A 55375-nucleotide genomic window follows, 5' to 3' on the forward strand; every position below is an offset into this window, starting at 1 on the left:
TAATCGTATCGACCGCACGCACGCCGCTCGCGAAGTCGTGGCGCGGTGCATTCAACATGACGCACGGCGCGACGCTCGGCGGCCACGTGGTCGCGGCCGCGCTCGAACGCGCGAAGCTCGACCCGGCGCGCATCGAGGACGTGATCATGGGCTGCGCGAACCCCGAAGGCGCGACCGGCGCGAACATCGCGCGGCAGATCGCGCTGCGCGCCGGGCTGCCGGTCAGCGTGCCGGGGATGACGGTGAACCGTTTCTGTTCTTCAGGGTTGCAGACGATCGCGCTCGCCGCGCAGCGGATCATCGCGGGCGAGGGCGACGTGTACGTCGCGGGCGGCGTCGAGTCTATCTCGTGCGTGCAGAACGAAATGAACCGGCACATGATCCAGGAAGGCTGGCTCGTCGAGCACAAGCCCGAGATCTACTGGAACATGCTGCAGACCGCGGAGAACGTCGCGAAGCGCTACGGGATCGCCAAGGAGCGTCAGGACGAATACGGCGTGCGCTCGCAGCTGCGTGCGGCGGCCGCCCTGGAAGCCGGGCGCTTTCGCGACGAGATCGTGCCGATCACCGTGCGCGCGGGCATCGCCGACAAAGCGACCGGACGGCTCTACACGCAGGAAGTGACGGTGTCGGCCGACGAAGGCATCCGGCCCGACACGACGCTCGAAGGCGTGTCGAAGATTCGGTCGGCCGTGCCGGGCGGCGTGATCACCGCGGGCAATGCGAGCCAGTTCTCGGATGGCGCAGCGGCGTGCGTGGTGATGAACGCCGATGTCGCGCAGCGCGAAGGGCTGCAGCCGCTCGGCGTATTCCGCGGGTTCGCGGTGGCCGGCTGCGAACCGGACGAGATGGGCATCGGTCCGGTGTTCGCGGTGCCGAAGCTGCTGAAGCAGACGGGCTTGAAGATCGACGACATCGGCCTGTGGGAACTGAACGAAGCGTTCGCCGTGCAGGTGCTGTACTGCCGCGATACGCTCGGCATCCCCGACGAGCGTCTCAACGTGAACGGCGGCGCGATCGCGGTCGGCCATCCGTACGGCGTGTCGGGTGCGCGCCTCACCGGCCATGCGTTGCTCGAAGGCAAGCGGCGCGGCGTCAAATACGTGGTCGTCACGATGTGCATCGGCGGCGGGCAGGGCGCGGCCGGCCTGTTCGAAATCGTCTGATTTTTTTCGGCGCGGCGGCTGCGGCGGCGCGTTTCAGCGGCCGCCGTAACCGCGTCGCGAATCGGCGAGATTCGTCCGCAATTCGTAAGGATGGGGAAGCAAACGGCGCGGCTGCGATGCTGCCGTTTCCCCTTACTTGTCAAACGAATTGCCGCACCTATACTTGCTCTGACATTTGCCTTTCGGCCGGATGGGCCGGCGCGCGTCGTCCCGATGCGCGCGATGCGTCGCCGGCTGCCGACGCGCACGATGCAGCGCGCGTGTCCGGCGCCGCGGACGTTCGCACCACGCAGCAGACCGAACGGGGATCGAATTGAGCACGACCTATGCAGCCGGGGAACCGCCGCGCGTCGTCAGTGCGGCCGCGAAGCTCTACGCGAAATGCCTGCTGGTCGCATTCGCATTGTTGCCGGCCTATCTGATCGGCTATCTTTGGTTCTTCAGCGACCCGCGCGTCGTATTCGAGAATCACGCCTTCCATGAGTTCGCGATCGCTGCGGCGACGCTCGAGGGCGCCTTCGTCACGTACGTCACGTGGGTCTGCTACCGCTCCTCCGGCGAGCCGTTGCTGCGCTGGCTCACGCTCGGCTTTCTCGGCTTCGCGATGATCTACGCGCTGCACGGCCTGTTCACCGGGATGGCCCATCACAATATCTGGCTGTTCCTGCTGTACGGTCCCGCGTCGCGGCTCGTGATGGCGATGCTGCTGCTGACGGGCCTGCTGTCGTATTTCCAGCCGCCCGATCGCGTCGAGAAGCGCACGCGCGCGCGTACCTGGCTGCCCTGGATCGTGGCGTTCCTGCTGATCGATGCGGCCGTTGCATACATCGCGTATTCGCCGGTCGCCGGCGCGCTCGGCACGCGGCTGTCGATGGAAGGCGGCGCGCTCGTGTTCTCGTTGCTGAACGTCGGCGTACTGCTCACGCGGCGCATCCGTTCGCCGCTGATGGTGATCTACGGCATGTCGATCATGGCGTTCGCGCTGTCGTCGCTCGCGTTCATTCTGGGCAAGCCGTGGAACCACATGTGGTGGCTCGCGCATGCGATCTTCGCGGGCGGTTTCTTTCTGCTCAGCTACGGCGTCGTGCAGGCGTTGCAGTCCACCCGCTCGTTCTCCGCGATCTACAGCCAGGAAGACCTGATGAGCCGGCTGTCCGAATCGATGGCGCGCACCGAGAGCGCGCTGCAGGAACTGCGACGCACGAACCAGAAGCTCGAATACATGGCGGCCACCGATCCGATGACCGGCGCATCGAATCGCCGCCAGTTCATCGCGCAGGTCGAGCGCGAGATCCAGCGGGCCGAGCGCGACGGCACACCGTTTTGCCTGCTCGCGCTCGACCTCGACAACTTCAAGAACATCAACGGCGCGTACGGTCACCAGATCGGCGACGAAGTGTTGCGCGGCGTCGTGCGCCAGTGTCTCGAAGCGATCCGGCCGACCGGTGCGCTCGCGCGCGTGGGCGGCGAGGAGTTCATGGCGCTGTTGCCCGACATGCCGCTCGAAGGCGCACGCATGACGGCCGAGCGCGTGCGCTCGTCGATCGCCAGCTCGCCGTTCGGGCTCGACTTCAAGCGCGTGCAGGTGACGGTCAGCGTCGGCGTCGCGCAGTACGGCGTCGACGGCAGCACGGTCGACGCGTTGCTGCGCGTGGTCGATGAACGGCTGTATCAGGCGAAGCGCGACGGACGCAATCGCGTCGTCGCGCATTGATCGTCGCGCGCCGCGCGCTGAAAAGGCCACGGAGGTGGACGCGCGCCATGCGGCTCGTGCCGGTCGCGCGTCCTTGGCGGGTCAGCGCGCCGCGACCGCCGTCGCGGTTTCCATTTGCTGCGACGCCTGCCACCAGTACTTGCCCGCACGCAGTTGCGGATCGCGGATCGCCAGATACGTGGTGCTCCAAAGCTGCGCGGCGTTGGCCTCCGTCGCATCGGCGCTGCGCGTACCGAACGCATCGGCGTGGTATTGGCCGTTGGTATAGGACCACGTCCACATTTCCGACGTGCGCATGTCGCGTCCGTTCGAGATCACCTGCCAGATCGTCTGCCGGGCCTGCGTGAGCAGCGTGCGCGTCGCGGCCGACAGATCCTGGCGTGCGAGCTGACGGTCGAGCCCGGCCACCCACATCGCCTGTTGCCACGACCAGATCACCGTGCCGTGATACGCGGAACTCGTGAACTTCGGCCATAGCGCGGTGCTGGCATACGCGGGGTTCGCGATCAGCATGCCGACGTCGGTGACGAGGCCGGTCGGGAACGGCCGCGTGACGTCGGCGATGATGCGCTGCAGCTCGGCGTCGGGCGGCGTGCCGAACAGCAGCGCGAAGCCGCCGTCGGAATTCATCACCGGGATCGGCGTGCCTTGCTGATCGAGCGACAGCGCGTAGAAGGTCAGCGGCGCGCCGGGCGCGGCGCCGGCCGGCACGCCGGCGCTCGGCGCATAGGCGGACACGTCGGCCGCCGCCTGCGCGGCCGGCACGCTGACCTGGAACAGCGGCGGCGCCTGCTGCTCCCAGACGGCCGCCTCCGCCGCGGTGTTCGCGAGCGCGGCGCGTTGGCCGGCGTCCAGGTACGGATCGAGCAGGCCGCGCGCGAGGAACGCATTGGCCGCGCGCAGCGCGGCCGGCACGAGCACGGCGTTCACGTCGTACGGATAGACGCCGCCGCCGAGCCCGTCGGTGCTGTCGCGCCAGTTGCCGACGATCTCGCCGTCACGCAGATGGATCAGGTTGGCGACCGACGGCTGCTGCGCGAACGGCTGCGCGGTGGCCGCGACGTGCAGCAGGTTCACGACGAGGCGGCTGCCGTTGGTGAGGCCGTCGCTGCCGCGTTGCGCGAGGTAGGCCGCCGCGCGCGCCTGGCCGCGCGCGTCGTCGACCAGCCACGCCGCGGCGATCGGCGCGAGCAGGTAGTCGCTGTCGATCATCTTGTAGTCGTAGGTCGGCGTCGCGTCGTTCGCGCGGCCGTGCTTCGCGTTGTCGATCAGCGCGAACTCGCCGATGCCTTCCTCGTGCGCGACCTTGCCGTCGTCCGACAGGCGGCTCAGCACCGACGTCAGCCCGGCCTCGATCGCGGCGGGTTCGAGCACCGGCATCAGCATGCGCACCGAGATCAGCGTGTCGCGTCCGAAGTAGGTGTCGTATTGCCACGAGCCGGCCAGCAGCTTGTCGTGGAAGCTGAGGAATTCGAGCACGTTCTGGCTCACCGGGTCGGGATTCACGGACGGCGCGAACAGCTCGGCGCGTGCGATCGGCGACAGCGGCGACTCGCCCGACAGCGCGTCGACGTGCAGTTTCAGCGTATGCGAGCCGGCCGCCGCGCGCAGCACCAGCTTGCCGCCGGCGGCCGTCGCGATGCTGCCGCCGTCGCGCAGCGTGATGCGCAGCGCATAGCCGGGCGCGCCGTCGATCCGGTCGCGCTGCCATTGCGCGGCGCTGCCCTGGACGGCGGGCGCGGTGACGATCTCCGCCGGGATCGTCGCGCCGCCGTTGAAGTCGCGCAGGAAGCGCACGCTGCTGAGCAGCCCCTGGCGGATCGTCAGCGTGTCGGTGTCGACCGACACGTCCGCGCCGATGCCGTACAGCGGACGGCCGTGCGCGTCGGGCGCGGACAGCGCCGACGGCGGCGTGTCGAGGCTCCAGTTCACCGGCTGCGCGGTGTCGTCGAACCACAGCCCGGTGCCGCTGTTGCCGGCCGGTAACACCACCAGCAGACGCGGCTTCGTCGACGAGCGCACCAGCAGATGGGCGGCCACCTGGTCCTGCCGGTAGAACGCGTTGATCTGGCCGCCCGCATCCATCCGGAACGACAGCGCGGCGCTGGACGACGGCGGCGGGCCGCTCGACTGGACGTCGTCGTCGTTGCACGCGGCGAGCAGGGCGGCGCAGACGAAGCCGAGACACAGCGATTTCGTGAAGCGATGAATCTTCATGACGACCCTCCTGACGACTGCGATTGTTATCGGCATGCTCGAATCGGCGGAATGCTCCGGCCGTTGTGCGTGGCATTGCGGGCATTCTTCAAATGCCCGTTTTAATCGTCGTGTGATACGCGGCGCGAATTGATTGGGAATTAGTCGGACGCGCGATAAATTTCGAAGCGGAAGCAAAAAGACGGCCTGCTCGTCGCGATGTGCGTGAAGCACCGGCGAAACGCTGTCGGATGCGGCGAGCGACCTGAGTGAACGGTGAGGTATAGGTGCAAACGCAAACTCGGTCGAAAGATGGTGTAGGCGATTCTAGATATCGGCGGAAGTCGGAGTCAATATCGTTTTGGGGGGATTCGAGTGCGCTTATTTATCGAAAATTGTAATTGTTACTCGGCGAATCGACTAAATATGTAAATGTGGCTCGCTTGATAATGGAATGCTGATAAATAGCGAATGTGGCGGGTAAATATCGACGGCACCCCGTAATCGATACCGAACCGGAGCGGCTCATTTCGGGCTGCAATGCACAACGACTTTGCGATTGCGGCCATTGCATGCGATTGCCCGCATTCCATGGGGACGCCGATTCCGCCAGCACCTGCGGGCTGCCGTAGTCGCCGAGCCGTCGCGCCGTTGCGATCGTGGTGCGCCGTTTGCGGCCACGGGCGCGCGACGGCGACACCTGCGGCAATCGCCGCCTTAAAGCCCAGTCCCGCCGCGCCGCCCGGCTCCAGCGGGCAGCAGCGGCGCATCCTTCCCCGAAGCCCTATGCGGATGTCAGCTTTTGGGCTGGTGGATCGAGCCGGACGGGTAGTGCGTGTCCACGACCGACAGCGTTCCGCCATCGAGGTCGTAGATGCTCGCGCCGGCCGCTGCGGTGTTGCCGCGCAACTCGCCGTTCGTGACGGTGACGTTGGTCGCGCCGACCTGCGACGCACGGCTGATCATGTAAATCGCGCCGCCGTTGCGGCGTGCGGCGTTCGCTTGAAACCGCGTGTCGCGAAACGTGACGAGCGAGCCGTAGTCCGCGTACGCGCCGCCGCCGTCGTGCGTGGCCGCGTTGCGCAGAAACGCGGAGCGCCGATGCGTCGCCGTCACGCCCTCGCGGTCGAGCACCGCACCGCCGTAGATCGCGCGGTTGCCGTCGAACGTGGTGTCGACGATCGTCAGCACGGCCTTGCCGAACGCATAGATCGCGCCGCCTTCGAGCGCCTCGTTGCGTTCGAACCGGCAGTTGCGCACGGTCATCGTGAAGCCGACCGGATCGCTGTACGACTCGAGCGCGCGTCCGGCCCGGTATGCCTTGAGTCCGTTGGGCAGATACGTCTTGCCTGCGTGATAAGCCAGCAGTCCGCCGCCCTTGCCGTTGTAGGTGAAGCCCACCGCGTTGCCGTCGCGGATCGTCAGCCCGTCGAGCACGGCCTGATTCGCGCCGTAGACGACGTGCGGATAGCGATCGTCGCCCGCGGCAAGTTTCGCGCTGAGCACCGTCGGCGCCGCGTCGCGGCGGCGCTGTGCGACGTCGGTTTCGGTGCCCGCGAAGCCGCCATACACCTCGACGCCGTCATACAGCGTGAACGCGGCAATCCGGCCCGCGTCGCGCCGCGCCGGATGATAGCGCCCGGCCTTCACCCAGACGGCGGCCTTCGAAACCGACGCCAGATCGATGGCGGCCTGCAGGTCGGTCAGCGCCGTCGCCCACGACAGGCCGTCCTGCGTTGCCGACGTCGATGCCGGCACGACGTGGATCACCTTGGCCGCGACCGCGTCACGCGTCACGACGGGCCGCGTGTACTCGCCGCGGTATTCGACCACACCCTCGTTGCGCGAATAGAACTGCACGAGCGTCGCGACCACGGGCGCCTTCAGCAGTTGCGCACCGTACGGACGCGGCTGATAACCGACGCCCGGCGGCAGCGGCGCGAGGTCGGCTACGCTGACCTGGCCGTCGAGATTGCTGATCGGCAGAAAGTCGGCGAGCGGCAGCGTCTGCCCGGCGGGCACGTGCGAGCCGAGCGCGGCCACGATGTCCTCGTGCCAGTTGTAGACGTCGTCGATGCTGCAGTTCACGACGATCGGATTGTTGTTCGCGCCGGTGCCCTGATAGAGGCCGGCGCCGAGCCCGCTGGTCGCCTTGTTGCCGGCGATCGTCACGTTCGCGAGCAGCGGCGACGAGCCGCCGTCGTTGCCGATGCCGCCGGCCGTCGTCGCTTCGTTGCCGGTCACCAGCACGTTGAACAGCAGCGGCGTCGACGCGAAATCGTTGTAGATCGCGCCGCCCTTGTCCTGGCTGCGGTTGCCGACGAAACGACAGTCGATGAACACCGGCATCGCGCCGAGGTCGTTGCTGACCGCGCCGCCGCGCTGACTGGCCTCGTTGTCGACGAACTCGACGTTCGTGAACGTCGCCTGCTCGGCGCCGGGCTTGTGGACGTTGTAGACGGCGCCGCCTTTCGGCGAGAAGTTGTTCCGGAAGATGCAGTTGCGCACGACCGGGCTCGTCATGAAGTTGCGCATGCCGCCGCCGACCACCATGTCGCCCTTCAGGATGTCGTCCGGCGTCAGATGCAGGCGCGGCTTGTCGGCGCCGTACGCGTGCGCGATCGTGAAGCCGTCGAGCACGGCCCGATCCGCGCCCATCACGATCGTGTGCGTGTTGCGGGTGCGCTCGCCGTTGCCGATGTCGCCGCTGAGCGTCGTGACGTGCTGCGCGTAATCGCGCTGGTCGCGTGCGGTTTCGCCGCCGGCGAAGCCGCCGTACAGCGCGACGTCGGCCTTGAGCGTGAACGATTGCGTGGCGTCGTCCGGATGCGGATGGTAGGTGCCGTGCGCGACCCAGATTTCGTCGCCGGCCGACGCGGCCGCGAGCGCGTCGCGCGGCGACTGGAATGCGGTGCGCCAGGTCTTGCCGTCTCCGCCGGGTGCGGCGCGCTGGTCCACGTACCAGAGCTTGCCCGGCAAGGACGCAGCGTGCGCGCCCCAGCTGTGCGCGACGATACCGGCACACGCGGCCGAGATGGCCCGGATTGCTTGTCGGCGATGCATGTCCACTTCAGATCTCCTCGTCACGTCATGTCGTCCGGCGCTGCGCCTGCGCAGCACGGCTACCGGCAAATGTCGCAAGTCTGGAAGCGGGAAAGCGGTTTTGCTTTAACTCAGATCAATGGCGATGCAACCAACAGAGATCAAGATCGACCATCGCCATCGAGACGGCGCACGTCGCCGCGGGCCGAACCCGCGGCTTCTTCGAGGTATCAGGGAGTTTCCCCATGTCGTTGTTTGAAAAGGTCCTGACGGCGCTTTCGCCCGAACAGGAACACGCTGCATCGAATGGCGCGGTCAATCGTCCGCGGCGCAATTTGATGCTGGGCGCCGGCGCGGTCGCGATCGGATTGGCGAATGCGCGGGCGGCCGACGCGGCGGGCAACGAGGCGGGCCACGCGGGGATCGACCGTTCATGCCGGGTCAGCGCCGCGCGGCTCGACAAGCTGGTCGCCGACGCGTATCCGCTGTTCAACAAGCCGGCGATACTCCCTGCGTTCGATGCGAAAACCCACGGCGCGCGTTTCGACGTCGATCTGCATCGTCTCGTCACGTACACCGTCAACCCGCAAAGCGGCGAGAAGATCAAGGTCAGCGGGCTGCTGGCATTGCCGGTCGGCGCAAGCGGCAAGCTGCCGCTCGTGTCGTGGCAGCACGGCACGATCCTGTCGTTCGATCAGGTGCCGTCCAATCTCGTTCTGCTCGCCGATCCCGACCGTCAACTGACGGACGCCGCCGACTCGCTCGAAACGCTCTTCAACGTGCATCGGTTCGCCGCGCAGGGCTATGCCGTGATCGCCGCCGATTACGTCGGCAAGGGGCCGTTCCGCGATGGCCGGGGCGAAGCGTATGCGGTCAAGGACGTGACGGTGCGCACCTGCGTCGACGTGTTGACGGCAGGCGAGGCGGCGATGCGCGCGCTGGGCGTCGCGCCGTCGAAACTGTTCCTGCACGGCTGGTCGCAAGGCGCGCTCAACACGCAATGGCTGCATCAGGCGTTGCGCAAGCAGTCGCGGCCGATCGCCGCAACGGCCGTCGCCAGCCCGTTCAACGACCTCAGCGAGGCATGGCGGTTCTGGGCCGGCGCGCAGACGTTTGCGCTTCCGCGCGGCGTACAGGCCTATCCGGCGCTTCCGGACTGGATCTCGCTCTGCATGATCGTCACGCTCGGCAGCTACGAGTTGCAGTACGGGCTGAAAGGCTTGATGAAAAGCGCGATCCGGCCGGAGTTTCAGCACCTCGCGGCGCAGTACTGGTCGGATTACACGCTCGACGCCGAGCGGGCGAAGTCGCTGCCGACCGGCGCCGGGCTGCTGAATCCCGGCTTCTTCGAGCACTACACGGCGACGCAAAACAGCGCGTTTCTTCGGCAACTCGCGGCCAATCGCGCGACTTACTGGAATTACGACAGTCCGATCCGCTTCGATTACGGGCTTGCCGATGAAGCGATTCATCCGGCGATGGTGTATCCGGTACTCGCGGCGGGCGGTTCCTACGTGAGCGGGGTGGCCGTCCCGGCGGCGAGCCATCGCGGGACGTTTCTCGCCGGGCTGTACGGCGATGCGTCGACGCTCGGCGGAGCCGAGAACATTCTCGCGTGGTTCGACGGGCTGCGCTGAGCGCGTTTGGGCCGGCGGCCCGAGGCTGCGTGTTCGCCGGGTTCCGTCTCGGCAACGTGCCGGGTCGGTAGAGCGGGCCGCAGTGGAAAGGGCGTCGAGCGCGACGGGTTGATCGCCTTCGGTCGGGATGGCAGTGAAGAACGGAAGTCGCGCCTGCGTTTCGGGAACTCACATGCGCGCTTCGTGGCAGCGATCTTTACGGCGTCGATTCGTCGGCAGGGTGGTGATGCATCGCGTCGTGATCGTGCCCGGCCTTCGCATCGTGCCCATGATCGGACAACTGCGCGTCGAACCAGTCGTGAAGCGCCGCGATCAGACGCGGCTGCTCGCTGCGGTAGACGATCTCGCCGCCGTCGCGCACGTCCCGATAGTCGATCTCGAGCTCGCCCGGCTGTGCCGTACGCAATGCGGCGAGCCCCGGCATGTCGGCGCCGTGGATCTGCTCCGGCGCGCCGAAATCGCCTGACGAGAAGCGACGCGCGATCGTGGCCAGATGCTCGCGGATCAGCGCGGTCTGCTTTGCGTCGCGACGCTTGGTGACGACCCGCTGGATGCCGCCGTCGACGGTCTTCGTGAAGATATGGGTCGTGGCCGCGAGCGAGAACGGCATCACCTGCGCGCCGTGTCGCGCGACGTCCTGCTGGCGTGGCGTGACTTCGGCAAAGGCGGGCGGCGAGGCGACGACCATGCCGAACACGATGGACATCGACGCCGCGACGCCTGCTGCTGAACGGTAGTTCATGGGGTGTTCCACGTGGTGTGAATCCATCGCTGCCGACAGCGGGGCGATGCGTTGCTCAATGGTGGCGCGTACGGGTCATGGTTCGCCGACCGGTCACCGGAATCTTGCTTGGTTCAGGTCGCTTCGGCAAGACTTCCGCGCTTTCGTTGAGCACGCTCTAGCGGTCCGCGAAAATTCCGCTATTCGATGCGTGATCATCGAATCTGCCCGGTGCCTCCATTGTGTGGTTGAAGGTCGGCGCGATTCCGAGCCGGCACGGACGTAACGACGAGCGCGCCGATCATGGCGGCCGCGGCCGTTGAAATCGCCGCCAACAAGACGAGCGGCTCCCAACCGGCGCTGGTGACGACGAGACCTGAGATGGCCGTACCGATCGCGCCCGCGACGTAGTAGAAGGTCAGGTACGCCGAGTTCAATGCGCCGGCTCGCGCCGGCTCGATCGCAACGACGCTGGCCTGATTGGCGACCTGGGCGGCGAAACAACCGGCATCGAATACGGCCAGCGCGGCCGCCGTCGCGGCTGGGTGGCCGAGCGAGACGGTCAGCGCACATGCGGACGCCGCCGCAACCGCGAGGCCGCAGACGATCACGGTGCGGCTGCCGAACCCGTCCGCCAGGCGCCCCGCGACACGCGTGACGACGAGGCCGAGGAGTCCGGCGAGGCTGTACAGTCCGATGGCCGCCGCATCCAGGTTGTACGGCGGCGCGGCGAGCCGCACCGCAAGCCCGACCCAGATCAGGTTGAAAGCAAGGAACCACAGCATCCCGGCATGGATGCGCAACCGCAGCTGCCGGGAGGCCCGCAGCAACGACGGCATCGAACGCAACGTCGAGAAGTAGCCCGTATGCCCGGGCGGCCGTTGCGCGGGTAGTAATGGCATGACGCAAAGGGCTGAAACGACCGCGAAGGCCGCGAACGTCAACAGCGCGCCTCGCCATCCATACCACTGCGCGAGAACGCCGCCCACGAATCGGCTCAGCAAGATCCCCGCCGATATGCCGGCCGAGATCGTCCCCATGAGCCGGGCGCGGCTATGCGGGTCGGCGCACTTGCCGACGACGGCGGTGCTTTGCGCCGCAACCGTCGTCGTCGCGCCGATGACCACGAAGCAGGCAATCAGCGCGTCCGGCCCTGGCGCGTACGCGGCAAGCACCAGCGCGCACGCGAGCGCCGCAAGCTGCCCCGGAATCAACGTGCGCGGACTGAGTTTGTCGACCAGCGGCACGAGCAGCACCAGGCCGAGCAGATAGCCGATCATCGCGCCGGACGCGACGGCGGTAATCGGTGCGACCGGCACCCCGAAATCGGCGGCGATGAAGGAAAGCGCCGGTTGCATCGCGTAGTCGTTCGCGATGGCGCCGCCCGCGGCGATCGAAAGCACCGCTACCGCGCGGCCCGACAGCCGCGCGTTCTGCTCGGCCCGGCCCGTCATTTGCCGGCTCTGACGGCAATGGCCTCGACTTCGGCGAGGATCGCGTCGTCGACGAACGGCAGCGCATGCACGAGCGAGAACGCCGGTCGAATCTCGCCATAGACCTCGCCGTGCGCGCGCGCAGCGTCTTCCCAGTGTTCGAAGTCCGCGACGACCAGCCGGCTTTGCACCACGTCCTCCAACCGGAATCCGTTGTCGAGCAGCACCTTCTCGACAGTGGCGAGTGCATCCCGCGTTTGCGTGTAGACGTCCGGGCCTTTGCCGGCCGTCCCTGAAATGTAGATCGTGTCGTTCACGATCACGGCCCGCGAGTAACCGACCTTCGGTTCCCACTGGGAGCCGGTGCTGATGAGTTGACGCATATGGATCGTCCTTCGATGAGAAGAGGGTTCTGGAATAACTACTTGGGTAGTAGTTGAATGCGATCGTATACTACTGCGGTAGTTAGTCAACTCCCTTTCCACAGAAAAGAGTCCTGAATGACGGCAGACGCAGAATTGATCGCTTCCATGACGCGACTGGGGTTCACCCAGTACGAAGCGCAGGCATACGCGGCCCTGGTTGGTCAGGCCGCGCTGACGGGAGCGGAAGTAGGGCGCAGGGCATCGATGCCGGCGTCGAAGGTGTATGAGACGCTGGCTCGTTTGGAAGCGCGGGGAGCCGTGCTCGTCAACCGCTCGGAGCCGGTGCGGTACGCGGCCGTGCCGCACACGTCTCTGTTGGCCGAGCTGCGCTCGCGCTTCAACGCCGACCTCGAGTCGGCAGCGTCCGCGCTGGATCGGCTGCCGGTTCAACAGGAACCGGGGCTGGTCTGGTCGCTCAGTGGCGCGGAGTCGATCGTGCAGGCCTTTGCGCGGGTGATCTCGAATGCGCAGACCAGCCTGTTCGCCGGTATCTGGGACGAGGAGCTCGACGAACTGGGCCCGCTGCTCGAAGCGGCCAGCGGGCGGGGGATCGACACCCATGTCGCCATCTATGGCAAGCGGACGTTGAAAGGGCCGCACACGTACGACATGGCCGAATGTGGGGCCAGCGCGAGACTGCGCCTGTCCGGCCGTCGCCTTGCGGTGGTGGTCGCAGATGAAGACGATGCGGTGGTGGCCGAGTTCGGCGACCACACGCCCGATCAGGCGACGGTGACCACCAATCCGGTCATCGCGCTGCTGGCCGTCGAGTACATCAAGGCCGACGTCAGCGGCCGCCTGATGATCGATGCGATGCCTTCGGCGGCATACGAGAAGTTGCTGACGAGTCGCGCGATGCGGGCGATGCTTCGGCCGGTTTCGGGGAAGGGGGTGAAAGAGGGTGGTGGCGGTTAGGCGTGTGAGCCGGGCGAGGGTATGACGGACGCACGGCGCATCGACAGGGCGAAGGAGCAGGGGCGCAAGCCGCCCGTCATGCGCCGCACGGATTACAACCTGTGGACGTCGCCGCTCGATGGGCCGATGTGGCGATCAGGTGGCCGCTGCTTGATTCCAGCCCGATACGTGATCGAGCCGTCAGACGTGAGCGTGGCAAGGCGGTCGTCTTGACGAGAGATCAGACGTCCGCTGGATTGATCAGTGACGTCAGGACATGATCCTCCCAAACGCCATTTATTTTTAAGTAGGCGCGCGCGATGCCTTCCTGCTCGAAGCCCAGCTTATTGAGCAACTGCGCGCTTCGCTTGTTCTCGGGTCGATAGTTCGCCATGACACGGTGTAACCCGAGTTCGGCGAACACATATTGGATAGCGGTAGAGAGACATTCGCGCATCAACCCGCGTCCCTCATGATCATGCGCAATCGAGAAGCCAAGGTGACATGCCTGGAACGGCCCTCGTACGATGTTCGTAAAATTGCAGTCGCCGATCAGCCGGTCTTCCTCTTTGTCGAACAACAACAGATGTATGGCGAGCCCAGCCGCGATCTCCCTTTCCATGGATTCGAGCCGTGCCTCAATCGACGGCAACGTGTAGAACGATTCGGACCGGGACGGTTCCCATGGCGACAAATGTGCGCGATTGGCAATGCAATATCCCAGCAAAGCGGACGCATGTCGGCGGCTCGCTAGCCGTATCGACAGACGCTCAGTGATCAGAATGTCGGACGGTTCGCTTAAAGCAGGTTTCATCGGGCGATTGACGAGGAGGAGAATCCGAGGACTCGAAGATAGCGCAGCCGAGCGGATTCGTTGCTCTTGTCTTGGACTAGTACGCTCGCGCGATGAATGACCAGATCGGCTCCATCGCACGGAGAGTTGCGGCGTCCGATGACTACTCCGCGTCGTGGTGGAGCCGGACGGCTTCACCAACAGATACAGTCCATTGCCGCCGGTAAGTTTGGTAGGCTTGTTGTCTGCCTTCGCTCGTCGGATCCTGATGTCGATAAGTGGCACGGTGAAAAAGGCGTATCGTCTCTGGATGGTCGAAGTGACACCCCTTTTTTCTCGGATGGACGCGACTTCCGACGAACGAAAGCGAACGATGAAAGGGCGTCCAACGCCCGACTGGCAAGGGTTCCAGGCAAATCGCCGAACCAACACGAACAGGAGCGAACGAAGTGATTAGACATATCGTCATGTGGAAGCTGAAGGAATCCGCCGAGGGCGGCACGCGCGCACAGAACGCGCTGAAGCTGAAAGAAAAGCTCGAAGGCTGCCGCGACCTCGTACCGGGCATCCTGCAACTCGACGTCGGCGTCGCGACGCCGGGCCTCGAAGCGACGTCCGACATCGTGCTGGTGTCCGATTTCACGGACCAGGCCGCGCTCGATGCGTACCAGGTTCACCCGGTCCATCAGGAAGTGAAGAAATTCGTGATGGCGGTGGCCGAATCGCGCCAGTGCGTCGACTATCTGTGCGACAACGCAGCACGATGAGCGACGCGGCATCTCCGACGGACGGCCCGTCGATCGAAAGCCCGTTCGTCGATCTGCTCGGCGTGCGGCTCGTCAGCGCGAAGGACGGCGCGAGCGAGATCGTGCTGCCGCTCGACGAGCGGCACATGAACACGTGGAGCATCGCGCACGGCGGTGTGACGATGACGCTGTCCGACATCGCGCTCGCGATGGCCGCACGCAGCCTGACCGACGACGGCGTCGGCGTCGTGACGGTCGAGATGAAGGTGAACTTCATGCAGCCGGGTCGCGGCGAATTGCGCGCGTACGGCCGCGTGATGCATCGCTCGACGACGATGGCGTATTGCGAAGGCGAAGTGCGCGACAGCGACGGCAACTTCGTCGCGAAAGCGCTCGGCACGTTCAAGTACATGCGGCGGCTCGCGGTAGGCCGCGACATCAAGCGGCAACGCACGCGCACGGCGCCCGACGCCCATCCGGGCCCGAGCGACGCGTAAGCGTCCGCACGCACGGCCCTGCCGATCGCGGCAGGGCCGTTTCATTTTGCGCGGCGCGTCCGGCGCGCCGCCGGCTCGGCAGTGCGCGGCAAACGAAGCCATCGTTGCCTCACGCACACCTCGGCCGCAGCCTTCGCCACACCCTCCGCAGTGCCGCCGCCGCCCAACGGCTCGGCGCATGGCATCATGTGACGCTTGTCCGTTCACGGCGCCGCGCGCGCCGTCCTCACCGATGCCGCTGAATCCGAAGATCGCGCAGGTGCTCGACATGATCGAGCGTGCCAAACGTCCGTCCTATCATCATCAGACGCCGCAGCAGGCGCGCGCCGCGTACGAGAAAAGCGCGCCGATCCTCGACGTCGCGCCGGCGCCGATGCATTCGGTCGACGCCTGCGTCGTGCCGACCCGCGACGGCCGCACGATCGGCGCACGGCTTTACCTGCCGGTCGCACCGAGCCTCGCCGAGCCGCTGCCGGCGCTCGTCTACTACCACGGCGGCGGCTTCACGGTCGGCAGCGTCGACACGCACGACGCGCTGTGCCGGATGTTCGCGCGCGACGCGCAGTGCGCGGTGCTGTCGGTCGACTACCGGCTCGCGCCGGAACACAAGTTCCCGACCGCCGTGCACGATGCCGAAGACGCGCTGCGCTGGCTGCATCGCGAGGCCGCCGCGTTCGGCATCGACGCCGCGCGGCTAGCGGTCGGCGGCGACAGCGCGGGCGGCACGCTGGCGACTGTGTGCGCGGTGCTGGCGCGCGACGCGGGCATCCATCTTGCGCTGCAACTGCTGATCTATCCGGGCGTGACCGGCCACCAGGCGACCGAATCGCACGCGCGGCTGGCGAACGGCTACCTGCTGACGCAGGACACGATCCAGTGGTTCTTCTCGCAATACGTGCGCGAGCCGGCCGACCGCGACGACTGGCGCTTCGCGCCGCTCGACGGCACGCGCGGCGCGCCGTCGTCGTTCGCCGGCGTCGCGCCGGCATGGATCGCGACCGCGGAATACGACCCGCTGAGCGACGAGGGCGCCGCGTATGCGCAGAAGCTGCGCGCGGCTGGCAATACGGTCGCGCTGGTGTGTTACCCGGGGATGATCCACGAGTTCTTCAAGATGGGCGGCTACATACCCGAGGTGCGCGTCGCGCATGCCGACGCGACGGCGGCGCTGCGGGCCGCCTTCGACGGCGTTTGATGAAGGTTCGACGGCGTTTGACGGCGGCGGGCGGCGCCCGGCGTCGCGCGGAGGAAGCGATGACGGACGGCTGGGTCGAAACGGAAACGCAGACGGGCGACTGGGCGGTGCTCGGCGCGGATGCCGCGCGGATCCGCGATGCGGTGTTCGTGCGCGAGCAGCGGATTCCGCCCGAGTGGGAGCTCGACGATGAAGATCCGCTGTCGCTGCACGCGGTGGCGTACCGCGTCGATCGGGCGAGCGGCGCACGGCGCGCGGTCGCGACCGGGCGGCTGCTGCGCACCGGCACGATCGGCCGCGTCGCGGTGCTGGCGGACGCGCGCCGGCAAGGCGCCGGTTCCGCCGTGCTGCATGCGCTGCTCGAGGCGGCGCGGCATCGCGGCGAGCCGCTCGTGCGGCTCTATGCGCAGGACGAAGCGGTGCCGTTCTACCTGCGCCACGGCTTCACGACGATCGGCGAACCGTTCGACGCGCTCGGCGTGCCGCACGTCGAGATGGTGCGCGCGCCATAGCGCCTAACGACCAGCGACGCGTGTCAGCGGACGGCGCGCGGCGGTGTCGCGTCGATGTCGAACGTGAACGCGCGCTCGAACGTGCCGGGGCGGACGGTGCGATGCGAGCCGTCGTCGTCGCAGCGCTCCTTGATGTCGACCGTGAGCCGCACGCCTTCCTTCATCGTCACGCGCAGCGCGGTCGTGCCGCGCGTGCCGTATTCGGGCGTCTCGATGAACGCGGCCGACAGCGCGCGCTCGCGCTCGAGCGGAATGCCGGTGTGCGGCAGCGCGTCGTCGTCCGCGACGCGCGGATCGCGCAACAGGTCGATCAGTTCGTCGAGCGACGGCGTCGCGTTGTCGGTCAGCAGCGTGCCGAGTTCCGCGCGCTTGCGCACGACCTTCGGCCACGGCGTGTCGAGCCGCGCGTTGGACAGCGCATGCACGCCGGCGCCGACCGCCATCGGCGCGGCGACACGGCTTTCGCCTTCGGCCGCGCGATTGCAGAACCACGCGAGCTCGCGCCGCTTCCAGTCGCCGACCAGCAGGTTGAAGCCGTTGTAGACGGCCGCGTGCTCGGCCAGTGCGCCGAGGTAATCGAGCGGCGCGACGCCCGGGCCGCCGAGGAAATCCGACACGAGCTTGCCGCGGGTCGGCGCGCCGGCGCGAATGTCGAACGGCGCACGGTAGTTCGTGAGCGCGGCGAAGCGGCCGTCGCGCGACACGCCGAGCCATGTGCCGCCGGCTTCGAGATCGCGGCCGGCCAGCACGCCCGGCACGTCTTCCCACCACGAAAGCGGCGCACTCGTCCGGCGAAAGAACTCGTCGCGGTTGGCGGCCAGCGTAAATACAGGACCGGCGGCGGCATCAGGCTGCCAGTCGAAGGCAATCAGACACATCGGGCGAATCTCTCGCAGGAAAGCTCGGGCGCCGGCCGCGAAGGGCGAACCGGCGTGCGAACGGGTTTGCGGTGCGCTACGCGTCGGTCGGCCACGCGTACGGCAGCGTGTCGAAGGCGAGCGCCGGGCCGTCGGCCGCGCCGACGTGCACGCTGCCGCTGTCGAGCGCGGCCAGCTTGATCTCGACCAGCGCATCGACGCCGCCCGCGGGCGCGGCCGCCGCGTTGACGATCATCCCGCACGGCTGGCCGGGGTCGTCGCTGTGGAACAGCTCGACGCCGGCATGCACGCTGTCGGTCTCGCCGGCGACGTGCGCGAGCGCGGTGCGGCGCTTGATCGTCCCGCGATACTGGCTGCGCGCGACGACTTCCTGGCCCGGGTAGCACCCCTTCCTGAAGTTAACGGCACCGATCACGTCGAAGTTGACCATCTGCGGGACAAACTGTTCGACGACCGGCTGCGTGATGCGCGGCTCGCCCGCGCGAACGTCGAGCCAGTCCCACACGGCCGGCGACACGACCGGCAGCGTGCCGGCGAGCGCGGCGATGCGCGCGTCGACCTCGGCGCGCGGCCCGATCCACAGGTAGCGCTTGCGCCCGGCCGCGTCCGGCACGCGGATCAGCACGCCGGCCGGGCCGTCGACCTTCACGTGCACGCCGTCGGGCAGCGCGTCGAACACGCCCGACAGCGCGTCGCGCACGTCGCCGCTGAAGCCGACCACCGCGACGGCGTCGCTCGCGTCCGACAGCTTCGCCTTCGCGCGCAGCACGAACATCGACAGCCGTTTCTGGACGGCGGCCTGCACGTCCTTCGACACCAGCAGGCGCACGCCGTGGCCCTCGCGCCACGCGAGGAACGACGCGAGCAGCCGGCCCTTCGGCGAACAGTAGCCGGCCACGCGCGCACTGGCCGCATCGAGATGCTCGATGTCGTTGGTGAGCTGGCCGTGCAGGAACGTCGCGGCGTCGTCGCCGGCCACGTCGATCACGCCGAACTGCGCAAGCGGCATGCACGCGGCCGGCGCGTCGAAATCGGCGGCGGACGGGCGGGGGAAAACGGGGAGCGAGGCGGATGCGGGCTGGGCAGCCGGTGAAGCGAACGGTGTGCTCATGGAATGAGGGAACAGTCAACCCTGACTTTGACGAAGGCGAGCAAGTATTATATGGGTCTTACCCGAGTCTCGTTTCCATGTCCCTACTGAAGAAATGCGTCGCGACGGTCGCGGCGCTGGCCGTCGTTGTGGCCGCTGCCGGCGCGGGCGCCGGTTATTACTGGGCGACCCGGCCGCTGTTGTTGGGCGCGGCGTCGCTCGACGTGACGATCAAGCCGCGCAGCAGCGTGAAAAGCGTCGCGCTGCAGCTCAAGCGCGGCGGCGTGCCGGTCGAGCCGCTCGGCTTCGTCGCGATGACGCGCGTGCTCGGGCTGTCGAGCCGCCTCAAATCCGGCAACTACGAATTCAAGAGCGGCATCACGCCGTACGCCATCCTGCAGAAGATCGCGCGCGGCGACGTGAACGAGTACGTCGCCACGGTCATCGAAGGCTGGACCTTCAAGCGCATGCGCGCCGAACTCGACGGCAATCCCGACCTCGCGCACGCGAGCGCCGGCATGAGCGACGCGGAGCTGCTGCGCGCGATCGGCGCACCGGACACCGTGATCCGGCGCGGCAGCGGCGAAGGGCTGTTCTTCCCCGATACCTACCTGTTCGACAAGGGGACGAGCGACCTGAACATCTATCGCCGCGCGTATCGCCTGATGCAGACGCGCCTCGAAGAAGCCTGGGCGGCGCGCGCGCCGGGGCTGCCGTACAAGACGCCTTACGAAGCGCTGACGATCGCGTCGGTCATCGAAAAGGAAACCGGCCATGCGGCCGACCGCGCGTTCGTCGCGGCCGTGTTCGCGAACCGGCTGCGCATCGGGATGCCGCTGCAGACCGATCCGTCGGTGATCTACGGCCTCGGCGACGCGTACGACGGGCATCTGCGCAAGCGCGACCTGCAGGCCGACACTCCCTACAATACCTACACGCGGCGCGGGCTGCCGCCGACGCCGATCGCGCTGCCCGGCGTCGCGTCGCTGCAGGCGGCGATCAACCCGGCCCCGACGAGCGCGCTCTATTTCGTCGCGAAGGGCGACGGCACGAGCGTGTTCTCGGATACGCTCGGCGATCACAACAAGGCCGTGGACAAGTACATACGAGGTCAATGATGGCGCGCGGTAAATTCATCACGTTCGAAGGCATCGACGGGGCGGGCAAGACGACCCATCTGCAATGGTTCTGCGAGCGTCTGCAGGCGAAGCTCGCCGCGGGCGACCGGCAGGTCGTCGTCACCCGCGAACCGGGCGGCACGCCGCTCGGCGAGGCGCTGCGCGAGATGCTGCTGAACCAGCCGATGGATCTCGAGACTGAAGCGCTGCTGATGTTCGCCGCGCGCCGCGAGCATCTCGCGCGCGTGATCGAGCCGGCGCTTGCACGCGGCGACTGGGTCGTGTCCGACCGCTTCACCGACGCGACGTTCGCCTACCAGGGCGGCGGCCGCGGGTTGCCGCGCGACAAGCTCGAAGCGCTCGAGCGCTGGGTGCAGGGTGGTTTTCAGCCGGACCTGACGGTGCTGTTCGACGTCGCGCCGCAGGTGGCGAGCGAGCGGCGCGGCGCCGCGCGTGCGCCCGACAAGTTCGAGAGCGAGACGGACGCGTTTTTCACGCGCACCCGCGACGAATACCTGCGGCGCGCGCAAGAGGCGCCGCATCGCTTCACGATCGTCGACGCGACGCAGACGATTCCCGAGATTCGCGGACGGCTTGAGCGCGTGCTCGCCGCGCTGTAACCCGAAGGAACGCATCCGATGATCTATCCGTGGCAAACCGACGACTGGAACCGCCTGCAGCAGCTGCGCGCGCAATGGCCGCATGCGCTGCTGTTGCACGGTCAGGCCGGGATCGGCAAGCTGCAGTTCGCGCAGCATCTCGCCAAGGGCTTCCTGTGCGAGTCGCCGCAGCCGGACGGCCAGCCGTGCGGCGCCTGCGCGGCCTGCACGTGGTTCGCGCAGGGCAACCATCCCGACTACCGGATCGTGCTGCCCGAGGCGCTCGCCGGTGAGGCGCCCGGCGCGGCCGACGACGCGAAGCCGGCCGACGCCGACGAAGGCGGCAAGAAAACCCGTGCGCCCAGCAAGGAGATCAAGATCGAGCAGGTGCGCGCATTGCTCGATTTCTGCGGCGTCGGCTCGCACCGCGGCGGCGCGCGCGTCGTCGTGCTGTATCCGGCCGAGGCGCTGAACGTCGCCGCGTCGAACGCGCTGTTGAAGACGCTCGAAGAGCCGCCGGCGGGCGTCGTGTTCCTGCTGGTGTCCGCACGCATCGACCGGCTGTTGCCGACCATCATCAGCCGGTGCCGGCAGTGGCCGATGACCGTGCCGGCGCCGGATGCGGCCGCGGCGTGGCTCGCCGCGCAGGGCATCGACGATGCGCGCGCGCTGCTCGCCGAAGCGGGCGGGGCGCCGCTCGCGGCGCTCGCGCTCGCGAGCGACGAGAACCGTCCGCTGCGCGATTTCACGCTCGGCCAGCTGGCGGCGGGCGCCGCGTGCGATCCGTTCGCCTGCGGCGAGACGCTGCAGAAGCTGCCGGTGCCGCTGGTGCTCGGCTGGCTGCAGCGCTGGTTGTACGATCTGCTCGCGCAGCGGATGGCCGGCGCGCCGCGCTACTTCCCGATGCAGTCGGCCGCGCTCGCGCGGTGCGCGCACGCGGTCGACGCCAATGCGTTCGCGCGCTTCATGAAGACCGTGACGCGCCAGCGGATGGTCGAGAACCATCCGCTCAACGCTCGGCTCGTATTCGAGGAACTGTTTCTCGGTTATCGGGAAATCTTCGTCTGAGCAACGATTGTTTCCGTATTGTGCGGAAACGATTGCCGGCGAGCGCCTCGCGCCCGTCCCAAGAATTCAGGAAACACGATGTTCGTCGATTCTCACTGTCACATCAATTTCAAGGGTCTCGCCGACCGCCTGCCGGCCGTGCTCGAGAACATGCGCGAGCACGACGTCACCCATGCGCTGTGCGTCTCGGTCGATTTCGAGACGCTGCCCGAGGTGCTCGCGATCGCGCAGGCGCACGACAACGTGTACGCGTCGGTCGGCGTGCATCCCGATCACGAGGACGCGCATGATCCGACGCTCGCCGAGCTGATCGAGCTGGCCGCGCATCCGAAGGTCGTCGCGATCGGCGAGACGGGCCTCGACTACTACCGTCTCGAAGGCCGCTCGATCGCCGACATGGAATGGCAGCGCGAACGCTTTCGCACGCATATCCGCGCGGCGACCGCGACGATGAAGCCGCTGATCGTTCATACGCGCTCGTCGTCGGAAGACACGCTGCGGATCATGGCCGAGGAGCGTGCGCACGTGCCGGGCGGCGTGATGCACTGCTTCACCGAGCCGTGGCCGGTCGCCGAGCAGGCGCTCGCGCAGAACTTCCATATTTCGCTGTCGGGGATCGTCACGTTCAAGAACGCGACCGACGTGCAGGACGTCGCGCGGCGTGTGCCGCTCGAGCGGCTGCTGATCGAAACCGATTCGCCGTACCTTGCGCCGGTGCCGTATCGCGGCAAGCCGAATGAACCTGCGTACGTGAGCCATGTCGGACGCTTTATCGCCGCGGAACGCGGGATCGCCGTCGAGGCGCTCGCCGAAGCGACGACGCAGAATTTTTTCCGGCTGTTCAGGATCGCCCGTTGAGCACGCGCGACCCGGCCGACAACCCAGGGAAGGAGCCCACAACAATGACGAAGTCGACCACATACCTGCCCAAACGCGCACTCGCCGCCGCCGTCCTCGCCGCGAGCGGCCTGATGGCCGCTGCCGGCGCGCATGCCGAGTCGCTCGATGCGATCGTCAAGGCCGTCAAGTTCGACGACATCGCCGACATCGGCAAGCAGCTGAAGGCCGGCAAGCTCGATCCGAACACGCTCGCGCCGAACGGCGACCCGCTGCTCGTGATCGCCGCGCGCGAAAAGTCCGACAAGGTCGCGGCCGCGCTCGCGGCTACGCCGAACGTCGATCTCGAGAAGGAGGACAAGGCCGGCGAGAACGCGCTGATGCTCGCCTCGCTGAACGGCGACGCCGGGCTCGTCAAGCTGCTGATCGACAAGGGCGCGGAAGTCAGCAAGAAGGGCTGGGCGCCGCTGCACTACGCGGCGACCAACGGCCACGACGACGTGGTGAAGATCCTGCTCGACCACGACGCGTACATCGACACCGCGTCGCCGAACGGCACCACGCCGCTGATGATGGCCGCGCGCGGCAACCACGCGTCGACGGTCAACCTGCTGCTCGACCAGGGCGCCGATCCGCAGGTGAAGAACCAGCTCGGCATCACCGCGCTCGAGTTCGCGAAGCACTACAACGCGCCGGATGCGATCGAGATCCTGAGCAAGCGGACGGTGCGCGTCGGCGCGTCTGCGCCGGCAGATGCCCAAAAGAGTGCAAAATGACGGTTTTCGGCGCGGCGGCCGGTTGCCGCCGCACCGATCGTCGCAGTAAGCGGCCTCGCGCCGCATTGACATAAGGAACACCATGTTGCGGGCTATGTTTTGTGCCGCGGCGTTCGCCGTGCCGTTGTCGGCGGCGGCTTTCACGGGCGCGGATCTCGACCGGCTGTGCGCGAAGACCGACGTCAAGTCGCGGGCGTCGTGCGCGGCCTATATCGAAGGCGCGGCCGATGGCGTCTACAACACGATCGACGCGATCGGCGGCACGACGGGGCCGCGCGTCGGCCAGTATTTCTGCCTGCCGCCCGACATCCGGGCGCAGCAAATGACCGACGCGGTGCGCAAGTACATCGCCGAGAACCCGAAGTTGGCCGACTACAACGCGAGCACCGCGGTGTCGCTCGGACTCGGCAAGGCGTTCCCGTGCAGGGGCGGCAACTGATTTGACGCCGCGTCCGGGCGCGCACGCCGCCCGGACCTCGCCGACGCATCCAGGACGACGCCAGTACGGGTCATAACCGAAGCATCCCGGACGCCGATGATTTCAATCGAGGAAGTGCAGCGCATCGCCGATGCGCCCTTGCATTCGTGGCTCGGCACATTCTGCGTGTCGGCGCTCGTCGTGCTCGTTTTCGTGATCGTGCATCGCATCGGCGCGCGCATCGTGCATCGCATCGCGCGGCCGTATCCGCTGCTGAGCGTGATCCTGCGCTACATCGACAAGCCGTCGCTCGTCACGCTCGTGCTGCTCGCGCTCGAGTTCGTATGGCTGCAGGCGAACGACGCGATGTCGTTCGTCGGCGGGATGCGCTCCGCGGCCGCGGTCGGCACCATCGTTTCGCTCACGTGGCTGCTGGTGCGACTCGCGGCCGGCGTCGGCGACGCGATCATCCAGGCCCATCCGATGGATACGGCCGACAATCTCCACGCGCGGCGCATCCATACGCAGGCCAAGGTGCTGGTTCGGACCGTCATGGTACTGATCGTGATCATCGGCACGGGCGGTGCGTTGATGACGTTTCCGAACGTGCGCCAGGTGGGCGCGAGCCTGCTCGCGTCGGCCGGCGTGGCCGGCCTCGTCGCCGGTATCGCCGCGCGGCCGGTGCTCGGCAATCTGATCGCCGGGCTGCAGATCGCGCTGACCCAGCCGATCCGGCTCGACGACGTCGTCGTGATCCAGGGCGAATGGGGCCGTATCGAGGAAATCACCGGGTCGTTCGTGTCGGTGCGGCTGTGGGACCAGCGGCGGCTCGTCGTGCCGCTACAGTGGATCATCGAAAATCCGTTCACGAACTGGACCCGCAGCAGCTCCGAGATCATCGGCACGGTGTACCTGTCGGTCGACTACCGCACGCCGCTCGCGCCGCTGCGCGAGGAGCTCGCGCGGCTCGTCCATGCCGCGCCCGAATGGGACGGCCGCGTGCAGGTGCTGCAGGTGACCGACGCGAGCGAGCGCACGATGCAGTTGCGTGCGCTGGTGAGCGCGGCCGATTCGTCCACGTGCTGGGACTTGCGGTGCCGCGTGCGCGAGGGCCTGATCGCGTATCTGCAGGCCAACTATCCGCAGTGCCTGCCGCGCGACCGGATGGAGCTGTATCCGCATGAGGCGGCGCCGGAGGGCCCGCGTCCCGAACGGCCGCACACGCGGTCTGCCGCCGCCAGCACCGCGGCCAACACGGCGGCCGACCCGCAGGTCGCCGAAGGCCGCTGATCGCGTGCCGCGACTGGTGGCCGCTTCCTGCCCATGACCGCGCTCAAGACACTCGCCATCGCCAACTACCGCTCGCTGCGCGAGCTGATCGTGCCGCTCGCGGCGCTCACCGTCGTCACCGGGCCGAACGGCAGCGGCAAGTCGAGCGTCTATCGCGCGCTGCGGCTGCTGGCGGACACCGCACAGGGGCGCGTGATCCCGTCGCTCGCCCGCGAAGGCGGGCTGCCGTCGACGCTCTGGGCCGGCCCCGAGCGCTTCTCGCGCGCGATGCTCGCCGGCGACACGCCGGTGACCGGCACGGTGCGCAACCGGCCCGTGAGCCTGAAGCTCGGCTTTGCGTGCGCCGACTTCGGCTATGCGATCGATCTGGGCCTGCCGGTGCCGAGCAGCTCGCAATTCACGCTCGATCCCGTCGTGAAACGCGAATGTATCTGGAGCGGCGCGCTGCTGCGGCCGTCGACGCTGCTGGTCGAACGACAGGGCGCACAGATCCGCACGCGCACCACGTCGGGCGACTGGCGCACGGTGCCGCAGCCGGTGGCGAGCTTCGACAGCATGATGACCGAGTTCGCGGATCCGGTCGGCGCGCCGGAGATGATCGCGGTGCGCGAGCGCATCCGCTCGTGGCGCTTCTACGACCATTTCCGGACCGATGCCCGGGCGCCGGCGCGGCAGTCGCACATCGGCACGCACACGCCGGTGCTCGCGGACGACGGTGCCGATCTCGCGGCGGCGCTGCAGACGATCCGCGAGATCGGCGATGCCGCCGCGCTCGATGCGACGATCGACGACGCGTTTCCGGGCGCGTCGATCGACATCGACAATCCGGGCGGGCGCGGCCGCTTCGACGTGCTGATGCGCCAGCCGGGGCTGCTGCGACCGCTGGCGGCCGCCGAACTGTCGGATGGCACGCTGCGTTATCTGCTGCTCGCGGCCGCGCTGCTGACGCCGCGCCCGCCCGCGCTGATGGTGCTGAACGAGCCGGAGACGAGCCTGCATCCCGATCTGCTGCCGGCGCTCGGCCGCCTGATCGCGCAGGCCGCGCGGCGTTCGCAGGTGCTGGTCGTGTCGCACGCGGCGCGGCTGATCGCGACGCTCGAGCGCGAGGCCGGTTGCGAGTCGCTGGTGCTCGACAAGCAGCTCGGCGCGACGGCGCTCGTCGATGCGGACGCGCGCGATCTGCCGCCGTGGAAGTGGCCGGCGCGCTGACGGGCATGCGCGGCGGCGCGCGTTCGAAGCGGCGCGGCGAATGTATCCGCGCTGTAACAAGCCCCATAAAGTGAAAGACGCGGCAGCGCGGTGCGACGCGATCGCGAATAATGACGGGATATCGGTGTCGACGGCCATGCTGGCCCGCTTTGCGTCGGACGATCGGTCGGCACCGCGTTCGCCGGCCCGCCGAGCACAGGAGACGTGGACTATGAGAATTGCGCAGATCGCCCCGCTGACCGAATCCGTGCCGCCGAAGCTCTACGGCGGCACGGAGCGCGTCGTGTCCTACATTACGGAAGCGCTCGTCGACCTCGGCCATGACGTGACGCTGTTCGCCAGCGGCGATTCGACGACCCAGGCCAAGCTGGAGCCGGTGTGGCCGCGCGCGCTGCGGCTCGATTCGTCGATCCGCGACCGCGTCGCGCCGCACATGCTGCTGATGGAGACGGTCGCGCGGCGCGCGCAGGATTTCGACGTGCTCCATTTCCACATGGACTACTACTCGTTTTCGGTGTTCAACCGGCAGGACACGCCGTTCGTCACGACGCTGCACGGCCGGCTCGACTTACCCGAGCAGCAGCCGGTGTTCGACACGTTCGACACCGCGCCGGTGATCTCGATCTCGAATTCGCAGCGTCAGCCGCTGCCGCAGGCGAAGTGGCTGACGACCGTCTACCACGGGCTGCCCGACACGCTGTATCTGCCGCAGCCGGTCGAGCCGCGTTACCTCGCGTTCCTCGGCCGCATTTCGCCCGAGAAGCGCGTCGATACGGCGATCCGCATCGCCCAGCAGTGCGGGCTGCCGATCCGCATCGCCGCGAAGATCGACGCGGCCGACCAGGAATACTTCGAGCGCGAGATCGAGCCGCTGTTTGCGCTGCCGCACGTCGAGTACATCGGCGAGATCGCCGATCATCAAAAGGCCGAGTTCCTGTCGGGCGCGCATGCGCTGCTGTTTCCGATCGACTGGCCGGAGCCGTTCGGGCTGGTGATGATCGAGGCGATGTCGTGCGGCACGCCGGTGATCGCGTTCAATCGCGGCGCCGTGCCGGAAGTGGTGGACGAGGGCGTGTCCGGTTTCATCGTCGAGGACGAGATCAGCGCGGTGGCCGCCGTCAATCGGCTGCACCTGCTGCCGCGCACCCGCGTGCGCCAGCGCTTCGAGGAGCGCTTCACGTCGCGCCGGATGGCGCAGCAGTACGTCGACGTCTACCAGTCGCTGATACGCGCGCAGAAGCGCTCGCGCTTCAAGGTCATCGACTCGACGACCTGACCGACCCGACGCGCCCATGAAAAAACGGCGATGTCCGCACTGGACATCGCCGTTTGCACATCGCCCGCGCGCGGGCGGGGACGCCGCAGCGTCAGATCTTCAGCTTCGTGACCTTCGTGCCGTTGATCGACACGTCGCCCATCAGGCCGGCGTTGGTCAGCACGACGACCTGCACTGGTGCGGTGGCCGTCGTCGTGTCGATCGCGCCGTTCGCGCCCATCTTCACGAGCGCGACCGATGCGCCGGCGCCGGCGGCCCAGCCGTCCGAGCCGCGGAATTCGTCGAGCGCCTGTTGCGTCATGAACAGGAACACGACGGACTTCGATTGCGCGCCGGCCTGCAGGCCGACCGACAGCGACGACGTGTTGTAGTAGCCGACCGTCGCGCCGCCGACGCGCAGCGCGCCGTTGCCGGTCTGGCCGCCGACGATGAAGCCGGCCTGGATCACGTCGGGGAACACCAGCACGCCGCGCGACTTCGCGACGAGTTCACGCGAGCCCTTGACCGTGGAATACAGGCGCGACAGCGTTGCGTCGACGCTCGCGTCGATCGCCTGACGCTTCGACGCGTTGGTCGCGGCGTTGTCCGGCTTGTCGGGCGTGGTGGTGCAACCGGTCAGCGCGAGGCTGCCGACGATGAGCGCAGCGGCGGCTTTCGCCACGAGATTCCGTTTTTGCATCGTTCTTCTCCATCAGATGATGTTCGGAGTGAGTCTCGCTCACGGAGCGGATCACGTCGGAAGTTATATCACAGGGGATTACAACCCCTTTTCATCGTGGAGAGAAAAAGCGTCAAATCGTGTCGGTTTGTCGCGGTGCGCCAACGGGGGCCGATGCGCCCGCGTGGGCGTCGGCGGCGAGCCACCGACGCCGCCGACGGCCTCAATGCGTGACGGGCGGTGCAGGCGGGGCGGGCGGTTTGATCGGCGGGCGTCGCAACGCGCGGCGCAGCAGCGCGATCACGACGCCGCACGCGAACAGGAACGCGGCTGGCACGACCCAGTAGCCGACGAACGCGTGCCACAGATACGCGGCGAGCGTGTTGCGGCGCAGCACATATTCGTCGCGGGCCGCCTGCTGGCGTGGTGCGTTGGCGGCCAGCACGTCGGCGGGGCAGCCGGCCGCGCGCGCGGCGTCAGCGTCGCCGTGGCACTTCGCGGCGGCCCCGGCTGCCTGCTGCGCGTCGGTGAGCTGCCAGGTGGTCAGCGCGAGTTGCAGATCGGCGTTGTTGTACGCCATTTCCTCGCGGATCTCGCGCACCGCGACGATCGCCACGGGCACGGCCCAGAATACGATCACGATCAGCCAGCGGCGGAACCAGCGGTGTTGTCTCCATGCCATCCATGCCTCCGTTTGACGCGGCTTATGCGTCCGTGTCGAGGGCGGCCCGATGGCGCTTCTTGTACTTGGATGGGCCGCGTTGCAGCCATCATAGAAGAAATCGCGGCGAATTGCCGCACCATGTGGCGGTGTTCGAACGGCGCGATGCGGCCCAGGCGACGCGGCAGCGCAGGGAGGCGCACCGGACACAACGGGGCCGGTGTGCGGGCCGGCGCGTCGAGGCAGGCTGCGCGATCGCGCCGGTCGATGCACGCGCAACGAAACGCACCGGAAATGAAAAATGCCGCGCCCGCCGAAGCGGTGCGCGGCATTCGCGCGGGAGCGCCGGGACTCAGTTGGCCGGCTGATTGCTCAGGCAGCTCTTCATGAACGTCTTGCGGTCGTCGCCCTTCTTGTCGGCGGCCTGGGTGTTGCAGGCCTTCATCTTTTCCTGCTGCGACATCTTCTTCGCGGGCTTGGCCGACAGGCAGTCCTTCATGAACGCCTTGCGTTCGTCGCCCGTCTTGCCGGCGGCCTGCGTGTTACAGGCCTTCATCTTGTCCTGCTGGCTGTTCGCCGCGAAAGCGGGGGAAGCCAGCATGCCGCCGAGAAGGACTGCGGCTACGAGCGATTGGATTTTCATTTCGACACTCCCATGGGGTGAATTGCGTTCTATATCGACGCCGTCACGAAGCGCGCCGCAGCGGCAACAGGGCCGCATCGCGCCGCGCGCTCCGATTATGGCAAATCAATGTGAAAACACCAAAACGGCCTTCCTATAACGCGGCGGCCGACTCGATCGTTGACGGCACGCGTGCGCCGATCATCGGGACAAACCATGACGCGCGGCGGCCGCGTCGAGGGTGCGCGCGCCGAACTTGGCGGCGGGCCGGCCGCAAGCCATTACAATCGCGGCCATGAACACTTCGAACATTGCATCTCCTTCGTCCGCGCCGGCGTTGCCGCGCATCGCCGTACTCGCGACCGGCGGCACGATCGCCGGCGCCGCGCCGGACGCCGCCAGCACGGCCGGCTATCAGGCCGGCGCGCTCGGCGTCAACTTCCTGCTCGACGCGGTGCCGGCGCTGGCATCGGTCGCGCGCGTCGACGCCGAGCAGGTCGCGAGCATCGACAGCAAGGACCTCGCCCTGCCGCTGTGGAATACGCTCGCGGCGCGCATCGACGCGCTGATGGCCGACCCGTCGATCGACGGCATCGTGATCACGCACGGCACCGACACGCTCGAGGAAACCGCGTACGCGCTCCATCTCGTCGTGACCGGCGACAAACCGGTCGTGCTGACCGCCGCGATGCGGCCGGCTACCGCGCTGTCGTCCGACGGCCCGCTGAACCTGCTGAACGCGGTGACGGTCGCCGCGCATCCGGCCGCGCGCGGGCAGGGCGTGCTGCTCGCCTTCAACAATCGCATCCATGCCGCGCGCGACGTCGTGAAGACGAGCACCTACGCGGTCGACGCATTCCATTCGCCGGAGCTCGGTGCGCTCGGCTGGGTGCAGGACGGTCGCGTCGAGTTCGCGCGCCGCGCGACGCGCAGCCGCGACGCGCAACTGATGATCGCGGCCGCGTGGCCGGCGGTCGAAGTCGTCGCGAGCTATGCGGGCGCGACGCGCACGGCGGTCGACGCGCTGGTCGCGGCCGGCGTGCGCGGCCTGGTCGTCGCGGGCACCGGCAACGGCTCGATCCATGCGACGCTGCAGGCGGCGCTCGCCGATGCGGCGAACGCGGGCGTTGCCGTGGTGCGTGCGTCGCGCGTCGGCTCGGGCCACGTGATGCGCAACGGCGCCGCTAACGACGATGCGCTCGGCTTCGTGAGCGCCGGGTCGCTGAATCCGTTCAAGGCGCGCGTGCTGCTGATGCTCGCGCTCGCGAACGGCATCGACGGGCGCGACGCATTGCAGCGCGTGTTCGATACGCTGTGACGGCCGGCCGCCGATAGGGCGGCGCGTGTCGCGTGCAATGAAAAACGCAGGCCGACGGCCTGCGTTTTTCATGTCGGTGTCGCGCCGGACGCTCAGGACTGCGGCGGGATCACCAGCTTCTGGCCCGGATAGATCCGATCCGGACTCGACAGCATCGGCTTGTTCGCCTCGAAGATCACAGGGTACTTGTTCGCGTCGCCGTACACTTCCTTCGCGATCGCGGACAGCGTATCGCCCGGCTTCACGTCGTGGTACTGAACTTCCGGATCGTCCGGCTGGAGATCGTCGTCGTTGACGCCGGCGACGCCCTGCACGTTGCCGGCCGCGACCTTGACCTTCGCCTTCGTGTCGAGGTCGGGCACGCTGCCCGACAGCGTGACGGTGCGCGATGCGCCGTCGAACGCGACCGTCAGGTTCGACGTGTCGAGACCTTGCGTGTTGATGTAGTGCTTGATCGCATCGGCCGCGGTCTGGTTCGCGGCATTCGGATTTTCCGCCGCTTGCGCGTCGGCATGACCCAGCAGTTTTTCACCCGCCTCTTTGATAAACGAAAGAAGACCCATCGCTGCACTCCCTAGGTGTTGAAACGAAATGCGCCGTGAAGTGGCGAAAAAAACACCGCGCTGCACGCGCTCACCGGAGTGGCGCGCGGCGCGGCGGATTTCTCGAAAGGCGTGGCGAAAGTGTAGGCGTTCAGCGCGGCGATTGCATGAAAAATCGCACGCCCGAACGTAAAGAAATGTAATACGCGAAATCCGACAGGCGGACACCCGACGACGACGTCTGACCGACCAAGGCTTCCCCGGCGTCGCCGGGTGCCGCTGCGGACCCCACCACGTCGCTCTCAGCCCAGAGCGGCGTTTTTCGCCCCGTCGCGCACGCATATCGCCATGCGCGGCAGGGCGCCCCAACGTGATGCGCGTGCAGTCGCGCATCGATGCGACCGGCCGTGGCCGGGCCGCGTGTATGTCGCACGCGTTCGCTGTGTGATTCGCGTTATGCGATGCGCGATCAGCAATCAGCATTACGCACGCCGCATTACGCGTCCGGCTTTTGCCCGATCTCGAAGTTCGACATGAACTCGAGCGCGCGCACGAGCGCCGAGTGATCCCATGCGCGCCCGCCGTGCGACGCGCACACGCTGAACAGCTGCTGCGCGCTGGCCGTGTGCGGCAATGCGAGGCCGAGCTTGCGGGCGCCGTCGAGCGCGAGGTTGAGATCCTTCTGGTGCAGCTCGATGCGAAAGCCCGGCTCGAACGTGCGCTTCGTCATCCGCGCGCCGTGCACTTCGAGGATGCGCGACGCGGCGAAGCCGCCCATCAGCGCCTGGCGCACGCGTTCCGGATCGGCGCCCGAGCGCGCGGCGAACAGCAGCGCCTCGCCGACCGCTTCGATGTTCAGCGCGACGATGATCTGGTTCGCGACCTTGCAGGTCTGCCCCGCGCCGTTGTCGCCGACGAGCGTGATGTTCCTGCCCATCTTCTCGAACAGCGGTTTCGCGCGCTCGAACGCCTGCTCGGGGCCGCCGACCATGATCGTCAGCGTCGCTTCGCGCGCGCCGACTTCGCCGCCGGACACCGGCGCGTCGAGGTAGTCGCAGCCGAGCGCGTTGATCTGCTTCGCGAAGCCCTGCGTGTCGAGCGGCGAGATCGAGCTCATGTCGATCACCAGCTTGCCGGCCGAGAGGCCGTTCGCGACGCCGTCGTCGGCGAACAGCACGTTGCGCACGTCGGGCGTGTCGGGGACCATCGAGATGATGACGTCCGCGTGGCGCGCGACTTCGGTCGAATTCGCGACGACCTTCGCGCGCGCGCGCAGATCGTCGGGAATCGGGAACGCGCCGTTGACGACGAGCTGATGATCGCCGTCGAGCAGGTTGCGCGCCATGTGCGCGCCCATGATGCCGAGGCCGATGAAACCGATGTGTGCCATATGAATGTCTCCTTGCTAGGGCGGAACGGAACGGCGGGCGTCAGGCTGCGCGGCGCGCCGCGCGCGGTGCGCGGCCGGCGACGTGTTGCAGCCAGCCGAGCCCTTCCGTCGTGGTGGTGCGGGGTTTGTATTCGCAGCCGACGTAGCCGTCGTAACCGAGCCGGTCGAGCAGCGCGAACAGGAACGCGTAGTTGATCTCGCCCGTGCCCGGTTCGTTGCGGCCCGGGTTGTCGGCGAGCTGGACGTGGCCGATCGACGCGAGGTTGCGTTCGATCGTCGCGGCCAGTTCGCCTTCCATGCGCTGCATGTGATAGATGTCGTACTGCAGGAACAGGTTGTCGGAGCCGACCGCGCGGATCACGTCGAGCCCTTCGGACGAGCGGTTCAGCGCGAAGCCCGGGATGTCGAAGCGGTTGCACGGCTCGACGAGCAGGCGGATGCCTTCGCGCCGGAGCGCATCGGCCGCGAAGCGCAGGTTGTCGACCATCGTGACGAACGTCTGGTCGCGTGCCGTGCTGGCCGACGGAATGCCGACCAGGCAGTTCAGCTGCGGCACCTTCAGCGCCTTCGCATATTCGATCGCGCGGCCGACGCCGTCCTGGAATTCGCCGACGCGATCGGGCAGGCACGCGATCCCGCGCTCGCCCTGATCCCAGTTGCCGGCGGGCAGGTTGTGCAGCACGACGCGCAGCCCGTGCGCGTCGAGCCGCTCGGCCAGTTCCTCCTTCGCGTACGGGTACGGGAACAGGAATTCGACGGCGTCGAAGCCGGCATCCGCGGCGGCGGCGAAGCGATCGAGGAACGGCACTTCGTTGAACAGCATGGTCAGGTTTGCAGCGAACTTCGGCATGAGCTAAGCCTCTTTGGTCGGTCGGTGAGCGGATTGCCTGCGGGTCAGTCGAGCATCGAGATCGCGGTCGGCGCGTGCTCGGCCTTCTCGGCGAGGTCCTCGAACTCGTTGATCGCATCGATTTCGGCGCCCATCGAGATGTTGGTCACGCGCTCGAGGATCACCTCGACGATCACCGGCACGCTTAACTCGTTCGCGAGCGCTTGCGCCTGCTTCAGCGCCGGCGCGATCTGTTCCGGCTTGAACACGCGCAGCGCCTTGCAGCCGAGCCCTTCGGCCACCGCGACGTGATCGACGCCATAGCCGTTCAGCTCCGGCGCATTCACGTTGTCGAACGCGAGCTGCACGCAGTAGTCCATGTCGAATGCGCGCTGCGCCTGACGGATCAGCCCCAGATACGAGTTGTTCACGACGACGTGCACGTACGGCAGCTTGAACTGCGCGCCGGCGGCGAGCTCTTCGATCATGAACTGGAAGTCGTAGTCGCCGGACAGCGCGACGATCGGACGGCTCGGGTCGGCCGCGCGCACGCCGAGCGCGGCCGGAATCGTCCAGCCGAGCGGTCCGGCCTGGCCGCAGTTGATCCAGTTGCGCGCCTTGAACACGTGCAGGAACTGCGCGGCCGCGATCTGCGACAGGCCGATCGTGCTGACGTAGCAGGTATCGCGGCCGAACACCTTGTTCATCTCCTCGTACACGCGCTGCGGCTTGACCGGCACGTCGTCGAAGTGCGTCTTGCGCTGCAGCGAGCGCTTGCGCGCCTGGCAGTCCGACACCCACGCGCTGCGGTCCTTCAGCTTGCCGGCCGCCTTCCATTCCTGCGCGACGGCGACGAACAGCTCGAGCGCGGCCTTCGCATCGGACACGATGCCGAGATCGGGGCCGAACACGCGCCCGATCTGCGTCGGCTCGATGTCGACGTGTACGAACGTGCGGCCCTTCGTGTAGACCTCGACGCTGCCCGTGTGGCGATTCGCCCAGCGGTTGCCGATGCCGAGGACGAAGTCCGCCGCGAGCATCGTCGCGTTGCCGTAGCGGTGCGAGGTCTGCAGGCCGACCATGCCGGCCATCAACGGGTGGTCGTCGGCAATCGCGCCCCACGACATCAGCGTCGGGATCACCGGCACGCCGAGCGTTTCGGCGAAGCGGACCAGCAGGTCTTCCGCGGCCGCGTTGATCACGCCGCCGCCCGACACGATCAGCGGCCGGTCGGCGTCGTTGAGCATCGCGAGCGCGCGCTCGATCTGCGCGCGGGTCGCCGCGGGCTTGTACACCGGCAGCGGCTCGTAGGTGTCGATGTCGAATTCGATCTCGGCGAGCTGGACGTCGATCGGCAGGTCCACCAGCACCGGGCCCGGACGCCCCGAGCGCATCAGGTGGAAGGCCTGCTGGAACACGCGCGGCACCAGCGCCGGCTCGCGCACGGTGACGGCCCATTTGGTGACGGGCTTGGCGATCGATTCGATGTCGACGGCCTGGAAGTCTTCCTTGTACAGCCGCGCGCGCGGCGCCTGGCCGGTGATCGCGAGGATCGGAATCGAATCGGCCGACGCGGAGTACAGGCCGGTGATCATGTCGGTGCCGGCCGGGCCCGACGTGCCGATGCACACGCCGATATTGCCGGCTGCGGCGCGCGTATAGCCTTCGGCCATGTGCGACGCGCCCTCGACGTGGCGCGCCAGCACGTGGCTGATGCCGCCCGACTTGCGCAGCGCCGAGTAGAACGGGTTGATCGCGGCGCCCGGCACGCCGAACGCGGTCTGGATGCCTTCTTTCTCGAGCACCAGTACGGCGGCGTCGACGGCTCTCATCTTGGCCATGCATGTCTCCTTGAATGTACGGATCTGGCGAATCGGTCTGTTGGAGGCACTTTAGGGATGCAGGAAAGGTTTGATAAGATCAGCCGGAGTCGCTTATTTCGAAACTAAAAGTATGGAATCGCGGCCGGACGGGGCTTCCCGGCGGCTTCTCGGCCGCTTCCGGCCGTGTCGCAGCCGCGATGGAGACGAAAAATGGATCGTTTCAAGCAGATCGAGACGTTCGTGCGCGTGGCCGACGCCGGCAGCCTGGCCGCGGCCGCGCTGGAGGAAGGCGTGTCGCCGGTGGTGCTCGGGCGGCGCATCGACGCGCTCGAACGGCGCCTCGGCGTGAAGCTGATGTACCGCTCGACGCGGCGGCTGGTGGTCAGCGAGGAGGGCGCCGCGTTTCTCGAGCGCTGCCGCGGGCTGCTGTCCGAATGGGACCAGGCGGAGAACGAGCTGGCGGCGGGGCGGCGCGCGGTCAGCGGGCACCTGATCGTGTCGGCGCCGGCCGCGTTCGGCCGCAAGCACGTGGCGCCGCACGCGCCCGGCTTCCTCGCCGACAAGCCCGACATGCAGCTGTCGTTCAACCTGACCGATCGCGTGGTCGATCTCGTGCGCGAAGGCTACGACCTGTCGATCCGGATCGGCGGCTCGGTGGATCCGAACTTCGTCGCGGTGAAGCTCGCGTCGAACCGGCGTGTGGTGTGCGGCACGCCCGCGTATTTCCGCAAGCACGGCCGGCCGAAGTCGCTCGACGATCTGCTGCGGCACAACTGCCTCGCGTTCAACCTGCAGGGCGGCCAGAACCGCGGCTGGTACTTCCAGCGCCACGGCAAGATCGTGACGATGCGCGTGACCGGCAATCTCGACTGCAACGACGGCGAGCTGCTGCATCGCTGGGTCGCGGAGAGTCTCGGGCTCGGCTGGCGCTCGACCTGGGAAATCGCCGCGCAGCTCGAAACGGGCGAACTGGAAACGGTGCTCGACGAATACGCGCTGCCCGACTACGACATCCTCGCCGTCTATCCGCAGCAACGCTACGTGCCGGCGCGCGTGCGCTACTTCATCGACTACCTGCGCGACGCCTACGCGCGCCCCGGCTACTGGAGCAGCCCGCCGTGAGTGCCGCCGCGCCGTCGTCTCCGGAGCGAGCGAAGGCCCGCGCCGGCAGTCCGGACGATTCAAGTCGTTGAAAACACGGCCGAATCTGCCGGGAAAAGCTGGGTCGGTGTTGCATGCGGCCCGTATCCGGGTTAGAATCTTCAGCTTCTCACTTGCCACACCGGTTCAGACGCCCGGGTGGCTTCAATCCACAAGGAGTGTGTAATGCGTCATTACGAAATCGTATTCATCGTGCACCCGGATCAGAGCGAGCAAGTGCCCGCGATGATCGAGCGTTACAAGACCACGATCACGACGCACGGCGGCCAGATCCACCGTGTCGAAGACTGGGGCCGTCGCCAGCTGGCCTACATGATCGAGAAACTCGCGAAGGCTCACTACGTCTGCATGAACATCGAGTGCGACCAGACGACGCTCGACGAACTCGAACACGCGTTCAAGTTCAACGACGCCGTGCTGCGCCACCTCATCGTCAAGATGAAGAAGGCCGAAACCGGCCCGTCGCCGATGATGAAGGAAGTTCAGCGCGAAGAAGCCAAGAAGGCGGCTGCAGCTCAGCCGACCGAAGCGCAGGCTTAAGTTCGTCACTCATTAAGCCATCAAGGAGCGCGCCCCTCACGTGAACAGGTTGCAATTGACGGCGAGCGTCGTCGAACGCGCACCGGTGCGATATACGCCGGCAGGTGTTCCGATCGCAAGCGCCACGTTGCATCACCGCACGGAGGTCGTCGAAGCAGGCATTCCCCGTCAGGTCGACATGACGATCGAAGCGGTGGCGGCCGGTGAGGCGAGCGGCAAGCTGGAAAGTCGTGAAATGGGCGTCGAGACGCTGTTCACGGGCTTCCTGGCAAAAAAGAGCCGCAACGCGAGAACCTTGGTGTTTCACATCACTGCATTGCAGGACATAGGAAAGGACTGAAATCATGGCCCGCCCGACTGGTAAGAAATTCGACAAGCGTCGTCAGCAACAAAACCCGCTCTTCAAGCGCAAGAAGTTCTGCCGCTTCACGGCTGCAGGCGTCGATCAGATCGACTACAAGGACACGGAAACGCTGAAGGACTTCATCGGCGAAAACGGCAAGATCACGCCGGCTCGTCTGACGGGTACGAAGGCGCACTATCAGCGTCAGCTGGATACGGCAATCAAGCGTGCGCGTTTCCTCGCGCTGCTGCCGTACACCGATCAGCACAAGGCGTAATCAGGCGACGCAATAAGGAGAATTCGAATGCAAATCATTCTGTTGGAAAAAGTCGCCAATCTGGGCAACCTCGGCGATATCGTCAAGGTCAAGGACGGTTACGCTCGCAACTTCCTGATCCCGAACCGCAAGGCTCGCCGTGCAACGAAGGAAGCGATCGCCGAATTCGAAGTTCGCCGCGCCGAACTCGAAAAGATCGCCGCTGAAAAGCTGGCGGCATCGCAGGCAGTCGGCGAGAAGCTGAACGGCCAAGCGTTCGAAGTCACGCAGAAGTCGGGCGTCGACGGCCGTCTGTTCGGCTCGGTCACGAACGGCGACGTCGCGGAACTGCTGAAGAAGGCAGGTTTCGAAGTCGAGAAGCTGCAAGTTCGCATGCCGGAAGGCCCGCTGAAGATGATCGGCGAGCACGTCGTTCAAGTCGCGCTGCATACGGACGTCGTCGTCGACGTCACGATCAACGTGATCGGCGACCACGCATAAGCGTACGCAAGCTTGCCGGGCGGCTTCCGCCGTCCGGACAAGGGCAGGCGCCCGGGCAACCGGGGCCTGCCTTTTTTTTGCCGATTGCCGGCAACCCGTAGCGCCGCTGCGATCTATTCGCGATAATCCCAACCCATGAACGCGCCGCAAGATCCCCAAATCGAATCGCTGAAAGTCCCGCCGCATTCGGTGGAAGCCGAGCAATCGGTGCTCGGCGGCCTGTTGCTCGACAACGCGGCATGGGACCGGATCGCCGACTTCCTGTCGCAGGGCGACTTCTATCGCTACGACCACCGGATCATCTACGAGCACATCGGCCGGCTGATCGCGGCCACGCGCCCGGCCGACGTCGTGACCGTATACGAAGCGCTGACGACGTCGGGCAAGGCCGAAGACGTCGGCGGGCTCGCCTACCTGAACGCACTCGCGCAGAACACGCCGAGCGCCGCGAACATCCGGCGCTACGCGGAAATCGTGCGCGACCGCGCGGTGCTGCGCCGGCTCGTGTCGGTCGCCGACGAAATCTCGGCCGACGCATTCAATCCGCAGGGCAAGGAAGTCCGCCAGCTGCTCGACGAGGCCGAGTCGAAGGTGTTCTCGATCGCCGAAGAGGGCGCGCGCGGCAATCAGGGCTTTCTCGAGATCGGCCCGCTGCTCACGCAGGTCGTCGAGCGGATCGACACGCTGTATCACACCGCGAACCCGAGCGACGTCACCGGCACGCCGACGGGCTTCGTCGACCTCGACCGGATGACGTCCGGGATGCACGGCGGCGAGCTGATCATCGTCGCGGGGCGCCCGTCGATGGGCAAGACCGCGTTTTCGATGAACATCGGCGAATACGTCGCGGTCGAATACGGCTTGCCGGTCGCGGTGTTCTCGATGGAAATGCCGGGCACCCAGCTCGTGATGCGGATGCTCGGCTCGATCGGCCGGCTGGACCAGCACCGGATGCGTACCGGCCGGCTGACCGACGAGGACTGGCCGAAGCTCACCCACGCGGTGCAGAAGATGAGTGAGGCGCAGCTTTTCATCGACGAGACGGGCGGCCTGAACCCGATGGAATTGCGCTCGCGCGCGCGGCGTCTCGCGCGGCAGTGCGGCAAGCTCGGGCTGATCATCGTCGACTACCTGCAGCTGATGTCGGGTTCGTCGCAGGGCGAAAACCGCGCGACCGAAATCTCGGAAATCTCGCGGTCGCTGAAGAGCCTCGCCAAGGAACTCGACGTGCCGGTGATCGCGCTGTCGCAGCTGAACCGCGGTCTCGAACAGCGGCCGAACAAGCGCCCGGTGATGTCGGATTTGCGCGAATCGGGTGCAATCGAACAGGATGCGGACGTGATCCTGTTCATTTATCGCGACGAGGTCTACAATCCGGACAGCCCGGACAAAGGCACGGCCGAGATCATCATCGGCAAGCAGCGTAACGGTCCGATCGGCCCTGTTCGGCTCACGTTCCTGGGTCAATACACGAAGTTCGACAACTTTGCGGGAGCGCAGAACTTCTACGGCGAGTGACGCCGCTTGTAAAGTCCTAAATCGCCAAACGTTGTATCCAATCCCGGCGCGTGCATGTGCACGCGTCGCGTCGCAACCGAAAACGGTACAATGTCGCCCGTTTTCGTGACAGTAGTTTGACAATCTCTCAGGAATCCCATGTTCGGTCGATTCATGCCCACCGAGGGCAAAAAATAGCGTTCGGCGATGTTCCGGGATGTTCGGCGGAATACCAATAAGGTACTGATAATAAAGAATTATGATGTGTTGGTGTGTGTCGATGTTCGGCAACGACATTCCGTATAAAATACGTATACGGAAAACGTTCAGGGCGTTGCATGAAGAGACTAAGCATCCAGACGAAAACGGCCCGCGCTAAGCTCGTGCCCCGTCGTGAACCTTATTGGGAGCGCATCAGCACGGGCGTCCATGTGGGGTACCGCAAGCTAGAGTCAGGCGCGGGGACGTGGATCGGTCGCCGTCTGGGCGAAAGCGGCAAATACCAGTTCAGTTCGTTCGGGGACGGGCTTTGCGAATACGACGAGGCGCGGAGGGCGGTTGAGCGCTGGGCGGACGAGTTGGCGGCAGGTGTTCACCACGACAGAAAGTCAATCGCAGACGTATGCCGCCTGTATGTCGAGAACCGACGCAAGGAAAAGGGCGAGGGCACCGCCTATGACGCCGAGGGGCGATTTCGGCGATTGGTGTACGACAAACCGATCGGCGCGATCAACATCGCGAGATTGCGGCCGTTAGATGTCGAGCAGTGGCGGAATGCTCAACTCGACGACGATGATCCCGACGACGAAGAGAGCTACAAGCGAGCCAAGGATTCTGCGAACCGCAATCTCAAGTCGTTGAAGGCGGCCTTGAACTACGCTAAAACGCGACTCAAACTCGTATCGAGCGACGCAGGTTGGAAGGAGGTCAATCAATTTCCGGATGTCGGGGCGCGTCGGAAAGGTTGGCTGACGGCTGACCAGCGAGCGGGGCTTCTTGACGCAATGCAGGGCGATTTGCGCACGTTGGCAACTGCTCTACTGCTCATTGGAGCGCGGCCCGGTGAGGTCGCGACCGCGAATGTGTCCGACTTCGATCGCAACGCAGGAGTGCTGGTGCTCAACGGCAAGACCGGGCGTCGTGAAGTACGGTTATCCGACAAGGCACGGGATTTTTTTGCATTGCAAGCTAAAGACAAGCTCGCCAATGCGCCATTGTTGACCAGGGCGGATGCGCAGCGCTGGACAGCGCCTGCATGGGGGCGGGAATTCAGAGAGGCGCGGGAGGCAGCTGGCTTGCCAGACGCAGTCTTGTACTGCATGCGACATACATACATCAGCGAAGCGATCGCGCAAGGCATAGACGTTTACACGGTGGCCGAGTTGACCGGCACGAGCGTGACGATAATCCAATCGAATTATGGGATGCTCACCGGAAATATTGTGGAGCGACTTAATCGAGTTTCGCTTTTGTAGCCGGAGAGTTGGCGCGGGGCCGCGATGAATTTATTCTCAATGAGTGAAGTTATTTTTCTTGATTGATAAGATTCCGCTATTAGATTGACGAGGCGGTACGATTCCACTATGATTTAGCTACCGTGGCAGAAGTTCGCGGTAAAGAGCCGGTGTCCCCGATTGGGGGCGCCGGTTTTTTTTGGCCAAATGCTAACAAGCCTACGTTTCGTTGAACGCAGCGGAACATTCTTTCCAAGGTAAGCATTCGATGGAATGTTTGCTTTTTCGTTGACGCCCGCTGACGCCGGAAGGCACGCGGGCTTTTTCATTTCTGGGGACGCATATGCGCGACTATCTGAGTGTGAAGGAAGTAGTTGAACTCACCGGCATTGGGCGAACGACGATCCACATGCTTGTGAAGAAGGGCGAGTTTGCAATGCCGTTCCGGCTATCGCCTCGTCGCATTGCGTTTCGCCGAAGCGAAGTTGAAAGCTGGATCGAGTCTCGCCGCCAAGGCATCTAAGGGAGGTGGCATGGCGATCAACGAACGCAGCCCTGTACTGGTGACGCGCGAACCCGAAGAGGTTCGAGTATCCATCGCGGATCTTATGGCGGATACCGGTTTGGCCGAATACGAAGTGCATGATGCGCTCGGCTTTTGCGAAAGGGATGGCTGGCTGAACGTGCGCGACTTCGATGGCAAAGTCGGCACATTCTCGGTGCAGATTCCGAAGGGGCTGAAACATGCTCAGTGAATGGGATCTGAACGAAATGATGAAGAAAGCCGGTATTCCTGCAACGGCACGTCACGTGCTGCGGACCATCCGTATGCGCCTTGCGATGGGAAAGGCGTTTCCGTCCTACCAAACCATCGCAGACGACGTTGGTATCTCTCGCCGTTCGGCGATCAAGACCGTTGGCGATTGTGTCGAGAACGGATGGCTGGCTATTCGAAAGCGGTCGAAGGCGCCGGGGCACAACGATACGAACGTGTATGAATTGACGCCACATCATGACATCTGGTGCGCGTCCAGCGACCGGCAGCCTGCCGAAGATTGCGCCGCTCAGGTTGAGATGGTGAAGGAGAATCACCGTGGTGGTGAACGACGTTCACTAGGGGTGGTGAACGTCGTTCACCAAGGTAGTGTTCGACGTTCACTCAAACAAGGAAGTAACGAGGAAACGAACGAGGAAGAGAACAAGGAACATGGATCGGCCGCTGATGCGGCCGATCCTCCGCTCGCCTCTGACGAGGCGCCGATTGTTCCTGTTTTCTACGATGGATTTCCCGCGTACCTGCTCGATTTTTGCCAAGAGAATCGCATCGAAGATGCTGAGCGCGTGTGGCAGACCTTCCAATGTCATGCGGCTCGGGAGCGCTACCGATTCGAGGGCGCAGCATGGGGAAAGCCCGCGGCGGCGAAGCTGTTCGGCAGGTTCGTGAGCGCTGGATTGGCGCAGACGAATGGATGTGCGAAAGAGGCGGCGTAATCGACGCCCCTCTGCAAGCTGCTTTTGCTTGGCGCCTATCTGGACCCGAATCGATCGGGCTTGCCGACCGAGACAGACGCCCGGATTCGATATATCCACGTCCGCTGCGCCGTTCGCTTGGCGAGCGTAATGGGTGGTGAGGGTGGGCGCCGCCAAAGGCTTGTAGAGGGCGCGAACAGCAGAATCCAAAGCCGACAGTTAAAGGAGTCGAAATGCGGAAAAGGCCAATTGCCAATGATCGACGCGTCGCCGATCGGGTAACCGGGATCGTTGAACGGCTCGTTCGAGCCGCGTTCGCGTGCATGCCCGCTGATGAGGCGAGCAGGTTCGCGAAGCAACTTATCTTCAAGATGCACCGGCTGCGCGACGAGGTTCGCGCGTCCTAATCGCTGCGGCAGTGAACGAAACTGCCGCACGAAAGTTTGTGTCGTCCGAAACGTGATTTGGCTAAATTTCGTTCATGCCTGAAAGGCGTGATCGAATCCGTCCGATTTCGTGCAGTCCCGGACGCCGCGAACTAACCAATAGCGCCCACACGCTAGACGTGTTGGGCGCTTTTTTTATTCAATCGAAAGGAGCATTGAATGTCGCATGAAATCGCAACGGAATCGAACGTTACAGACCGAGTCGGGAGCGCTTGGAACGAAGTGATTCGTGCCCGCCGTCACCATCAAGCCGTGTCGGACGAGATCAGATCGACGACCCGGTATCTCCACGAAGCGCACCGTGCTGCGCATCGGGCACGGGAGCGATCGGCAGGATCCGAAGAGCTTCGGCAAGTCGACGCCACCGTATCGGCTGCGCATCAAAAGCTCACTGCGCTGCAAGCCGATCAACGAAAGGCAGAGATCGCGGTGGCGACAGCCGAGATCGCACATGGTCACGCAGGAAAGATGCAGGAACAGGTCGATCGAGAGCGCGCGTCAGCTGATTATCGGACACTACTCGCGGAGTGGAGCGCTCTGATCGATGCGAACCGCGATTTGCTGAATAGGGTCATCGGTGCTGCGCGCGGGGAACGCCATTGGCGGAGTGGAAAGGCGCACGACGTGCTGACGGCGGCCGAGGTCGAAAGCCTTGTCCGCAATGGTCTTCTCTGAATCGGAGTTGCGACATGAAAACGATGGTTTCGCCCAATACCGCATCAGTAATCGTAAACGGTCGCACGTATTCGACGCCGGTTGCTGGCTTGACCGTTGCGAATGTTCCAGACGCAGACGCGGCGGGGCTCATGGAGCATGGCTGGCGGGACGCAGCTCATTTCCAGAGCTTAAGTAAGCCGACTCAGACAGCGCGTCAGACGCAAATCGACGACGTGGCTGGCAACTTCGCGCCGAACAGTACTTACGGGGGAGTGTTCCCCTCGCTGAACGTCGAAGACGCGCTCGCACAACTCGCAGCCCGACTGACGAAGATCGGTGCGTAACGAATACTTTGGAGGATAGATGAGGGATCACGAAACGCTCGACGAATTCGAGGCGCGCCTCAAGCGCGAATACAACGAGCGCCAGGAGGCGGCTCGCCGCGAGAGCGAAAACGTGCGCGGTGCGTCGGACGGTGATTACGAGTCGCACAAGACAGCGATGCTGTCGGGTGCGAAAGCTGCGTTGATGCGTCGACCGGTGATCGAATATCCCGACGTGCGCGGCATGTCGGATGCCGAGTACCAAGCGCAGCGATCGAAGCTTGTGCGAGGCGGGCGCTAATCGCGTAGGTAACGCAGCGGCGGGACATGGAGAACGGAGCGCGTGACGCTCCGTTTTGCTTTTTGGGAAAGGAGTATTGATGTCTGATTCAAATGCGAATTCGATTCGCGGTCTGGTCAAAGTGAACGACGAGAAAATCGACGGATGGATCAATTTCGAGGTCGAGAACAATACGTATGCATCGTCCGACTCGTTCAGAGTGCGGTTCGCGGCAAGCGCGTTATCGGCTGATAGGGCGGTCACATGGTTTGCACAGCAGCAAGACATGTACGTCGAATTGTTTGCGGGCGTGCCTGCTAATCCGACGAACTGGACTACGGACGATCTCCCGAGTTGGATCTACGGGCAGGTCGACAACATCAGTCACGACCCCGTATCGGGCATTGTCGAGGTTTCCGGACGCGATTTGGCGCGCATGTTCATCGACGCTAAGACGACTGAGAAATTCCAGAACAAAACGTCGTCTCAAATCGCTTCGCTGCTCGCCGCTCGGCACGGCCTCACCCCGCAGGTAACGAAAACATCGACCCTTGTCGGCAAGTATTACGCGATCGACCATGACGCGATGAACAATGCTCGTACCGAGTGGGATTTGCTCTGCTATTTCGCGCGGATCGAACAATTCGTCGTCTACGTGCGCGGGAAGACCCTGTACTACCAACCGAGACCGGATCCGACGAAGACGACGCCGTATCGAATCACGTGGACACCTCCCGACGCGCACAACGGATCGCCGACCTGTAACGTCGAAGGTTTGAAATTCTCGCGAACGTTGACTGTATCCCGTGGTGTCTATGTGCAGGTTCGATCATTCAACGATGTCGACCAGCGCGTGTACACGGCGACGTACCCAACGTCTGCAAGCAAGAGGTCGACGGCGCCAGGATCGGTTGGAAACTCATCGGATGCTCAAACGTACTTCTACAGCGTTCCGAACCTGACGCAACAACAGTGCGTGCGGATGGCGCAAGCCAAGTATCAGGACATCGTGAGGCACGAAATGCGTGCTGAATTCGAGGTGCCTGCGGCCGGTAACGACGATCTCGACACGACATCCATCATCGAGATTTCCGGCACGGGAACAGCATACGACCAACTCTATTACCCCGAGTCGATCACGCGAGAACTTAGTGTTCCGGATGGCTATCGGATGGCCGTGCACGCGAAGAACCACGCACCGGACTCGTTAGCGCAAGGCTAACGTGACGCCCGTCTCGTCGGGCACAGGAGAAGATCATATTTGAGGCATTCAAAATCGGTGTGCGGATCAGCCTCATCAACAGCGCGTCTCTCGGGCTGGCCGCACTATCGAAAGACTTCCTGAAAACGGAAGGGGCAGCGAACCAACTTCAGCGGCAAATCGCCAGTATCCAAAAGCAGGCCGCGAAGGGCGCTTTGATGCTAGGCATGTCCGCAGGGATTGCGGGGGCGCTCAAGGTTCCATACGAAGAGGCGAAGAAACTTCGCATGGAGCAAGAAAAATTTCAAACGCTCAACCTTTCCGCCGCTGACAATGCGAAGGTGTTCGCCACCGCGCAGACGCTCGCACACAAGAACCTCGGCGCGACGATCGCCGACAACATCGCGCTCATCACTGACCTGCATACGGCAACCGGCGACCTCGGAAAGGCGCTTTCGCTGTCTGACGCATACAACCGGTTTGCGATCGCTGCGAAGATCCAGAACGACGGTAAGAACGTCGACGGCCTCGTGTACAACTCGGTCAAGGCGCTTGAGCATCGCGGCGACAAGGTGATGCAGAACCCGACCGAGCTTGCGAAGGAACTCGCGATGCAATCGCAGGTGTATTTCGCGACTCGCGGGCGTGTGTCGGCGAACGATTATTTTCATGCGTCGCAGACCGGCAAGGTCGCGTATCAAATGGCATCCGCGGATTTTCTATATGGTCCGTTCGCCGCATTCATGAGCGCCAAGACCGGCCCGACAGCGGGCACGGAAATGATGACCGCAAATAGTTCACTACTTGGTGGTCATATGGACAAGAAAGCGAAAGGCTTCTTGTCCGGCCTAGGACTATGGGAGACTAAGATTTCCCCAGAAGCGCTGGCAATCCAGCGCGTAATCGATCGAAATACGGATCCCGAGATGCGCAAGGCATTGCGTGCGCAGCACATCGAGACGCCAGTAACAGGTGGATTATCGGCAACGAATGCGGCACTGTTTGCGTCGAATCAAGCTAAGTTCGTAGATGAGGTTCTGGTTCCTGCCATTCGCAGAAAGTACGGCAACCTCAGCGAACAGCAGATCGGGCTGCTTATATCGCAAAACTTCAATCGCGGTACTGCTGACGATTTGAGCTTCTATGCGATGAGCGGACAGAAAGTTGCAAAAGATACAGCGATCTTCCGCCAATCGAAGGATTTCGGCCAAGCATATCGACAATACATCAAGTCTCCCGAGGGCGCTGAGGTCGCGGCAGAAGCCGCATGGAAAAATTTCCTCGCGATGCTTGGCTCAGTCTATCTGCCGACGATCACACGAGGGCTTCTGAGGCTTGGCGGCACCCTTGATCGCTTGAGCCAGACAGTCGAGCGACACCCTGCGCTCTTTAGGAATATCACTCACGGGCTAATTCTGCTCGCGGGCGGTTTGGCGATCAACGGAACGGTGCTGTTGCTCACGTCAGCATTGCGCGGGCTTGGGCTGGCTATCTCGATGACATTCATCACCGGCCCGGTACGTCTGATGGCGCTTGGTCGGGGATTCGTGGGGTTGGGGGCGAGCGTTTTCCGTATGGGCGGCGTAGTGTTCCGCGCTCTGCGCATCACGGGCGATGGGCTGGCTTTCCTACGCGGCATGGCGTTCATCGTAACCGGACCGATCGGCGCAATTGCGCGCGGCTTGCTCTTCCTCGGCCGCGCTCTCGCGATGCAGGCAGTCGGCGGCGCCGCGGGGATTGTCCGCCTCGCAGGCGCGATCGCCGGAAGCGCATCGACGGCGTTCACTGGCGCGCTCGCTGCGCTCGTGAGCCCGCTCGGGATCGCCGTGCTCGCGCTCGGCACGCTGGCCGCCGCCGCTTACGCCTTCCGCCCGTTTACGCAGGCAGAAATCGACAGCTACAAGACGGACGGCGGCGTAAAGCTCTCGGCGTCCGCGCAGAAGCGCGTCGACGCTGGCGAGCTGACCTCATCGCCGTTTGTTCGCCCTCGGTCGAGCGGGGTCCATGTGACGACATACGCTGACTTCGGAAACGGGTTCGAGAAGGGCGTGACGAAGGTTGTCGGCGGAATCGTTTCTAAGTCTTCGGCACCGCTCGGATCCGGCATGTACGACTCCGGTCTGAGTCAGCCGATTCCAGGACAGGGGTACTGATGCTGACAGAAAACCAAGTTTTGAAGGTCCGCGATCACTTCGTTGATGAGGTGATCCGGTCGGGCGGTGACGATGGTGTAACGGCGGATGCGTTGAGGTGGGTGACGGGTGCGGCGAGGGTGACCGTCGATGAGCGCGAGGCTCTGGCGCGACGGTATCTCAGCGACAACGGGCTGAACTCAAATCCCGGCGAAAGCGCGGTCGAGGCTCTTGACCGGTTTAGTGCGATGAGTGACGCCGAGCTTGTCGCGCACTTGATTGCGTGCGGAAAGTTGTAACGGTCGAGTGGTCGGTAGAGATCGACGGGGTGCTGCGGTGCGGCACCCCGTTTTCATTTGGTGACCAGGGTACAGGAAACGAGTATGAGCAAGATGGATGTGGGAGGCGTTCCAGGGTTGCGCGCCGAGGTAGACCGGTTGCGGGCGGACATCGAGGCATTGGAGCATGAGATTGCGACGGCGCCGCGGCCTGGGCTGCGCGCAGCGCTCGCGGCGAGACGGGAGACGTATGGACGGCGGCTGCGGCGACTGGCCGAAATTATGCTCGCTGCGCCGATGCCGCGGCGCGAACTGACTCCGTTGCTCCGGAGGCAGCTCGACGCGATGGGGGCGACGGAACGTGATCGCGAGTGGATGTCAGGGCGTGCGCCATGTCCGACGTTCGACGGGCGGGATGTCGAACTGACGGCGATCCGGGCGGAATGGTACGGGGGCGCGACGGAAGAGGCGGCACACGGCCGTGCGGGGGGTGGGTATGGCCGAGTCTAAGGACGGCGTCTCGGCCGGTCTAACGGGCGATTCTGGAAATTCGTCCCATGACGCGCCCGCGCGCACCCGCGCGCGTGGCAAGCGGCGATGCGGTGCCCTGACTCGCTCGGGCGGGCAGTGCCAAGCCCCTGTCGTGCCTGGGAAGAATCGATGCCGACGACACGGCGGACATTCGGTCGGTTCACCGGGGCATACCAACGCGAAGAAGCACGGTATCTACGGGACATATCTCACCAATGCCGAAAGGGCGTCGCTGGATGATATTCGCGCTCAGACCGGAAAGCTCGATGCAGAAATCGAGCTGATTCGCGTGCGCATACAGCGAACGCTTGCGGCAGAAGAGCGAGCGGCGGCGAATGAGCATCACGGCCTCGAATTGCAGAAGTACCACGATCGTGAGGCGAGCGAGTTCACCGCTGGCGACGAGCGGGTGTACGAGCGCGTCGACTACAACGGCCATATCGACCGGCTGACGCGGCGGCTCGAATCGTTGGAGCGGACGAGAGTCGAAATGATCGACGCCCAAACGAAGCGCGACGCCGACCGCGACGACTTCGAGCCGGTGACCGAGTGGCGCATTTCGGTAATTGGGGAGAACGGGGATTTTACGCGACCGGACGGAACATTCGGCAACGTTAAGAACGGCGACGAACCTCACGCGTGATCCGTGCCCGCCGTCGTTCCGGGCTCATGAATGGAGTAATGATGCAATTTGAAATCAATGCCGTGACTGATCCGCGGCTCCAGGCGCTCGTGCATACCGACGAGAGAATCGAGATACCAAACCGGGCGCCGATTAGGCCGATCGATCAACCGTTCATCGACTTTGCATCACCGTGCCAGATTTGGCGGGGGGGACTGTCAGGGGAGGTTATCCACGCACCAGGATTGGCGATCGAATGGTGATCGTCACCCGCCTAGCCTGGGCGCTCTCGCGCCGCGTCCGACCGTCAGACATCGACGATCTGGTTGTCCGACACATCGTTTGCGATACACCTGGATGCATCAATCCGTTTCACCTTGCGATTGGCACGCAGAAAGACAACATCGGCGATTGCAAAGAGCAGAGTAGAACTCGGAAGCGCGGCGGAAAGTGTCCGGGTAACGCGGGAGAGCGAAGCGCTCACGCGAAGCTGACGACGGCTGCGGTGGTCGAGATTCGACGCCTGTTTGCCGGAGGGGCGCGGCAACGCGTGCTCGCGCAACGGTTCGGCGTGAGCGAGGATCAAATTTCGCGCATCGTCCGGAGATTCTCGTGGGCGCACGTCATGTGAACTGACGCGCGTTATTTGGACAGTTCGATCTACTTTCCGTATCTTGAATTCGGCTGGCATCTGAGAAAATGTGACCGGGTGGCGGCATTCAATCAATAAGCGGATGAACATCATGGGACACGGGATGATTAAGCTGACCGACGTGGATATGCTTCACAAGGTCTTTCGCGGATTTAGAAGTCACGACGGGGTGGGATGGTTGTTCAGGGGGCATGCTCAGGCGAGTTGGGAACTGCTGCCGAAGGCTGGGCGGCCCGAGTTCTATCTTCCAGATAACCGTGACCTTGGTCGATTCCATCACTGGACCGGAAGAGCTGTCGCATACACGTCGTTGTCTGAAAGTTACCTTGAACAGCTCGCGCTGGCGCAACATCATGGTCTTGCGACACGTCTTCTTGATTGGTCGATGAATCCATTGGTGGCCTGCTACTTTGCGTGTTCCGATCACGCCGATACGGATGGTGCGGTCTGGATATACGAGATGTGCGAAACGATCCTGACCGACGAGAACACCCGCGACATGCTAGAAGCTAAGAGCGGTGTGTTCGGCTATCTTCCCAAGGCAGCATTTCCGCGCGTCATAAACCAAAGGGGCGTGTTTACAGTTCATTGTGACGCGGCACATCCGATTGAGATCAGAGAGTCACGCGTAACCAAGGGGGTGCCCAATCTATTCCGGCTGGACATTCCCGCGGCGCTTAAGCGTCAAATCATCGCCCACCTTGGGGACTATGGCATTGATCGGATGCACCTGTTTCCCGATCTTGATGGACTTTCGGCGCACGTTAACGCCTCTACGGCGTTGATGCGGAAGCCCGGCGCAGACGAGTAGCCGATTCGATTCACGGGCATTTTGCCGTGCACGAAATCGAGCGGTTGCGTGCGCGATCGTTCGTGGTGAACGAAAAATAGCTTTTACATGTTTCGTGCGGGATGTATGATTCGTTCATCCATTTCGTTCACCCAAAGAGGCAGAACATGTCGCGCACGTTCATCTACGCCCGTGTTTCCACCGCAGAGCAGACACCGGAAAACCAAATCCGTGAGATTGAGGCGGCGGGCTTCGCCGTTGACCAGGACAAACGGAAGCAGCGCATCGTCGCTGAGTGCATCAGCGGTAGCGTCGCGGCCAGCGAGCGGCCCGGCTTCTCGAAGCTCTTGGACAGGATGGAGTCGGGTGACGTGCTGATTGTGACTAAGCTCGATCGCCTAGGCCGAAACGCGATGGATGTGCGTGCCACTGTCGAGCGATTGGCGGCCGATGGCGTGCGGGTGCATTGTCTGGCACTAGGCGGCGTTGACCTGACCAGTAGCGCGGGAAAGATGACGATGCAGGTTTTGTGCGCCGTCGCCGAGTTTGAGCGCGATCTACTAATCGAGCGCACGCAAGCCGGGTTGGCCCGCGCGAAGGCGGAAGGTAAGGTGATGGGGCGCCCGTCAGCATTGTCCGCGGAGCAGCAAGAAGACGCACGCAGTAGGCTTGCGCAGGGTGCAACCGTATCGGAGCTTGCTCGCGCTTACAAGACGAGCCGCACTACGATTCAGCGTGTCCGCGATCGTGGATGAGGCCGGAATAATCGTCATACAATAGTGCGGTAACACTGACCGACACAAGGAGTCATTGCAGTGGATACCGCACGCGATAAAAATACCCTCGAATTAGTTGAGGCCGAAGAGCTGTGGAATTTGGCCACCGTCGATCAAGACGGGTACATATGCCCAGGATGCGAGACGAGCGTATTCCCCGCGTCATACGACAAAGAGAAGAACAAGAAGCGCCCGTATTTCACATTAGGGCCGACCAATAAGCACGTGCCCGGTTGCGACGTGGATGGTGAAGAGAAAGTTGTTAAGCGCGCAAAGAAAGAACGCGTAGGCGCGCCCGAAGGGTTTCCACTTCCGTTTCCGAACAGATTGACGCTGACTGACGAGCGTCCGGTCGTTCCTGGCGGTGGAGGGAATCTGCCGACAGGGCAAGGTCCGTTGCGGACTGGTAGTCGGGCGCGGGCGGGAAGCGTGGGGGCCGGGCACCACGGACACACGGTAAAAACTATTCGTCCAGCCTGCCGAGCATTTATCAACTACCCGCACGATCGCGGACACCTGCCATTTTCGATTGATGGTGTTCCGGGGAGAACTTACTCCGAGGTATTCTGGTACTTGCGCTCCAAAAAGCCGGAACATTTTAACACTCCAAGACATCTTTACTATGCGACGATACGCTGGAAATCTGAGCCTGTCGTAGCAGACTCACATTGTGAGTTGACGCTCAACGTTGGAGAGTGGGATGCAGCAAAGAAAGCGCACAGGAGTCTCTCGCGAGTCCGGGTGGATTGGTCGAATTGGAGTCAAACGCGCCGCGATTCGCTCATCAGGGAGTTTGAGGCGACTCGAAATGAAGCTGCGGAGCAAGCCAAGACAAGTAGCGACGTAAAAGGCTGGTTGTTTTTTGTTGGTACACAGGACGCCGAGGATCCGGAGGTGTTTCACGTCAACAATCATCGACTGATCTGTTGTCTGTCCGCCGAAATAGTGTGGCCCGCAAGGTCGTGAGATAAACGTTCCGGCCGGGCTGTCGGCTCATGGGTGGGATTGGCGTAGTCCGCAAAGCTGGTCCCGCTCCTTCACTGCCACGGCGCGCCGTTTGTCTATGTAGTCCGCCAAGTCCTGCACATACACGCCGCGCGTTGACTTTGGGCTCGACTCGATCTTGACCACTGGAATAGAGATTTCACCGAGCGCAATCTTTCTGAGCATTATATTGAATTCCAGGTGTGGAAAATATTCTCTGCGAACGTCGTCCAATGGAATGATTGCGCGAGCCCCAAATTGAGCTAAGAGCAAAAATACTGTGTTCATGTCGAGTCCAGTCGGGGTGGCTTTGGTTGGTCAGAATATTTTGGCGAGCCGCTGTCGCTCTTTTTCGGCTTCCTCGCGTCGTGAATCAATGTATATGGCTAAATCAATCATATAGATCCCTTTCGTTGATTTTTGACTTGCCTCAATTCTCAAGAGTGGTAGTGGGATTTCACCGTGCGCGAGCTTTCTGATGAATACGTGAGGTTCGAGGTGGCTGAAGTACTCTTTGCGCACCTCGTCGAGTGGGATCACGGCGCGCGGGCCGAACTGAGCCATAAGGAAAAAGAGCGTGTCGGTCATTTTCTCGTTGCGTGATGGTGAAACGCACATGATGCCATCGAGAGTGTAATAGTTGATATTTGCTACCTAATTGGTTGTCGGTTGCGCGTGATTTTGTTGATATTGCTACCGAATTGGGATTAATGCGACGCTATGAAAATATCCCTTGTAAACGCTCATTCGTGCAATTACAATCGACTCATCGCTGAAACAACAGCGATCAGGTTTGGCGACCTGAACTTACACACGGCGGACAGCCGCCTCGCGCGGTTTTTTTACGTCCGCACGTCTCTGCACGCCTTCAAGATCAATGGGCGGGCCTGGACGGGGAGACCTTCGGGTCTGCCGGTTTCCGTGTGTGCCGGTTCGCCAACCCCGCTCAGTGCCCGCCCACCCCGTTTGGCGACGGGAGGCGGGCCTCCAACTCACACACGGAGGTCTCACCATGCGTCAGTCCCAATGCAAGCAAGCCGCCCAATCTTCCGCTCGTGATTACGACCGAGCCGCAGAATTCGACGTGAACATGTACATCGGCATCCCTGCCGAGGTTCGCTCGCTTCTCAATGTTCCCGCTGTAGATCGCGCCGAAGCCTGCAACATCGGTGCGTTGAGTGCCGCGTTGCTTGCCAAGCATTTGCGCGACGAGCCCGCTCTGGCCGGTAGCAACCGTGTCGGCGCCGTGATCGAGCGGATGAAGGGGCTGGGCGGCGAAGGAGGCTACGAGGCCGGGCTCTTCGCCGTGCTCGAACACCTGATTGTTGAGGGGGCGAAGCACGTCAACCCGGACACGCTCGCGATTCGGTCGCTGGCGGGAGTGGCGCGCACGCGATCGGCAAGAAGACGCGAAGAGGCGGCCGTATCAATCGCCTAAGTCGGTATCGGCGAGGCGCCGCTAATCTGGCGGCGCTTCTGCGCGGGTTAGCTGCTTGTATTTCGGAAATCAAGGAAGGGCGTGAGGCTCGCTTCCAAACGTAGCAACCCTTGATCGCTGCCGATCCAAAAATAATCGGCCTGTTGCGCTTCGAACCACTTCCGCGATTCGTGCGGATCGCTATCGCGAAGCTCTTTTCCGTGCGTTTTGTATCCCATGATGCGGGCGGCCCTAGTATGCATTTCCTCCAGAATGCTCACTATCTCGCTGTCTAGACCGAATAGAAAGCGCGACTCTCGCATCGCTTTGACGAAAGCCCGGTGGGCTTCCCGATGCTGTTCGTTGGCTTCGTCGTAGCTGGACAGCACATGGTAGAAGTCGATCGACGCTGTATAGACGCCGAATCGTCGGTCGTAGAGATCGAGCCGAAGCTTCTCGCGGTTCGTTCGATGCTGCTGATACGCAATCCAGGCTACGTACGCGCTTATCAGGATGGTCGGGAGCGCGGTTATCAATGAGGTGCTGTTGGCGGAGGTCATGTCTCGCGGCTGTGCCGTGGGCTTGGCTTTGATGCGTTGCTAGAGCTTCGGAACTGTTGGGCAGACGTTAGTTGGCGGTGTCGGGTTGCGCAGAGCGGAGCGGCGGGTTTGCCAAAACCGCTATTGCCAAGACCCGACGACTGAATCGCTGTCGTTTCCGTGGCTGCCGCCCGTGCTGAACACATCGATTTCCCCGTGCGTACCTGGGTTGCGATATTGGTACGGGGCACCCCACGGATCCGGCGGCATACGTTCAAGGTATCCGCCTTCCTTCCAATTTGCGGGCGCCGGATCGGCGGTCGGCTTCTGCACGAGCGCGACTAGACCTTGTTCCTGCGTCGGATAGGCGCCGTTGTCGAGCCGGTACAGCTTCAGTGCCTGCATCACCGTGCCGATGTCCTGACGGGCGGCGATGATGCGCTCATCATTCTGCGCGCCGCTCGCCATGAGCTGTGCGGCGGCGGCCGACGCATTGATGCAGTTCGGGTCGTCTTTGAGTTCGCCCGGGTTGGAGTTGCACTCCGAAATCGCATGTTTCAGCGCGTCGCGGTTCGCCATGAACTCGTCGACCTTCATCACGCGATCGAGTCCGGGGACTTGGGTTCGATTGCACGCGGTTAGCGTGACGGTGAGCAAGACCGTGAGTGACGCCGCCTTGAAAGTGGTTCTCATGTGAATGGCCCCGTTGCAGTTGTTTTCATGCCGCTGCGCATAGCACAGTATCTCCATTTGGCCCCGTATACAAGCGGGGTGAGGGGCGTTTCGCAACTGTCAAGCGCAAAGAAGGCGGATGCGACACGCTACGCATCGACGCTACGCAGTTACCGGACTAGGGCCGGTTTCCTATAGAATGCGGCCTGTCATGAATCCGTCATGAGCGGATGATTCGTGCGCGATTTTCGTACAAATTTCGTATGGCCCAGTGCCTGGGTGCGCAGAAATCATCTAACGTACTGATTTAATTGCAAATTTACGCACTGGTCAAGCCCATATGTTTGGTCGTTTTATGCCCACCGAGGGCAAGTTCTTTGAACTCTTCAACGCGCACGCGAAGCACATCGTTTCCGGTGGCCGCGAACTCGAACTGCTGATCGACAATCTCGCCGACGCCGAGATTCACAAGCAAAACGT

Annotated in this window: 60 protein-coding genes and 2 pseudogenes (2 of these 62 cut by a window edge); 41 read left to right on the plus strand and 21 right to left on the minus strand. The window is 64.4% G+C overall.

What is annotated here, in order from left to right; genetic code table 11:
- Together EX20_RS27275 and EX20_RS27280 are read left to right on the plus strand one after the other, a co-directional pair.
- Positions 1-1166, plus strand: the 3' portion of a protein-coding gene (locus tag EX20_RS27275) for an acetyl-CoA C-acyltransferase (protein WP_011885058.1). Its footprint begins 13 nt before the window's first position; only the last 1166 of its 1179 coding nucleotides appear in the window; its start codon lies beyond the left edge, outside the window; its stop codon occupies positions 1164-1166.
- A 313-nt stretch (positions 1167-1479) separates the two neighbouring features.
- Positions 1480-2880 (plus strand): sensor domain-containing diguanylate cyclase, encoded by a 1401-nt coding sequence (locus EX20_RS27280; protein WP_011885057.1) that lies wholly within the window; start codon positions 1480-1482, stop codon positions 2878-2880.
- A gap of 81 nt (positions 2881-2961) precedes the next feature.
- Here the strand turns inward: EX20_RS27280 and EX20_RS27285 are convergent, their stop codons facing one another.
- Together EX20_RS27285 and EX20_RS27290 are read right to left on the minus strand one after the other, a co-directional pair.
- Complete coding sequence (locus EX20_RS27285) at positions 2962-5091, minus strand: glucosidase family protein (RefSeq protein ID WP_034195421.1); 2130 nt, start codon at positions 5089-5091, stop codon at positions 2962-2964.
- A 780-nt stretch (positions 5092-5871) separates the two neighbouring features.
- Complete coding sequence (locus EX20_RS27290) at positions 5872-8139, minus strand: right-handed parallel beta-helix repeat-containing protein (RefSeq protein ID WP_034195355.1); 2268 nt, start codon at positions 8137-8139, stop codon at positions 5872-5874.
- A 224-nt stretch (positions 8140-8363) separates the two neighbouring features.
- On the opposite strand from EX20_RS27290, the gene EX20_RS27295 reads away from it, so the two are divergent.
- The gene (locus EX20_RS27295; protein ID WP_034195356.1) at positions 8364-9755 is read left to right on the plus strand and encodes an alpha/beta hydrolase family protein; all 1392 of its coding nucleotides are present in this window, start codon (positions 8364-8366) and stop codon (positions 9753-9755) included.
- 196 nt (positions 9756-9951) lie between these two features.
- On the opposite strand, the gene EX20_RS27300 is transcribed toward EX20_RS27295, so the two are convergent.
- The 3 genes from EX20_RS27300 to EX20_RS27310 form a co-directional block, all read right to left on the minus strand.
- A complete protein-coding gene (locus tag EX20_RS27300; RefSeq protein WP_034195357.1) occupies positions 9952-10497 on the minus strand; it encodes a hypothetical protein in 546 nt (181 codons plus the stop codon).
- A gap of 194 nt (positions 10498-10691) precedes the next feature.
- A complete protein-coding gene (locus tag EX20_RS27305; RefSeq protein WP_034195358.1) occupies positions 10692-11930 on the minus strand; it encodes an MFS transporter in 1239 nt (412 codons plus the stop codon).
- Positions 11927-12292 (minus strand): RidA family protein, encoded by a 366-nt coding sequence (locus tag EX20_RS27310; RefSeq protein WP_034195359.1) that lies wholly within the window; start codon positions 12290-12292, stop codon positions 11927-11929. The genes EX20_RS27305 and EX20_RS27310 overlap by 4 nt, the downstream gene beginning before the upstream one ends.
- A 117-nt stretch (positions 12293-12409) precedes the next feature.
- Between EX20_RS27310 and EX20_RS27315 the strand changes: the two genes are divergently transcribed.
- Positions 12410-13249 carry a TrmB family transcriptional regulator gene (locus EX20_RS27315; RefSeq protein ID WP_034195360.1) on the plus strand — a complete coding sequence of 280 codons (840 nt, stop codon included), beginning with the start codon at positions 12410-12412 and terminating at the stop codon, positions 13247-13249.
- Positions 13250-13469: 220 nt separating this feature from the next.
- On the opposite strand, the gene EX20_RS27320 is transcribed toward EX20_RS27315, so the two are convergent.
- On the minus strand, positions 13470-14042 hold the full coding sequence (locus EX20_RS27320; protein WP_034195361.1) for a GNAT family N-acetyltransferase: 573 nt from the start codon (positions 14040-14042) through the stop codon (positions 13470-13472).
- A gap of 428 nt (positions 14043-14470) precedes the next feature.
- Here EX20_RS27320 and EX20_RS27325 point away from each other — a divergent pair, with 428 nt between their 5' ends.
- The 4 genes from EX20_RS27325 (at position 14471) to EX20_RS27340 (ending at position 16971) form a co-directional block, all read left to right on the plus strand.
- Positions 14471-14788, plus strand: coding sequence for a Dabb family protein (locus tag EX20_RS27325; protein WP_034195362.1), 318 nt, complete (start codon positions 14471-14473; stop codon positions 14786-14788).
- Positions 14785-15264 carry a PaaI family thioesterase gene (locus tag EX20_RS27330; protein WP_011885047.1) on the plus strand — a complete coding sequence of 160 codons (480 nt, stop codon included), beginning with the start codon at positions 14785-14787 and terminating at the stop codon, positions 15262-15264. The genes EX20_RS27325 and EX20_RS27330 overlap by 4 nt, the downstream gene beginning before the upstream one ends.
- Positions 15265-15496: 232 nt before the next feature.
- Complete coding sequence (locus EX20_RS27335) at positions 15497-16459, plus strand: alpha/beta hydrolase (protein WP_034195363.1); 963 nt, start codon at positions 15497-15499, stop codon at positions 16457-16459.
- Between the two features lie 59 nt (positions 16460-16518).
- On the plus strand, positions 16519-16971 hold the full coding sequence (locus EX20_RS27340; protein WP_011885044.1) for a GNAT family N-acetyltransferase: 453 nt from the start codon (positions 16519-16521) through the stop codon (positions 16969-16971).
- Between the two features lie 23 nt (positions 16972-16994).
- Here EX20_RS27340 and EX20_RS27345 read toward each other — a convergent pair whose 3' ends face one another.
- Both EX20_RS27345 and EX20_RS27350 read right to left on the minus strand, forming a co-directional pair.
- Positions 16995-17849: an NRDE family protein gene (locus EX20_RS27345; RefSeq protein WP_011885043.1), complete on the minus strand. Its 855-nt coding sequence runs from the start codon at positions 17847-17849 to the stop codon at positions 16995-16997.
- A gap of 76 nt (positions 17850-17925) precedes the next feature.
- Positions 17926-18960, minus strand: coding sequence for a CAF17-like 4Fe-4S cluster assembly/insertion protein YgfZ (locus tag EX20_RS27350; protein WP_011885042.1), 1035 nt, complete (start codon positions 18958-18960; stop codon positions 17926-17928).
- A 77-nt stretch (positions 18961-19037) separates the two neighbouring features.
- Here EX20_RS27350 and mltG point away from each other — a divergent pair, with 77 nt between their 5' ends.
- The 9 genes from mltG (at position 19038) to EX20_RS27395 (ending at position 27530) form a co-directional block, all read left to right on the plus strand.
- Complete coding sequence (gene mltG / locus EX20_RS27355; protein WP_011885041.1) at positions 19038-20057, plus strand: endolytic transglycosylase MltG; 1020 nt, start codon at positions 19038-19040, stop codon at positions 20055-20057.
- Positions 20057-20677: a dTMP kinase gene (gene tmk, locus EX20_RS27360; RefSeq protein WP_011885040.1), complete on the plus strand. Its 621-nt coding sequence runs from the start codon at positions 20057-20059 to the stop codon at positions 20675-20677. The genes mltG and tmk overlap by 1 nt, the downstream gene beginning before the upstream one ends.
- A gap of 18 nt (positions 20678-20695) precedes the next feature.
- On the plus strand, positions 20696-21724 hold the full coding sequence (locus tag EX20_RS27365; RefSeq protein WP_011885039.1) for a DNA polymerase III subunit delta': 1029 nt from the start codon (positions 20696-20698) through the stop codon (positions 21722-21724).
- A 78-nt stretch (positions 21725-21802) separates the two neighbouring features.
- Positions 21803-22582, plus strand: coding sequence for a TatD family hydrolase (locus EX20_RS27370; RefSeq protein ID WP_034195364.1), 780 nt, complete (start codon positions 21803-21805; stop codon positions 22580-22582).
- A gap of 44 nt (positions 22583-22626) precedes the next feature.
- Positions 22627-23337 carry an ankyrin repeat domain-containing protein gene (locus EX20_RS27375; protein ID WP_011885037.1) on the plus strand — a complete coding sequence of 237 codons (711 nt, stop codon included), beginning with the start codon at positions 22627-22629 and terminating at the stop codon, positions 23335-23337.
- A gap of 82 nt (positions 23338-23419) precedes the next feature.
- The gene (locus EX20_RS27380; protein WP_011885036.1) at positions 23420-23776 is read left to right on the plus strand and encodes a Rap1a/Tai family immunity protein; all 357 of its coding nucleotides are present in this window, start codon (positions 23420-23422) and stop codon (positions 23774-23776) included.
- Between the two features lie 96 nt (positions 23777-23872).
- Positions 23873-25045 carry a mechanosensitive ion channel family protein gene (locus EX20_RS27385; RefSeq protein ID WP_011885035.1) on the plus strand — a complete coding sequence of 391 codons (1173 nt, stop codon included), beginning with the start codon at positions 23873-23875 and terminating at the stop codon, positions 25043-25045.
- Positions 25046-25078: 33 nt separating this feature from the next.
- Positions 25079-26254 (plus strand): AAA family ATPase, encoded by a 1176-nt coding sequence (locus EX20_RS27390; RefSeq protein WP_014723137.1) that lies wholly within the window; start codon positions 25079-25081, stop codon positions 26252-26254.
- A 211-nt stretch (positions 26255-26465) separates the two neighbouring features.
- Positions 26466-27530, plus strand: a complete 1065-nt coding sequence (locus EX20_RS27395; protein ID WP_014723136.1) for a glycosyltransferase family 4 protein — start codon at positions 26466-26468, stop codon at positions 27528-27530.
- Between the two features lie 91 nt (positions 27531-27621).
- Here the strand turns inward: EX20_RS27395 and EX20_RS27400 are convergent, their stop codons facing one another.
- The 3 genes from EX20_RS27400 to EX20_RS27410 form a co-directional block, all read right to left on the minus strand.
- The gene (locus tag EX20_RS27400; protein ID WP_011885032.1) at positions 27622-28209 is read right to left on the minus strand and encodes a BPSL1445 family SYLF domain-containing lipoprotein; all 588 of its coding nucleotides are present in this window, start codon (positions 28207-28209) and stop codon (positions 27622-27624) included.
- A gap of 202 nt (positions 28210-28411) precedes the next feature.
- Entirely contained in the window at positions 28412-28870 is a 459-nt protein-coding gene (locus tag EX20_RS27405; RefSeq protein ID WP_034195365.1) for a hypothetical protein, read from the minus strand.
- 331 nt (positions 28871-29201) lie between these two features.
- On the minus strand, positions 29202-29492 hold the full coding sequence (locus EX20_RS27410) for a PsiF family protein (protein WP_034195366.1): 291 nt from the start codon (positions 29490-29492) through the stop codon (positions 29202-29204).
- Positions 29493-29766: 274 nt separating this feature from the next.
- Between EX20_RS27410 and EX20_RS27415 the strand changes: the two genes are divergently transcribed.
- Positions 29767-30789: an asparaginase gene (locus EX20_RS27415; RefSeq protein WP_034195367.1), complete on the plus strand. Its 1023-nt coding sequence runs from the start codon at positions 29767-29769 to the stop codon at positions 30787-30789.
- A gap of 92 nt (positions 30790-30881) precedes the next feature.
- Here the strand turns inward: EX20_RS27415 and lysM are convergent, their stop codons facing one another.
- The 4 genes from lysM to gcl all read right to left on the minus strand — a co-directional run bounded on the left by lysM (position 30882) and on the right by gcl (position 35391).
- Positions 30882-31352 carry a peptidoglycan-binding protein LysM gene (gene lysM / locus EX20_RS27420; protein ID WP_014723131.1) on the minus strand — a complete coding sequence of 157 codons (471 nt, stop codon included), beginning with the start codon at positions 31350-31352 and terminating at the stop codon, positions 30882-30884.
- A gap of 475 nt (positions 31353-31827) precedes the next feature.
- Entirely contained in the window at positions 31828-32721 is an 894-nt protein-coding gene (locus EX20_RS27425; protein WP_034195368.1) for a 2-hydroxy-3-oxopropionate reductase, read from the minus strand.
- 40 nt (positions 32722-32761) lie between these two features.
- Positions 32762-33571 carry a hydroxypyruvate isomerase gene (hyi, locus tag EX20_RS27430; RefSeq protein WP_034195369.1) on the minus strand — a complete coding sequence of 270 codons (810 nt, stop codon included), beginning with the start codon at positions 33569-33571 and terminating at the stop codon, positions 32762-32764.
- A gap of 44 nt (positions 33572-33615) precedes the next feature.
- Positions 33616-35391 carry a glyoxylate carboligase gene (gene gcl, locus EX20_RS27435; RefSeq protein WP_034195370.1) on the minus strand — a complete coding sequence of 592 codons (1776 nt, stop codon included), beginning with the start codon at positions 35389-35391 and terminating at the stop codon, positions 33616-33618.
- 192 nt (positions 35392-35583) lie between these two features.
- On the opposite strand from gcl, the gene EX20_RS27440 reads away from it, so the two are divergent.
- From EX20_RS27440 to EX20_RS31490, 18 genes are all read left to right on the plus strand, one after another.
- A complete protein-coding gene (locus EX20_RS27440) occupies positions 35584-36495 on the plus strand; it encodes a LysR family transcriptional regulator (protein WP_011885024.1) in 912 nt (303 codons plus the stop codon).
- A 204-nt stretch (positions 36496-36699) separates the two neighbouring features.
- Entirely contained in the window at positions 36700-37074 is a 375-nt protein-coding gene (gene rpsF / locus EX20_RS27445; protein ID WP_006755436.1) for a 30S ribosomal protein S6, read from the plus strand.
- A 40-nt stretch (positions 37075-37114) separates the two neighbouring features.
- Positions 37115-37414: a primosomal replication protein N gene (gene priB, locus EX20_RS27450; protein WP_011885023.1), complete on the plus strand. Its 300-nt coding sequence runs from the start codon at positions 37115-37117 to the stop codon at positions 37412-37414.
- A gap of 4 nt (positions 37415-37418) precedes the next feature.
- Positions 37419-37694 carry a 30S ribosomal protein S18 gene (gene rpsR / locus EX20_RS27455; RefSeq protein WP_011885022.1) on the plus strand — a complete coding sequence of 92 codons (276 nt, stop codon included), beginning with the start codon at positions 37419-37421 and terminating at the stop codon, positions 37692-37694.
- Positions 37695-37721: 27 nt separating this feature from the next.
- Complete coding sequence (rplI, locus tag EX20_RS27460) at positions 37722-38174, plus strand: 50S ribosomal protein L9 (protein ID WP_011885021.1); 453 nt, start codon at positions 37722-37724, stop codon at positions 38172-38174.
- 135 nt (positions 38175-38309) lie between these two features.
- Positions 38310-39692 carry a replicative DNA helicase gene (locus tag EX20_RS27465; RefSeq protein WP_011885020.1) on the plus strand — a complete coding sequence of 461 codons (1383 nt, stop codon included), beginning with the start codon at positions 38310-38312 and terminating at the stop codon, positions 39690-39692.
- Between the two features lie 317 nt (positions 39693-40009).
- Positions 40010-41146, plus strand: coding sequence for a tyrosine-type recombinase/integrase (locus tag EX20_RS27470; RefSeq protein WP_034195371.1), 1137 nt, complete (start codon positions 40010-40012; stop codon positions 41144-41146).
- Between the two features lie 322 nt (positions 41147-41468).
- Positions 41469-41648: a helix-turn-helix transcriptional regulator gene (locus EX20_RS27475; protein ID WP_034195372.1), complete on the plus strand. Its 180-nt coding sequence runs from the start codon at positions 41469-41471 to the stop codon at positions 41646-41648.
- 10 nt (positions 41649-41658) lie between these two features.
- Positions 41659-41880 (plus strand): hypothetical protein, encoded by a 222-nt coding sequence (locus EX20_RS32310; protein ID WP_131929082.1) that lies wholly within the window; start codon positions 41659-41661, stop codon positions 41878-41880.
- Positions 41870-42616, plus strand: a complete 747-nt coding sequence (locus EX20_RS32315; protein WP_131929081.1) for a helix-turn-helix domain-containing protein — start codon at positions 41870-41872, stop codon at positions 42614-42616. The genes EX20_RS32310 and EX20_RS32315 overlap by 11 nt, the downstream gene beginning before the upstream one ends.
- 584 nt (positions 42617-43200) lie before the next feature.
- Entirely contained in the window at positions 43201-43716 is a 516-nt protein-coding gene (locus EX20_RS27485) for a hypothetical protein (RefSeq protein ID WP_131929080.1), read from the plus strand.
- 14 nt (positions 43717-43730) lie between these two features.
- Positions 43731-44042, plus strand: coding sequence for a hypothetical protein (locus EX20_RS32320; protein WP_131929079.1), 312 nt, complete (start codon positions 43731-43733; stop codon positions 44040-44042).
- A gap of 19 nt (positions 44043-44061) precedes the next feature.
- Positions 44062-44322, plus strand: a complete 261-nt coding sequence (locus EX20_RS27495) for a hypothetical protein (protein WP_034195376.1) — start codon at positions 44062-44064, stop codon at positions 44320-44322.
- Between the two features lie 79 nt (positions 44323-44401).
- Positions 44402-45523: a hypothetical protein gene (locus tag EX20_RS27500; RefSeq protein ID WP_034195377.1), complete on the plus strand. Its 1122-nt coding sequence runs from the start codon at positions 44402-44404 to the stop codon at positions 45521-45523.
- A gap of 59 nt (positions 45524-45582) precedes the next feature.
- Positions 45583-47655 carry a hypothetical protein gene (locus tag EX20_RS27505; RefSeq protein WP_034195378.1) on the plus strand — a complete coding sequence of 691 codons (2073 nt, stop codon included), beginning with the start codon at positions 45583-45585 and terminating at the stop codon, positions 47653-47655.
- A complete protein-coding gene (locus EX20_RS27510) occupies positions 47655-47933 on the plus strand; it encodes a hypothetical protein (protein ID WP_034195379.1) in 279 nt (92 codons plus the stop codon). The genes EX20_RS27505 and EX20_RS27510 overlap by 1 nt, the downstream gene beginning before the upstream one ends.
- An 84-nt stretch (positions 47934-48017) precedes the next feature.
- Positions 48018-48422: a hypothetical protein gene (locus EX20_RS27515; protein ID WP_034195380.1), complete on the plus strand. Its 405-nt coding sequence runs from the start codon at positions 48018-48020 to the stop codon at positions 48420-48422.
- A complete protein-coding gene (locus EX20_RS31490) occupies positions 48409-49086 on the plus strand; it encodes an HGGxSTG domain-containing protein (protein WP_081350627.1) in 678 nt (225 codons plus the stop codon). The genes EX20_RS27515 and EX20_RS31490 overlap by 14 nt, the downstream gene beginning before the upstream one ends.
- 286 nt (positions 49087-49372) lie before the next feature.
- On the opposite strand, the gene EX20_RS32325 is transcribed toward EX20_RS31490, so the two are convergent.
- Complete coding sequence (locus EX20_RS32325) at positions 49373-49810, minus strand: hypothetical protein (protein ID WP_131929077.1); 438 nt, start codon at positions 49808-49810, stop codon at positions 49373-49375.
- A 10-nt stretch (positions 49811-49820) separates the two neighbouring features.
- Here EX20_RS32325 and EX20_RS31495 point away from each other — a divergent pair, with 10 nt between their 5' ends.
- The 3 genes from EX20_RS31495 (at position 49821) to EX20_RS32330 (ending at position 52249) form a co-directional block, all read left to right on the plus strand.
- Complete coding sequence (locus EX20_RS31495) at positions 49821-50528, plus strand: FRG domain-containing protein (protein ID WP_165927443.1); 708 nt, start codon at positions 49821-49823, stop codon at positions 50526-50528.
- Between the two features lie 146 nt (positions 50529-50674).
- Positions 50675-51262 carry a recombinase family protein gene (locus EX20_RS27540; RefSeq protein WP_034195424.1) on the plus strand — a complete coding sequence of 196 codons (588 nt, stop codon included), beginning with the start codon at positions 50675-50677 and terminating at the stop codon, positions 51260-51262.
- 60 nt (positions 51263-51322) lie between these two features.
- Positions 51323-52249 (plus strand): hypothetical protein, encoded by a 927-nt coding sequence (locus EX20_RS32330; RefSeq protein WP_131929076.1) that lies wholly within the window; start codon positions 51323-51325, stop codon positions 52247-52249.
- A gap of 27 nt (positions 52250-52276) precedes the next feature.
- Here the strand turns inward: EX20_RS32330 and EX20_RS27545 are convergent, their stop codons facing one another.
- Both EX20_RS27545 and EX20_RS27550 read right to left on the minus strand, forming a co-directional pair.
- The gene (locus EX20_RS27545; RefSeq protein ID WP_034195383.1) at positions 52277-52555 is read right to left on the minus strand and encodes a pyocin activator PrtN family protein; all 279 of its coding nucleotides are present in this window, start codon (positions 52553-52555) and stop codon (positions 52277-52279) included.
- 30 nt (positions 52556-52585) lie between these two features.
- Entirely contained in the window at positions 52586-52855 is a 270-nt protein-coding gene (locus EX20_RS27550) for a pyocin activator PrtN family protein (RefSeq protein WP_034195384.1), read from the minus strand.
- 424 nt (positions 52856-53279) lie between these two features.
- Between EX20_RS27550 and EX20_RS27555 the strand changes: the two genes are divergently transcribed.
- The gene (locus EX20_RS27555) at positions 53280-53705 is read left to right on the plus strand and encodes a hypothetical protein (protein ID WP_139164672.1); all 426 of its coding nucleotides are present in this window, start codon (positions 53280-53282) and stop codon (positions 53703-53705) included.
- Positions 53706-53752: 47 nt separating this feature from the next.
- On the opposite strand, the gene EX20_RS27560 is transcribed toward EX20_RS27555, so the two are convergent.
- From EX20_RS27560 to EX20_RS33375, 3 genes and pseudogenes are all read right to left on the minus strand, one after another.
- Positions 53753-54244, minus strand: coding sequence for a hypothetical protein (locus tag EX20_RS27560; RefSeq protein WP_034195386.1), 492 nt, complete (start codon positions 54242-54244; stop codon positions 53753-53755).
- Positions 54245-54364: 120 nt separating this feature from the next.
- Positions 54365-54673, minus strand: a pseudogene (gene gspG / locus EX20_RS33370) (type II secretion system major pseudopilin GspG); the annotation flags it as partial.
- A 33-nt stretch (positions 54674-54706) separates the two neighbouring features.
- Positions 54707-54973, minus strand: a pseudogene (locus EX20_RS33375) (EexN family lipoprotein); the annotation flags it as partial.
- A gap of 262 nt (positions 54974-55235) precedes the next feature.
- Between EX20_RS33375 and EX20_RS27570 the strand changes: the two are divergent.
- A protein-coding gene (locus EX20_RS27570) for a DUF47 domain-containing protein (protein WP_011885019.1) crosses the window boundary here: on the plus strand, positions 55236-55375 show its 5' portion. The gene runs 487 nt beyond the window's last position; the window shows 140 of its 627 coding nt (coding positions 1-140); the start codon lies at positions 55236-55238; its stop codon lies beyond the right edge, outside the window.

The sequence above is a fragment of the Burkholderia sp. WP42 genome (assembly GCF_000745665.1).
Taxonomy (GTDB): domain Bacteria; phylum Pseudomonadota; class Gammaproteobacteria; order Burkholderiales; family Burkholderiaceae; genus Burkholderia; species Burkholderia vietnamiensis.

Excerpts from the sequence above, each read along its gene's own strand:
- EX20_RS27290 (WP_034195355.1), bottom strand. The coding sequence starts at position 8,139 with ATGCATCGCCGACAAGCAATCCGGGCCATCTCGGCCGCGTGTGCCGGT.
- EX20_RS27295 (WP_034195356.1), top strand. The coding sequence starts at position 8,364 with ATGTCGTTGTTTGAAAAGGTCCTGACGGCGCTTTCGCCCGAACAGGAA.
- EX20_RS27300 (WP_034195357.1), bottom strand. The coding sequence starts at position 10,497 with ATGAACTACCGTTCAGCAGCAGGCGTCGCGGCGTCGATGTCCATCGTG.
- EX20_RS27305 (WP_034195358.1), bottom strand. The coding sequence starts at position 11,930 with ATGACGGGCCGGGCCGAGCAGAACGCGCGGCTGTCGGGCCGCGCGGTA.
- EX20_RS27310 (WP_034195359.1), bottom strand. The coding sequence starts at position 12,292 with ATGCGTCAACTCATCAGCACCGGCTCCCAGTGGGAACCGAAGGTCGGT.
- EX20_RS27315 (WP_034195360.1), top strand. The coding sequence starts at position 12,410 with ATGACGGCAGACGCAGAATTGATCGCTTCCATGACGCGACTGGGGTTC.
- EX20_RS27320 (WP_034195361.1), bottom strand. The coding sequence starts at position 14,042 with ATGAAACCTGCTTTAAGCGAACCGTCCGACATTCTGATCACTGAGCGT.
- EX20_RS27330 (WP_011885047.1), top strand. The coding sequence starts at position 14,785 with ATGAGCGACGCGGCATCTCCGACGGACGGCCCGTCGATCGAAAGCCCG.
- EX20_RS27335 (WP_034195363.1), top strand. The coding sequence starts at position 15,497 with ATGCCGCTGAATCCGAAGATCGCGCAGGTGCTCGACATGATCGAGCGT.
- EX20_RS27340 (WP_011885044.1), top strand. The coding sequence starts at position 16,519 with ATGACGGACGGCTGGGTCGAAACGGAAACGCAGACGGGCGACTGGGCG.
- EX20_RS27345 (WP_011885043.1), bottom strand. The coding sequence starts at position 17,849 with ATGTGTCTGATTGCCTTCGACTGGCAGCCTGATGCCGCCGCCGGTCCT.
- EX20_RS27350 (WP_011885042.1), bottom strand. The coding sequence starts at position 18,960 with ATGAGCACACCGTTCGCTTCACCGGCTGCCCAGCCCGCATCCGCCTCG.
- mltG (WP_011885041.1), top strand. The coding sequence starts at position 19,038 with ATGTCCCTACTGAAGAAATGCGTCGCGACGGTCGCGGCGCTGGCCGTC.
- tmk (WP_011885040.1), top strand. The coding sequence starts at position 20,057 with ATGGCGCGCGGTAAATTCATCACGTTCGAAGGCATCGACGGGGCGGGC.
- EX20_RS27365 (WP_011885039.1), top strand. The coding sequence starts at position 20,696 with ATGATCTATCCGTGGCAAACCGACGACTGGAACCGCCTGCAGCAGCTG.
- EX20_RS27370 (WP_034195364.1), top strand. The coding sequence starts at position 21,803 with ATGTTCGTCGATTCTCACTGTCACATCAATTTCAAGGGTCTCGCCGAC.
- EX20_RS27375 (WP_011885037.1), top strand. The coding sequence starts at position 22,627 with ATGACGAAGTCGACCACATACCTGCCCAAACGCGCACTCGCCGCCGCC.
- EX20_RS27380 (WP_011885036.1), top strand. The coding sequence starts at position 23,420 with ATGTTGCGGGCTATGTTTTGTGCCGCGGCGTTCGCCGTGCCGTTGTCG.
- EX20_RS27385 (WP_011885035.1), top strand. The coding sequence starts at position 23,873 with ATGATTTCAATCGAGGAAGTGCAGCGCATCGCCGATGCGCCCTTGCAT.
- EX20_RS27390 (WP_014723137.1), top strand. The coding sequence starts at position 25,079 with ATGACCGCGCTCAAGACACTCGCCATCGCCAACTACCGCTCGCTGCGC.
- EX20_RS27395 (WP_014723136.1), top strand. The coding sequence starts at position 26,466 with ATGAGAATTGCGCAGATCGCCCCGCTGACCGAATCCGTGCCGCCGAAG.
- EX20_RS27400 (WP_011885032.1), bottom strand. The coding sequence starts at position 28,209 with ATGCAAAAACGGAATCTCGTGGCGAAAGCCGCCGCTGCGCTCATCGTC.
- EX20_RS27405 (WP_034195365.1), bottom strand. The coding sequence starts at position 28,870 with ATGGCATGGAGACAACACCGCTGGTTCCGCCGCTGGCTGATCGTGATC.
- EX20_RS27410 (WP_034195366.1), bottom strand. The coding sequence starts at position 29,492 with ATGAAAATCCAATCGCTCGTAGCCGCAGTCCTTCTCGGCGGCATGCTG.
- EX20_RS27415 (WP_034195367.1), top strand. The coding sequence starts at position 29,767 with ATGAACACTTCGAACATTGCATCTCCTTCGTCCGCGCCGGCGTTGCCG.
- lysM (WP_014723131.1), bottom strand. The coding sequence starts at position 31,352 with ATGGGTCTTCTTTCGTTTATCAAAGAGGCGGGTGAAAAACTGCTGGGT.
- EX20_RS27425 (WP_034195368.1), bottom strand. The coding sequence starts at position 32,721 with ATGGCACACATCGGTTTCATCGGCCTCGGCATCATGGGCGCGCACATG.
- hyi (WP_034195369.1), bottom strand. The coding sequence starts at position 33,571 with ATGCCGAAGTTCGCTGCAAACCTGACCATGCTGTTCAACGAAGTGCCG.
- gcl (WP_034195370.1), bottom strand. The coding sequence starts at position 35,391 with ATGGCCAAGATGAGAGCCGTCGACGCCGCCGTACTGGTGCTCGAGAAA.
- EX20_RS27440 (WP_011885024.1), top strand. The coding sequence starts at position 35,584 with ATGGATCGTTTCAAGCAGATCGAGACGTTCGTGCGCGTGGCCGACGCC.
- rpsF (WP_006755436.1), top strand. The coding sequence starts at position 36,700 with ATGCGTCATTACGAAATCGTATTCATCGTGCACCCGGATCAGAGCGAG.
- rpsR (WP_011885022.1), top strand. The coding sequence starts at position 37,419 with ATGGCCCGCCCGACTGGTAAGAAATTCGACAAGCGTCGTCAGCAACAA.
- rplI (WP_011885021.1), top strand. The coding sequence starts at position 37,722 with ATGCAAATCATTCTGTTGGAAAAAGTCGCCAATCTGGGCAACCTCGGC.
- EX20_RS27465 (WP_011885020.1), top strand. The coding sequence starts at position 38,310 with ATGAACGCGCCGCAAGATCCCCAAATCGAATCGCTGAAAGTCCCGCCG.
- EX20_RS27470 (WP_034195371.1), top strand. The coding sequence starts at position 40,010 with ATGAAGAGACTAAGCATCCAGACGAAAACGGCCCGCGCTAAGCTCGTG.
- EX20_RS27475 (WP_034195372.1), top strand. The coding sequence starts at position 41,469 with ATGCGCGACTATCTGAGTGTGAAGGAAGTAGTTGAACTCACCGGCATT.
- EX20_RS32310 (WP_131929082.1), top strand. The coding sequence starts at position 41,659 with ATGGCGATCAACGAACGCAGCCCTGTACTGGTGACGCGCGAACCCGAA.
- EX20_RS32315 (WP_131929081.1), top strand. The coding sequence starts at position 41,870 with ATGCTCAGTGAATGGGATCTGAACGAAATGATGAAGAAAGCCGGTATT.
- EX20_RS27485 (WP_131929080.1), top strand. The coding sequence starts at position 43,201 with ATGTCGCATGAAATCGCAACGGAATCGAACGTTACAGACCGAGTCGGG.
- EX20_RS32320 (WP_131929079.1), top strand. The coding sequence starts at position 43,731 with ATGAAAACGATGGTTTCGCCCAATACCGCATCAGTAATCGTAAACGGT.
- EX20_RS27495 (WP_034195376.1), top strand. The coding sequence starts at position 44,062 with ATGAGGGATCACGAAACGCTCGACGAATTCGAGGCGCGCCTCAAGCGC.
- EX20_RS27500 (WP_034195377.1), top strand. The coding sequence starts at position 44,402 with ATGTCTGATTCAAATGCGAATTCGATTCGCGGTCTGGTCAAAGTGAAC.
- EX20_RS27510 (WP_034195379.1), top strand. The coding sequence starts at position 47,655 with ATGCTGACAGAAAACCAAGTTTTGAAGGTCCGCGATCACTTCGTTGAT.
- EX20_RS27515 (WP_034195380.1), top strand. The coding sequence starts at position 48,018 with ATGAGCAAGATGGATGTGGGAGGCGTTCCAGGGTTGCGCGCCGAGGTA.
- EX20_RS31490 (WP_081350627.1), top strand. The coding sequence starts at position 48,409 with ATGGCCGAGTCTAAGGACGGCGTCTCGGCCGGTCTAACGGGCGATTCT.
- EX20_RS32325 (WP_131929077.1), bottom strand. The coding sequence starts at position 49,810 with ATGATGTTCATCCGCTTATTGATTGAATGCCGCCACCCGGTCACATTT.
- EX20_RS31495 (WP_165927443.1), top strand. The coding sequence starts at position 49,821 with ATGATTAAGCTGACCGACGTGGATATGCTTCACAAGGTCTTTCGCGGA.
- EX20_RS27540 (WP_034195424.1), top strand. The coding sequence starts at position 50,675 with ATGTCGCGCACGTTCATCTACGCCCGTGTTTCCACCGCAGAGCAGACA.
- EX20_RS27545 (WP_034195383.1), bottom strand. The coding sequence starts at position 52,555 with ATGAACACAGTATTTTTGCTCTTAGCTCAATTTGGGGCTCGCGCAATC.
- EX20_RS27550 (WP_034195384.1), bottom strand. The coding sequence starts at position 52,855 with ATGACCGACACGCTCTTTTTCCTTATGGCTCAGTTCGGCCCGCGCGCC.
- EX20_RS27555 (WP_139164672.1), top strand. The coding sequence starts at position 53,280 with ATGCGTCAGTCCCAATGCAAGCAAGCCGCCCAATCTTCCGCTCGTGAT.
- EX20_RS27560 (WP_034195386.1), bottom strand. The coding sequence starts at position 54,244 with ATGACCTCCGCCAACAGCACCTCATTGATAACCGCGCTCCCGACCATC.